The 56,627-nt window shown below is 69.8% G+C and carries 49 protein-coding genes and 1 pseudogene; 40 read left to right on the top strand and 10 right to left on the bottom strand.

The window, feature by feature from the left end; genetic code table 11:
• Positions 1–46: 46 nt before the first annotated feature.
• Positions 47–526: a cupin domain-containing protein gene (locus tag ACJ8AN_RS23985; protein WP_407757767.1), complete on the top strand. Its 480-nt coding sequence runs from the start codon at positions 47–49 to the stop codon at positions 524–526.
• 22 nt (positions 527–548) lie between these two features.
• Here the strand turns inward: ACJ8AN_RS23985 and ACJ8AN_RS23980 are convergent, their stop codons facing one another.
• Complete coding sequence (locus ACJ8AN_RS23980) at positions 549–1,427, bottom strand: Fpg/Nei family DNA glycosylase (RefSeq protein ID WP_407757766.1); 879 nt, start codon at positions 1,425–1,427, stop codon at positions 549–551.
• A 121-nt stretch (positions 1,428–1,548) separates the two neighbouring features.
• On the opposite strand from ACJ8AN_RS23980, the gene ACJ8AN_RS23975 reads away from it, so the two are divergent.
• The 6 genes from ACJ8AN_RS23975 (at position 1,549) to lptE (ending at position 6,493) form a co-directional block, all read left to right on the top strand.
• Complete coding sequence (locus ACJ8AN_RS23975; protein WP_407757765.1) at positions 1,549–1,923, top strand: hypothetical protein; 375 nt, start codon at positions 1,549–1,551, stop codon at positions 1,921–1,923.
• An 84-nt stretch (positions 1,924–2,007) separates the two neighbouring features.
• On the top strand, positions 2,008–2,199 hold the full coding sequence (locus ACJ8AN_RS23970; RefSeq protein ID WP_407757764.1) for a hypothetical protein: 192 nt from the start codon (positions 2,008–2,010) through the stop codon (positions 2,197–2,199).
• Positions 2,200–2,293: 94 nt separating this feature from the next.
• Complete coding sequence (locus tag ACJ8AN_RS23965; protein ID WP_407757763.1) at positions 2,294–2,677, top strand: response regulator; 384 nt, start codon at positions 2,294–2,296, stop codon at positions 2,675–2,677.
• 138 nt (positions 2,678–2,815) lie between these two features.
• The gene (gene leuS / locus ACJ8AN_RS23960; protein WP_407757777.1) at positions 2,816–5,317 is read left to right on the top strand and encodes a leucine--tRNA ligase; all 2,502 of its coding nucleotides are present in this window, start codon (positions 2,816–2,818) and stop codon (positions 5,315–5,317) included.
• Positions 5,318–5,329: 12 nt separating this feature from the next.
• Entirely contained in the window at positions 5,330–5,893 is a 564-nt protein-coding gene (locus ACJ8AN_RS23955) for a hypothetical protein (protein WP_407757762.1), read from the top strand.
• Between the two features lie 57 nt (positions 5,894–5,950).
• Entirely contained in the window at positions 5,951–6,493 is a 543-nt protein-coding gene (lptE, locus tag ACJ8AN_RS23950) for an LPS assembly lipoprotein LptE (RefSeq protein ID WP_407757761.1), read from the top strand.
• A gap of 13 nt (positions 6,494–6,506) precedes the next feature.
• On the opposite strand, the gene rpsT is transcribed toward lptE, so the two are convergent.
• Both rpsT and mazG read right to left on the bottom strand, forming a co-directional pair.
• Positions 6,507–6,782 (bottom strand): 30S ribosomal protein S20, encoded by a 276-nt coding sequence (rpsT, locus tag ACJ8AN_RS23945; RefSeq protein ID WP_407757760.1) that lies wholly within the window; start codon positions 6,780–6,782, stop codon positions 6,507–6,509.
• A gap of 113 nt (positions 6,783–6,895) precedes the next feature.
• Positions 6,896–8,068 carry a nucleoside triphosphate pyrophosphohydrolase gene (gene mazG, locus ACJ8AN_RS23940; protein WP_407757759.1) on the bottom strand — a complete coding sequence of 391 codons (1,173 nt, stop codon included), beginning with the start codon at positions 8,066–8,068 and terminating at the stop codon, positions 6,896–6,898.
• Positions 8,069–8,176: 108 nt separating this feature from the next.
• Between mazG and ACJ8AN_RS23935 the strand changes: the two genes are divergently transcribed.
• From ACJ8AN_RS23935 to ybeY, 5 genes are all read left to right on the top strand, one after another.
• Complete coding sequence (locus ACJ8AN_RS23935) at positions 8,177–10,420, top strand: tetratricopeptide repeat protein (protein ID WP_407757758.1); 2,244 nt, start codon at positions 8,177–8,179, stop codon at positions 10,418–10,420.
• A gap of 12 nt (positions 10,421–10,432) precedes the next feature.
• Complete coding sequence (locus ACJ8AN_RS23930; RefSeq protein ID WP_407757757.1) at positions 10,433–11,623, top strand: DUF4388 domain-containing protein; 1,191 nt, start codon at positions 10,433–10,435, stop codon at positions 11,621–11,623.
• A gap of 95 nt (positions 11,624–11,718) precedes the next feature.
• Entirely contained in the window at positions 11,719–12,813 is a 1,095-nt protein-coding gene (locus tag ACJ8AN_RS23925) for a PhoH family protein (RefSeq protein ID WP_407757756.1), read from the top strand.
• A 107-nt stretch (positions 12,814–12,920) separates the two neighbouring features.
• Complete coding sequence (locus ACJ8AN_RS23920; RefSeq protein ID WP_407757755.1) at positions 12,921–15,419, top strand: HD family phosphohydrolase; 2,499 nt, start codon at positions 12,921–12,923, stop codon at positions 15,417–15,419.
• A 28-nt stretch (positions 15,420–15,447) separates the two neighbouring features.
• Positions 15,448–16,293 carry an rRNA maturation RNase YbeY gene (ybeY, locus tag ACJ8AN_RS23915; RefSeq protein ID WP_407757754.1) on the top strand — a complete coding sequence of 282 codons (846 nt, stop codon included), beginning with the start codon at positions 15,448–15,450 and terminating at the stop codon, positions 16,291–16,293.
• A 12-nt stretch (positions 16,294–16,305) separates the two neighbouring features.
• Here the strand turns inward: ybeY and ACJ8AN_RS23910 are convergent, their stop codons facing one another.
• A complete protein-coding gene (locus tag ACJ8AN_RS23910; protein WP_407757753.1) occupies positions 16,306–16,761 on the bottom strand; it encodes a hypothetical protein in 456 nt (151 codons plus the stop codon).
• Between the two features lie 150 nt (positions 16,762–16,911).
• Here ACJ8AN_RS23910 and ACJ8AN_RS23905 point away from each other — a divergent pair, with 150 nt between their 5' ends.
• The 15 genes from ACJ8AN_RS23905 to ACJ8AN_RS23835 all read left to right on the top strand — a co-directional run bounded on the left by ACJ8AN_RS23905 (position 16,912) and on the right by ACJ8AN_RS23835 (position 33,328).
• Entirely contained in the window at positions 16,912–18,231 is a 1,320-nt protein-coding gene (locus ACJ8AN_RS23905; RefSeq protein ID WP_407757752.1) for a DUF4105 domain-containing protein, read from the top strand.
• A 51-nt stretch (positions 18,232–18,282) separates the two neighbouring features.
• Positions 18,283–19,402, top strand: a protein-coding gene (gene prfB / locus ACJ8AN_RS23900; RefSeq protein WP_407757751.1) for a peptide chain release factor 2 whose coding sequence is annotated in 2 segments (ribosomal slippage) — positions 18,283–18,351 and positions 18,353–19,402 — 1,119 coding nt in all. Because the reading frame shifts where the segments join, the coding sequence is not laid out codon by codon here.
• Between the two features lie 114 nt (positions 19,403–19,516).
• Positions 19,517–20,158 carry an RNA polymerase sigma factor gene (locus ACJ8AN_RS23895; RefSeq protein WP_407757750.1) on the top strand — a complete coding sequence of 214 codons (642 nt, stop codon included), beginning with the start codon at positions 19,517–19,519 and terminating at the stop codon, positions 20,156–20,158.
• A 26-nt stretch (positions 20,159–20,184) separates the two neighbouring features.
• A complete protein-coding gene (locus ACJ8AN_RS23890) occupies positions 20,185–20,538 on the top strand; it encodes an anti-sigma factor family protein (protein WP_407757749.1) in 354 nt (117 codons plus the stop codon).
• Positions 20,539–20,624: 86 nt separating this feature from the next.
• A complete protein-coding gene (gene lysS / locus ACJ8AN_RS23885; protein WP_407757748.1) occupies positions 20,625–22,169 on the top strand; it encodes a lysine--tRNA ligase in 1,545 nt (514 codons plus the stop codon).
• 12 nt (positions 22,170–22,181) lie between these two features.
• Positions 22,182–24,557, top strand: coding sequence for an FtsX-like permease family protein (locus ACJ8AN_RS23880; RefSeq protein ID WP_407757747.1), 2,376 nt, complete (start codon positions 22,182–22,184; stop codon positions 24,555–24,557).
• Complete coding sequence (locus ACJ8AN_RS23875) at positions 24,557–25,231, top strand: ABC transporter ATP-binding protein (RefSeq protein WP_407757746.1); 675 nt, start codon at positions 24,557–24,559, stop codon at positions 25,229–25,231. The genes ACJ8AN_RS23880 and ACJ8AN_RS23875 overlap by 1 nt, the downstream gene beginning before the upstream one ends.
• Positions 25,232–25,380: 149 nt before the next feature.
• Complete coding sequence (gene bamA / locus ACJ8AN_RS23870) at positions 25,381–27,771, top strand: outer membrane protein assembly factor BamA (protein WP_407757745.1); 2,391 nt, start codon at positions 25,381–25,383, stop codon at positions 27,769–27,771.
• 104 nt (positions 27,772–27,875) lie between these two features.
• Positions 27,876–28,445 (top strand): OmpH family outer membrane protein, encoded by a 570-nt coding sequence (locus tag ACJ8AN_RS23865; protein ID WP_407757744.1) that lies wholly within the window; start codon positions 27,876–27,878, stop codon positions 28,443–28,445.
• 11 nt (positions 28,446–28,456) lie between these two features.
• Positions 28,457–29,521, top strand: coding sequence for a UDP-3-O-(3-hydroxymyristoyl)glucosamine N-acyltransferase (gene lpxD / locus ACJ8AN_RS23860; RefSeq protein WP_407757743.1), 1,065 nt, complete (start codon positions 28,457–28,459; stop codon positions 29,519–29,521).
• Positions 29,518–29,988 carry a 3-hydroxyacyl-ACP dehydratase FabZ gene (fabZ, locus tag ACJ8AN_RS23855; RefSeq protein WP_407757742.1) on the top strand — a complete coding sequence of 157 codons (471 nt, stop codon included), beginning with the start codon at positions 29,518–29,520 and terminating at the stop codon, positions 29,986–29,988. Before lpxD ends, fabZ begins: the two co-directional genes overlap by 4 nt.
• 23 nt (positions 29,989–30,011) lie before the next feature.
• The gene (gene lpxA, locus ACJ8AN_RS23850) at positions 30,012–30,788 is read left to right on the top strand and encodes an acyl-ACP--UDP-N-acetylglucosamine O-acyltransferase (protein WP_407757741.1); all 777 of its coding nucleotides are present in this window, start codon (positions 30,012–30,014) and stop codon (positions 30,786–30,788) included.
• 6 nt (positions 30,789–30,794) lie between these two features.
• The gene (locus tag ACJ8AN_RS23845) at positions 30,795–31,598 is read left to right on the top strand and encodes an LpxI family protein (RefSeq protein ID WP_407757740.1); all 804 of its coding nucleotides are present in this window, start codon (positions 30,795–30,797) and stop codon (positions 31,596–31,598) included.
• Positions 31,599–31,811: 213 nt separating this feature from the next.
• The gene (locus ACJ8AN_RS23840) at positions 31,812–32,834 is read left to right on the top strand and encodes an OmpA family protein (protein ID WP_407757739.1); all 1,023 of its coding nucleotides are present in this window, start codon (positions 31,812–31,814) and stop codon (positions 32,832–32,834) included.
• A 44-nt stretch (positions 32,835–32,878) separates the two neighbouring features.
• Positions 32,879–33,328 carry a hypothetical protein gene (locus ACJ8AN_RS23835; protein WP_407757738.1) on the top strand — a complete coding sequence of 150 codons (450 nt, stop codon included), beginning with the start codon at positions 32,879–32,881 and terminating at the stop codon, positions 33,326–33,328.
• A 26-nt stretch (positions 33,329–33,354) separates the two neighbouring features.
• Here the strand turns inward: ACJ8AN_RS23835 and ACJ8AN_RS23830 are convergent.
• From ACJ8AN_RS23830 to ACJ8AN_RS23815, 4 genes and pseudogenes are all read right to left on the bottom strand, one after another.
• Positions 33,355–33,981: pseudogene (locus ACJ8AN_RS23830) on the bottom strand (MarC family protein); the annotation flags it as partial.
• Between the two features lie 8 nt (positions 33,982–33,989).
• Complete coding sequence (locus tag ACJ8AN_RS23825) at positions 33,990–34,694, bottom strand: polyprenol monophosphomannose synthase (RefSeq protein ID WP_407757737.1); 705 nt, start codon at positions 34,692–34,694, stop codon at positions 33,990–33,992.
• Positions 34,695–34,733: 39 nt separating this feature from the next.
• Complete coding sequence (gene lpxB / locus ACJ8AN_RS23820) at positions 34,734–35,888, bottom strand: lipid-A-disaccharide synthase (protein WP_407757736.1); 1,155 nt, start codon at positions 35,886–35,888, stop codon at positions 34,734–34,736.
• Positions 35,889–35,905: 17 nt separating this feature from the next.
• Positions 35,906–36,154 (bottom strand): addiction module protein, encoded by a 249-nt coding sequence (locus ACJ8AN_RS23815; protein WP_407757735.1) that lies wholly within the window; start codon positions 36,152–36,154, stop codon positions 35,906–35,908.
• Positions 36,155–36,888: 734 nt separating this feature from the next.
• On the opposite strand from ACJ8AN_RS23815, the gene ACJ8AN_RS23810 reads away from it, so the two are divergent.
• The 5 genes from ACJ8AN_RS23810 (at position 36,889) to ACJ8AN_RS23790 (ending at position 45,201) form a co-directional block, all read left to right on the top strand.
• Complete coding sequence (locus tag ACJ8AN_RS23810) at positions 36,889–39,219, top strand: SulP family inorganic anion transporter (protein WP_407757734.1); 2,331 nt, start codon at positions 36,889–36,891, stop codon at positions 39,217–39,219.
• Positions 39,220–39,473: 254 nt separating this feature from the next.
• Entirely contained in the window at positions 39,474–40,100 is a 627-nt protein-coding gene (locus ACJ8AN_RS23805; RefSeq protein ID WP_407757733.1) for a TIGR02265 family protein, read from the top strand.
• A gap of 273 nt (positions 40,101–40,373) precedes the next feature.
• Positions 40,374–42,257: a DUF4388 domain-containing protein gene (locus tag ACJ8AN_RS23800; RefSeq protein WP_407757732.1), complete on the top strand. Its 1,884-nt coding sequence runs from the start codon at positions 40,374–40,376 to the stop codon at positions 42,255–42,257.
• The gene (locus tag ACJ8AN_RS23795; RefSeq protein ID WP_407757731.1) at positions 42,257–44,038 is read left to right on the top strand and encodes an ABC transporter ATP-binding protein; all 1,782 of its coding nucleotides are present in this window, start codon (positions 42,257–42,259) and stop codon (positions 44,036–44,038) included. The genes ACJ8AN_RS23800 and ACJ8AN_RS23795 overlap by 1 nt, the downstream gene beginning before the upstream one ends.
• A complete protein-coding gene (locus tag ACJ8AN_RS23790) occupies positions 44,035–45,201 on the top strand; it encodes a PHP domain-containing protein (protein WP_407757730.1) in 1,167 nt (388 codons plus the stop codon). The genes ACJ8AN_RS23795 and ACJ8AN_RS23790 overlap by 4 nt, the downstream gene beginning before the upstream one ends.
• 59 nt (positions 45,202–45,260) lie before the next feature.
• Here the strand turns inward: ACJ8AN_RS23790 and ACJ8AN_RS23785 are convergent, their stop codons facing one another.
• Complete coding sequence (locus tag ACJ8AN_RS23785; protein WP_407757729.1) at positions 45,261–47,468, bottom strand: M4 family metallopeptidase; 2,208 nt, start codon at positions 47,466–47,468, stop codon at positions 45,261–45,263.
• 216 nt (positions 47,469–47,684) lie between these two features.
• Between ACJ8AN_RS23785 and ACJ8AN_RS23780 the strand changes: the two genes are divergently transcribed.
• From ACJ8AN_RS23780 to ACJ8AN_RS23755, 6 genes are all read left to right on the top strand, one after another.
• Positions 47,685–48,962, top strand: a complete 1,278-nt coding sequence (locus ACJ8AN_RS23780) for a 3-deoxy-D-manno-octulosonic acid transferase (protein ID WP_407757728.1) — start codon at positions 47,685–47,687, stop codon at positions 48,960–48,962.
• Positions 48,959–49,981, top strand: a complete 1,023-nt coding sequence (locus ACJ8AN_RS23775) for a glycosyltransferase (protein WP_407757727.1) — start codon at positions 48,959–48,961, stop codon at positions 49,979–49,981. Before ACJ8AN_RS23780 ends, ACJ8AN_RS23775 begins: the two co-directional genes overlap by 4 nt.
• Positions 49,978–51,048: a tetraacyldisaccharide 4'-kinase gene (lpxK, locus tag ACJ8AN_RS23770; RefSeq protein WP_407757726.1), complete on the top strand. Its 1,071-nt coding sequence runs from the start codon at positions 49,978–49,980 to the stop codon at positions 51,046–51,048. Before ACJ8AN_RS23775 ends, lpxK begins: the two co-directional genes overlap by 4 nt.
• Positions 51,049–51,124: 76 nt before the next feature.
• Complete coding sequence (locus tag ACJ8AN_RS23765) at positions 51,125–52,111, top strand: bifunctional heptose 7-phosphate kinase/heptose 1-phosphate adenyltransferase (protein WP_407757725.1); 987 nt, start codon at positions 51,125–51,127, stop codon at positions 52,109–52,111.
• Positions 52,108–52,599, top strand: a complete 492-nt coding sequence (locus ACJ8AN_RS23760; RefSeq protein WP_407757724.1) for an adenylyltransferase/cytidyltransferase family protein — start codon at positions 52,108–52,110, stop codon at positions 52,597–52,599. The genes ACJ8AN_RS23765 and ACJ8AN_RS23760 overlap by 4 nt, the downstream gene beginning before the upstream one ends.
• 6 nt (positions 52,600–52,605) lie before the next feature.
• On the top strand, positions 52,606–52,863 hold the full coding sequence (locus tag ACJ8AN_RS23755) for a Trm112 family protein (RefSeq protein WP_407757723.1): 258 nt from the start codon (positions 52,606–52,608) through the stop codon (positions 52,861–52,863).
• Here the strand turns inward: ACJ8AN_RS23755 and ACJ8AN_RS23750 are convergent.
• Positions 52,852–53,952, bottom strand: coding sequence for a glycosyltransferase family 9 protein (locus tag ACJ8AN_RS23750; RefSeq protein WP_407757776.1), 1,101 nt, complete (start codon positions 53,950–53,952; stop codon positions 52,852–52,854). The genes ACJ8AN_RS23755 and ACJ8AN_RS23750 overlap by 12 nt on opposite strands.
• 78 nt (positions 53,953–54,030) lie before the next feature.
• Between ACJ8AN_RS23750 and ACJ8AN_RS23745 the strand changes: the two genes are divergently transcribed.
• Both ACJ8AN_RS23745 and gmk read left to right on the top strand, forming a co-directional pair.
• Entirely contained in the window at positions 54,031–54,909 is an 879-nt protein-coding gene (locus ACJ8AN_RS23745; protein ID WP_407757722.1) for a YicC/YloC family endoribonuclease, read from the top strand.
• Positions 54,906–55,538 carry a guanylate kinase gene (gmk, locus tag ACJ8AN_RS23740; protein ID WP_407757721.1) on the top strand — a complete coding sequence of 211 codons (633 nt, stop codon included), beginning with the start codon at positions 54,906–54,908 and terminating at the stop codon, positions 55,536–55,538. Before ACJ8AN_RS23745 ends, gmk begins: the two co-directional genes overlap by 4 nt.
• Positions 55,539–56,627 lie beyond the last annotated feature (1,089 nt).

Raw genomic sequence — 56,627 nt, 5'->3', positions numbered from 1 at the left:
GAATTGATTGTGTTTTTCGAGCGAGCCCGCGCCCTACAGTGGCCGCATGGTCGACGAGCTGGTGAGGACATTGGGACTCGCGCCGCACCCCGAGGGTGGCTTCTACCGGGAGACGTGGCGCTCGGCGGTGCCGGTGGAGACGCCGCGAGGTGGGCGCTCGGTGGGCACGGCCATCTACTACCTGCTGCCGCGGGGCACGTTCGCGGCGTGGCACCGGGTGAGCTCGGACGAGCTGTGGCACTTCTACGACGGGCACGCGCTGACGATGTACCTGCTCGACGAGCGCGTGGGCCGGCTGGAGACGGTGACGTTGGGCCGGGACGTGGCGCGGGGCGAGCGGCCGCAGGTGTTGGTGCCGGCCGGGGTGCTGCAGGCGGCGCGGCCGCGAGGGGACTACACGCTGTGTGGCTGCACGGTGGCACCGGGCTTCGACTTCGCGGACTGGGAGATGCCCCGGGGCGAGGCGCTGGCGGCCCGCCATCCCGAGCACGCGGAGCTGTTCCGCCAACTCTCCCATCCGGGGTGAAGGCGAGTCTCTCTCCAGCCCCTCACGCGCGAGAGCGGGCGCGAGGTGCTCGGGTCCGCTCGACCGGGACCGCGCGTGGACGGCGGGCGGGTTTCCCAGCGGAGCCCGTGTCCTGGCAGCCCGGGCAGAAGAACAACCCGCGGCTGGCCAGCGTCAGGCGCGAGATGGGTGTGGCGCACCGGGGGCATGGTTGTCCCTCGCGGTCGTAGACGCAGAACCGGTCCTCGCGGCGCTTGCCGGGAGTCTCCCAGGGGGCCGGGGGCGCATGGGGCACGACGATGCGCCCATCGCGTGCCGCGTCCTCCATCAGCAGCCGGAGGGCCTCCCACAGGCGCTCGAAGTCCGCGAGGCGCAGCTCCGAGGCGGGGCGCAGGGGCGGCAGGCGCGCGAGGAACAGCGCCTCGGCGCGCAGGATGTTGCCCACGCCCGAGATGCGCTCCTGGTCCAGCAGAGCTGTCGCGAGGGGTGCACGGCCGCGGCGGAGGGCCTCGAATGCGCGGGCGGGCGATGCATCCGGCCGCAGCGGATCCTCCCCGAGCCGGGAGCGGAGGGTGGCCTCGGCCTCGGAGCTGAGGAGCTCGCAGGCCTGGGGCCCGGCGAGGTGGAACGCCGCATGGGGCGAGGCGAGCCGCAGTCGGCACGCGGGGGAGGGCGGAGGCGCGCCGGAGCGGAAATGCCGCATGTGGCCGAAGAGGCCGAGGTGGATGTGCAGCCGCACGCCGCCCTCGAAGAGGTAGAGGAGGTGCTTGCCGTGCGCGTCGACGCCCTCAAGCGTGCGTCCCGAGAGACGCCGGGCCTCGGTGGAGAAGCGCCCCTGGGGCGAGTCCGCGGTGAAGCGGCGCCCTACGAGCCAGCGGCGGTGGATGCGAGCGATGCGGTGGATGATATTCCCTTCGGGCATCCCCGAGAGGTAACGCCGGAGACATGACCTGTCTCGTAGGTAATGCCGCCGGGCTGCCCGGTCGATATGCTGTCGGCGCGGAGATCGTTCTCCTGTCAGTCCGCCCACGACGGAGGAGCACATGACGATTCGGAAGAAGTGGCTGCTCGCGTTCTCAATGGCCGCATCGACCCTGATGGCCTGTGCCCATGGACCCGAGGGGTACCGGCGGCCGGTGGCGAAGTCGGACCTGCTCGTGGTCCAGACGGACGAGGCCGAGAAGACCCGGCTACCGGAGTGGAGGCTCGAGATCCCGCTCGGCGAGAAGCAGGACGACTCGGTGCTGGAGTTCCTCGCCTGGGCCGAGCTCGTGGGGGCGAGGTACGTGAGCGACCTGGACGTCGTGTTCGCGGCCCGGCAGGGCACGCAGGTGCTGGAGTGCCGGAGCCACCTCCAGCCCGTCCTGGCGTACGAGCAGGGGGCGCGCCCGGAGATGTTGGTGGTGGCGGACCAGTAGACGCCGGCCTTTTCGGTCCAGGCGTGCCCGAAGGGCGTCTGCGATGAGCCCCTGGGCCCGCCGCCGTCGAGGGCGCTCCGTTACGTGCTCCGGCCCGCCACCGACGTGCCCTCGCGCTCCCTGGTGCGTCGATGGAAGCTCCAGAAGTCGGCCCCCCAGTGCACGCCGCTCGAGGGCGACATGGCGGCGCTCTCGGCGCACTACCTGCGCGTGGAGGGCCATGCCTGGGGATGCCGCGGCTCCACCGCCTTGGGTTGCGAGGATCTGGCCCTCTGACCGCACCGGCTCCCCGGGGGGCTCGGCAAGCCGTGGAGGAGGGGTCCGAACTCCCCTGGCCGCCGGGGCCCCGGGCGATGCTATCTTCCGCGCCATGACGCAGCAGATCCGGGCGCTGGTGGTGGATGACTCGCAGGCCATGCGGCGCAGTCTCATGTACGCGCTGCAGCGCATGGGCCCGTGGCTCCACACGGACGAGGCGCAGGACGGGGCCGAGGGCCTCAAGAAGCTCACCCTGGGCCGGTACGATCTCGTTCTCACCGACATCAACATGCCGTTGATGGATGGGCTCAAACTCATCCGCCACATCCGGCAGACGGACGCGTACCGCACGGTGCCCATCGTGGTCATCACCACCGAGTCGGCCGTCGAGGACCGTGAGCGCGCCATGGCGCTCGGGGCCAGCGCCTACCTGGTGAAGCCCGTGCAGTCCAAGGTGGTGCAGGACACGGTGAAGAGCCTGCTGCGGCTCGAGTAGGGGCCGCCGGGCGGACGGGCGCTTGTCCTCGAGCCGACCTCTGGCGAGCCCCCTCCTGGGCTCCAGGAGTCAGAGGGAGTCGGACGGGTGCGTCAGTTGTTGCTTGGAGACGTGCGCCCCACTAAGACGCACCCCGTCATGGCCATGAACGAGCGTTACGAGCCGCAGGCAATCGAGCAGAAGTGGCAGACCCGTTGGGAAGAGGCGGGAGTGTTCCGGGCGGGCAAGCGCCCCGGAGCCCCGAAGAAGTACATCCTCGAGATGCTGCCGTACCCCAGCGGGCAGATGCACATGGGGCACGTGCGCAACTACCTCATCGGTGACGTCTACGCGCGCTTCTTCCAGATGCGGGGCTACGACGTGCTGCACCCCATGGGGTGGGATGCCCTGGGCCTGCCGGCGGAGAACGCGGCCATCAAGGACGGCGTGCACCCGGCGGTGCGCACCCGCGAGAACATCGTCTCCTTCAAGAAGGAGATGGGCACGCTGGGCTACAGCTACGACTGGACGCGCGAGGTCAACACCAGCGATCCCGAGTACTACCGGTGGAACCAGTGGTTCTTCATCCAGATGTTGGAGCGGGGCCTGGTGTTCCGCCGCTTCAGCAAGGTGAACTGGTGCACGGGCTGCCACACCGTCATCGCCAATGAGCAGGTGAAGGACGGCACGTGCGAGCGCTGCGAGTCGCCGGTGCTGGACAAGGAACTGCCCGAGTGGGCCTTCCGGATCACGAAGTACTCGCAGGCGCTGCTGGACGGGCTGGACGAGCTGAAGGAGTGGCCCGAGCGCATCACCTCCATGCAGCGCAACTGGATCGGCCGCTCCGAGGGCGTGGAGGCGGACTTCAACGTTCAGGGCAGTGACGCGCGCATCCGCGTCTTCACCACGCGTGTCGACACCATCCACGGCTGCACCTATGTGGTGCTGGCGCCGGACCACAAGCTGGTGGAGCAGGTGACCACGCCCGCCCAGCGCGCCGAGGTGGCCGCCTTCGTGAAGAAGATGGCCGCCATCTCCAAGACGGACCGCACCGCCGAGGGCGCGACGAAGGAGGGCGTCTTCACCGGAGCGCACGCCATCAACCCCTTCACCGGCCAGCCGGTGCCCATCTGGATCGCCAACTTCGTGCTGTCCGACTACGGCACGGGCGCGGTGATGAGCGTGCCGGCGCACGACGAGCGCGACTTCGAGTTCGCGCGCAAGTACGCCCTGCCCATCAAGGTGGTGGTGCAGCCGGCCACGGGGGACAAGCTGCCCGCGGGCGAGGCGCTGGAGAAGGCGTCCACCGAGGAGGGCGTGCTGGTGGACTCGGGCGAGTACTCGGGCCTGCCGTCGGCCGAGGCGCGCAAGAAGATGGGCGAGAAGCTGCGGGCCGAGGGCCGCGGTGAGCCCAAGGTGACGTACCGCCAGAAGGACTGGGGTTTCAGCCGCCAGCGCTACTGGGGAACTCCCATCCCCATCGTCTACTGCGAGAAGTGCGATCCCGAGCGCAGGGGCCAGCCCGTGCCGCTGGACCAGTTGCCGGTGCGTCTGCCGGAGATCGACACCCAGACGGTGCTGACGGGCAAGGGCGAGCCGCCGCTGGCCAAGGTGCCCTCGTGGGTGAACACCACCTGCCCCAGGTGCAAGGGCCCCGCGCGGCGTGAGACGGAGACGATGGACACGTTCGTCGACTCCTGCTGGTACTTCGCGCGCTACCTGTCGCCGCACTACGACAAGGCGCCGTTCGATCCGGCGGAGGCCCAGCGCTGGCTGCCGGTGGACGTGTACGTGGGCGGCCCCGAGCACGCGGTGATGCACCTGCTGTACTTCCGGTTCTGGACGCGGGTGATGAAGCTGCTGGGGCTGAGCCCGGTGGACGAGCCCGTCAAGCGGCTCATCACCCAGGGCATCGTCAACGGCGCGGACGGCCGGAAGATGGGCAAGCGCTACGGCAACGGCGTGGCCCCGTCCTCCATCGTGGAGAAGTACGGCGCGGACACCGCGCGCGCCTACGTGCTGTTCGCTGGCCCGCCCGAGCGCGACTTCGACTGGTCCCACGAGCAGGTGGAGGGCGTCTTCCGCTTCCTCAAGCGCGTGTGGACGCTGGCGAGCACCCACCACGCCGCCACGGCGGGGGCCTCGCACGAGGGCTCCTTCGAGGGCAAGGCGCTGGAGATCCGGCGCGCGGCGCACAAGGCGCTCAAGCGGGTGGGGGAGGCCATCGAGCGTCTGTCCTTCAACACCGCCATCGCCGGCATCATGGAGTACGTGAACGCGCTGTACGCGCTGGGCACGCCGGAGACGCCCGCGGAGAAGGCGGCCATGGCCGAGGCCATGCGGATGCTGACGGTGGTGCTGACGCCGTTCGCCCCGCACCTGGCCGATGAGATCGCCGAGTCCTACGGCGCCAAGGAGTTCGTCGTCACCCAGGGCTGGCCGGAGTTCGACCCGGCGCTGGTGGTGGACGACGTGATTCCGTACGCGGTGCAGGTGAACGGCAAGCTGCGCGCGGAGATCCGCGTGGCGGTGGACGCGGCCGAGGCGGACGTGAGGGCGGTGGCCGAGGCGGACGAGCGGGTGCAGGCGGCCATGGCGGGCAAGACGCTGCGCAAGTTCGTCTTCGTGCCCAAGCGGCTGGTGAACTTCGTCGTCGGCTGAGACGGGGGCCCGGTGCCGACCGAGGTCCTCGTCATGTGCTCGCGGTGTGGCCGTCCCCAGAAGGCGGGGGCGGGCCGCTGTGTCGCGTGCGGGGCCGAGCTGCCCGAGGCGCCCCTTCCCGCGGGGAGGGGTGGCTCGGCGGCGGCCCCCTTCCTGTCGGCGGAGCTGGCGGGAGGCCGGGTCCTCGTGGGCGAGGGCAACCGGCTCTCCTACCGTCCGGGAGGGGCCGCCACGCCCTTCCTGCTCGAGCTGCCGGGGCTGCGCCGGGTGTCCCTGGTGCACCGGCCGCGCTACGAGGCCCTGGCGCTCACCGCCGTGGCGCTCGGGGGACTGCCCTGGGTGCCGGCGGGGGTGAAGGGGCTGCTCGTCCTGGTGGCCCTGGTGGGCGTGGGGCTCGCGTTCTCCGGCCGGCGCTACACGCTCGTGCTGGAGTCCTCGGGCGAGGGGGAGACGCGCTGGGACCTGGGCGCCGTGCAGCGGGGCTCGCCGATGGAGCAGCGCGTGCGGGCCGCGTGGAGCACGCTCTCGGACGTGGTGCGCGCGCGCGGCGTGCAGGTGAGCGGGCCTCCGGCCTGAGGGGACGAGGCTCCCCGGGCGCTTGACCGCGAGACTCGCGCCGCTAGTGTGGGCGCCATGTCGCGGATGCGCGTGGTGGGTTGGGTCCTCTTGGTATCGGCTCTCGGGTGTGGCTACCGCTTCACGCCCCGGGGCGCGGGGTTGCCCGAGGGCGTGCGCTCGGTGTGCGCGCCCGTCTTCCGCAACGACACGGCCGAGCCGGGCCTGGAGCTGCTCTTCACCCGGGACTTCCGTCAGGAGCTGCTACGGGCCGGAGTGCTGGGCGGCGCCGGGGCGTGCGAGGCCTCGGTGGAGGGCGTGGTGGTGGCGGTGGGCAGCGGGCCCACGAGCATCGCCGAGCCCAACTTCCAGGGCGGCACGCAGACGACGCCCCCGCAGCTGGCCAGCTACCACGCGACCGCGACGGTGCTGTTGCGGCTGATTCGGGAGGGACGGGTGGTGTCGGAGGCGACCGTTACCGGGAGCGAGGACTTCCTTCCCGGCACGGCGAACCTGTCCGGCGAGGTGCTGCAAGTCGAGGCCAACCGGCAGTCCGCGCTGCACCGTCTCTCGGAGACGTTGATGCGCGAGGGATACGACCGGTTGGCCAGCGGCTGGTGAAACGGTGCGACGACTACTTCGCGGCGGTCTTGGCGCGGTTGGCGGCCTTGGCCAGCCGGGAGATGCGGCGCGAGGCGGCGCGCTTGTGGATGACGCCCTTGGAAGCGGCCTTCGCGATGGTGCGGGTGGCGGCCTTGAGGGCGTCCCCGGTCTTCGCGGCATCCTTGGTGGTGAGGGTCTCGCGCAGGCCCTTCACGGCGTCCTTCACCGTGGTGCGGACGTTGACGTTGCGCGCGCGGCGCTTCTGGGTCTGACGGTTACGCTTCTCTGCGGACTTGGTGTTGGCCAAGGTGATCTCCAGCGTACTTCTGTGGAAAAGAGGGGCCGTACCTACTTCGGCCACCACCGAGCGTCAAGGCCTGCGTGATCCGTGCCACCTTCCGGACGCCCGAGTCCCTTCAATCAGCGGTCTCCGAAGGCATATTCCCAACGCAGGCCGGCGGCGTCCCGGAAGGTGATCCGCCCCGTGGCGCCCGAGCCCTCCAGGACGCTGCCGGGGGAGGAGCCCTCCAGGAGGGTGCGCAGCCGCTCCACCGCCTCGGCCGAGGCCGCACCGAAGGTGAAGGTGGCGGGGGAGGGGGCGCTGGGGCCCTGGGTGAAGACGAGCCGGTACATGCCGTCCGTGTAGCGGGCCTCGTCGGAGCCTCCCCGCTCGGTGCTCCAGCCCAGGAGCGGGGCGACCCTGTCCCAGAAGGCCCGCTGGGCGGCGAGGTCCGGCACGGGCAGGCGCAGGGCCACCAGGGGCGAGCGGGGGATTCGGGTCGGGGGCGGCAGGCCCTTCTCCACGGCCTTGGCGGCCAGCCAGTGCTTGTCCATGTGCTCGAGCGTGGCCTCGCCGAGGGGGACGCCCTCGGAGCGCAGGGCGGACTCGATGTGCTGGAAGCGCGTGGTGAAGCGGCGGCAGGCCATGCGCAGCGCGTCCTCGGCCGGCGTGTGGATGAAGCGCGCGAGGTTGGCCAGGGAGAAGAGCACGTCGCCCAGCTCGTGCTCCAGCGCGTCCCGGTTGCCCGAGACGATGGCCTCGTCCAGCTCACCCAGCTCCTCGTCCAGCTTGGCGCGCACCTCCTGGAGGGTGGGCCAGTCGAACCCGATGCGGCTCGCCTTCTCCGTGAGGCGCTCGGCGCGCAGCAGGCTGGGGGCGTGTGTGGGCACCCCGTCGAGCACCGAGCTCTCCCGGCCCGTCTTCTTCTTGCGCTCCTCGGCCTTCAGCTTCGCCCAGTTGGCCAGCGGCTGCGGGGTGCCGTCCGCCTGTTTCTCGCCGAACACATGCGGGTGGCGGTGGGTGAGCTTGTCGCTGATGGACCGGCCCACGTCCGCCATGGAGAACTCCCCCAGCTCCTCGGCGAGCCGGGCGTGGAAGACGATCTGGAAGAGCAGATCTCCGAGCTCCTCGCCCAGAGGGCGCCACGGGCCGCCCTCGGCCACCCGGTCCATCTCGTCGAGCACCTCGAAGGCCTCCTCGACGAGGTAGGGGCGGAGCGAGCGCAGATCCTGCTCCCTGTCCCACGGGCAGTCCGCTCGGAGACGGGCCATGATTTCCACCAGCCTGTCCAATTGCTCCCCTGCTGCACTCATATTTCCCATCCTCTCCGAGCAAGCGGGCTTGCTGTAACATGAGGGAACCGCGGGAGGGACGTGACAACTTCCGTGGGCGGAGCGGGTCGCCTATCATCGGGAGCCCGAATGCCGCGCCTTCCCCTGTTGCGCTTCCTGCCACTGCTGCTGTGCCTCGCATTGTGGATGCCCGCGCGGCAGGCGCATGCCCAGAAACCGCAGCGCCAGAGCTCCACGCAGAAGCCGGCCCGTCAGGCTCCCGCGGAGAAGCCCACGTACGATGATCCCTCGATGTTGGACCCGTCCGAGATGGCGGTCCCCGAGGAGCTGACGGACGAGTCCACCGACGAGGAGTCGGCGGACGAGGGCTCCACGCGGGCGGGCCACGGCAAGAACCGCAAGGGCCACAAGACGCAGGACGAGGCCCCCGAGGAAGAGGCCGCGAAGCACCCGGAGGCCGAGACGCCCGCGGTGCCCACCTCGGTGCCGGTGCGCCAGCAGCCCGCCGCGCCTCCGCCGGTGGTCCGGCCTCCGCCTCCGCCCATCCTCACCCCGCGCGTCACGGACGCGGACCTGCAGGCCGCCTGGGACAAGTGGCAGAAGGCGGTGGCCGCGCTGGACATGGAGGGGGCGCGCAAGGCGCAGCAGGAGCTGGTGTCGCTCAAGGACGACGTGGCGGCCCTGGACATGGAGTCGCTGAGCATCGGCTTCATCCGGGCGGCCGAGGGGCGGCGCAAGGCCAACGACTCGGCGGGCGCGCTGCAGCTGGTGGAGCACGCGGTGTCGCTCTCGCCCAACCTTCCCTATGCGCGGCTCGCGCTCGCCGAGGCGTATGCCCGCCGCTCTCCGGGCGACGTGGGCGCGTACTCCAAGCAGGTCAAGGCCGCCGTGTCGGTGCAGCTGAAGGATCCGCGCTACCGGCGCCCGGCGCTGGCGGACCTGGGCACGGTGCTGCTGGTGGCGCTGCTGGCCACGGCGGCGGTGGTGGTGGGCGTGCTCTTCCTGCGGCGCGCGCGCTTCTTCCTGCATGACTTCCACCACCTCTTGCCCCGGGCGGCGGCGCGCTGGCAGTCGGCGGCCCTGGCGGTGCTGCTGCTGATCGGCACGCCACTGGCGCTGCGGCTGGGCCTGGTGCCCGTGCTGCTCATCCTGCTGCTGTCGGTGGCGGTGTACCTCTCCACGGTGGAGCGGGTGGTGGCGGGGGTGCTGCTGGTGGTGGCGGCCTTCGTGCCGGTCGCCGCCGGGAAGATCGCCCATTCCTCCAACTTCGCCGGCACGGTGGCCGAGGACGTCTACGTGCTGGAGCGCGGCGGGCTCGCCGTGGAGCCGGTGGCCGAGCGGGTGCGCGCGCGCTACGAAAAGAAGGAGGCCAGCTTCGCGGAGCTCTTCGCGCTCGGGCGCTTCGAGGCCCGCCGCGGCCAGATGGAGAACGCCATCACCCACTACAGGGCGGCCATGGCGCTGCGGCCCGGCCATGCGGTGCTGATGACCAACCTGGCCAACGCCCTGTTCGCCACGGGCGATCAGGACGGCGCGTCGCGGATGTACGCCGAGGCCTCGGCGGCGGACCCCGGACTGGCCGCTCCCGCCTTCAACCTCGCCGAGGTGTACCGGCGCCGGGCCGCGGTGGCGCCCGACTCGGAGATCGGCTCGGAGAACCAGAAGGCGCGCGATGCGCTCAACGCCGCGCAGCGCCTGGATACGGCCCTGCTGATGTGGCAGCGCCCGCCGGAGGATCGCCTCCTGATGAACAAGCTGCTGATCGGCCCGCCGCTCCCCGACGAGGACCTGCCGCCCACCGAGGACCTGGTGGCGGGCGAGCGGGTGGAGGCGCAGCTGTCGCGCCGTCTGCTCGGCGGTGGCTCGGGGCTCACCGCCTGGGGCCTGCCGGTGCTGGGCGCGCTGGCGGCTTTCGGGCTCGGCTTCGCGGGCCGGTCGCTCAAGGCCTCGCACGAGTGCGAGAAGTGTGGCCGTCCGGTGTGCCGCCGGTGCGACAAGGAGCTGGGCGTGGCGAGCAAGATGTGCGCCCAGTGCGTCAACGTCTTCTCGCGCAAGGGCGCGGTGGAGGCGCGCGTCCGGGCTCGCAAGCAGATTGAAATCGAGCGCAACCGGCGCTGGGCGGACTACGTGTCGTACGCCTTCGGCGCGCTGGTGTCCGGCGGGGGCCACCTCTTCCACGGGCTGGCGGTGCGCGGTGCCGTCTACGCCTTCTTCTTCCTCTTCGCGGTGTCCGGCGTGCTGCTGCGCTCCGGGGTGCTGCGCTCGCCCTATGGCGAGGTGCCGCTGTACCTCAAGCTGGCGCCGCTGTTGCTGCTGCTCATCCCCCTCCACCTCCTGACGTTGGCCGGCCTGTACCGCCGCCAGAACGAGTAGCCCGGAACAACGATGGCCCTCACGGGAACGCTCAAGGACTTCGGTATCGCGGACATCCTGCAGCTGATCGGTCAGCAGCAGAAGACGGGAGTCCTCTACCTCAAGAGCAAGGACCAGGAGGTCCAGGTCTACTTCCGGGACGGCAACATCGTCCGCGCCGAGAGCGTCACGCGGAAGAAGAAGGACCTCATCGGCAACATGCTGGTGCGCTCGGAGATCATCACCGAGCAGCAGCTGGAGAGCGCGCTGGAGACGCAGAAGCGCACCCTCAAGCGGCTCGGGGACGTGCTCACCTCCAGTGGTGCCATCACCGCCCAGAAGCTCAAGCAGATGATGCAGCTGCAGGTGACGGAGACCCTCTACGGGCTCTTCTCCTGGAAGGCGGGCACCTACGAGTTCAAGCAGGAGGATGTGCAGGCGGACGGCGATTCCATCACGCCGCTGCGCGCCGAGAGCGTGCTGATGGAAGGCTTCCGGATGGTGGACGAGTGGCCCCACATCCGCAAGAAGCTCCCCCACGACGCGATGACCTTCGAGCGTCTCAAGGAGCTGCCCGCCCCCAACCCCAAGAACAAGAAGAAGGAAGAAGACGACTTCGACGCCGCCTTCGACGACGCCTTCTCCGAGGAGAAGAAGGACGAGAACAAGGGCGAGTTCAAGTCCATCGGCAGCTCCGAGCGCAAGGTCTACGAGTTCATCGCCCCCGGCCGCGACGTGCGCAAGCTGGTGGACTTGAGCGGCCTGGGCGAGTTCGAGACCTGCAAGGCGCTCGTCAACCTCCTCAACCTCGAGTACGTCCGCGCCCACCAGCTGTCGGGCCGCGCCGCCTCCGCGAGCGGGGTGAACCTGCTCGTCCGGGTGGGCGGCATGGTGGCGCGTGCCGTCGTCACCGTCATCGTCCTGGCCGCGCTGGGCTTCGTGGGCTCGCGCCTCCGGCCGGACACCTGGGACCTGGGCGACGAGTCGGCCTCTTCGTTCGCGGACCCGGCGGCCCAGCGTCTGCTGGCGCGGGCGCAGCAAGCCCGAATCGAAGCCGCCCTGGAGGTGTTTCGACTGGAGAAGGGGGCTCTCCCCGAGCGCCTGGACGCGCTGGTGGAGGGGGGCCTCCTACAGCGAGAAGACCTTCGTTACCCCTGGCGGGACGACTACTATTATCGCCGTACGTCAGAGCGTCAGTTCATCCTCCTGTCTCCCTTGCGCTAGGCAGGCCGCTTGCTTCGGCCTTTCGCTCGCGGCGGGAGGTCGTTAGCTTGAAGTGAAGTTGAATTCCGGTAACCCGCCCAAAGGGATTTGACGCATTGCGAAACCCCGCCACTGTAGAGGCCGAAGTAGCTAGCCCCACCTCCGCCAAGGTGGATGTCCGCGACAACGCGACGACCCTGGCGCTGTGTGGCAACCAGAACGAAAACCTCAAGCTCATGGAGCGCCGACTGGGCGTGCGCGTGGGGCAGCGGGGCACCGAGCTCCACCTGTCCGGTCCGGCCGATGCCGTGGCCTTCACGGTGCGCCTGGTGGAGAACCTCGAGGGCGTCATCCGCGCCGGCCGTCCCGTCTACCGCGAGGACGTCGAGCAGGCCATCAAGGTGCTCGGCCGCGGCGGCGCCGAATCGCTCCAGGACGTGATGCTCGGCTCCGTGCTCAAGAGCTCGAGCAACAAGCAGATCGCCCCCAAGAGCATCGCGCAGAAGCGCTACGTGGACGCCATCCGCGCCCATGACATCGTCTTCGGCATCGGTCCCGCCGGTACGGGCAAGACGTACCTGGCCATGGCCATGGCGGTGGCCTTCCTGCAGGAGCGCAAGGTCAAGCGCATCGTCCTCGCGCGTCCCGCGGTCGAGGCCGGTGAGAAGCTGGGCTTCCTCCCCGGAGACCTGGCCGAGAAGGTCAACCCCTACCTGCGCCCGCTCTATGACGCGCTGCATGACATGATGGCCGTCGAGCGCGCCACCCACCTCATCGAGCAGGGCGTGGTGGAAGTGGCCCCGCTGGCCTTCATGCGCGGCCGCACGCTCAACGACTCCTTCGTCATCCTCGACGAGGCGCAGAACACCACCGTCGAGCAGATGAAGATGTTCCTCACCCGCCTGGGCTACAACAGCAAGGCCGTCATCACCGGCGACGTGACGCAGGTGGACCTGCCCACGGGCAAGGCCAGCGGCCTGCACCACGCGCGCTCCATCCTCAAGAACGTGGAGGGCATCAACATCTCCGAGTTCACCGAGGTGGACGTGGTGCGTCACCCGCTGGTGCAGGAAGTCATCCGCGCCTACGACCGCTACGACGCGACCGTGGCGGCGGCCAAGGAAGCGGCCAGGGCCCCGAGGAAGGACGCCGAGGGAAGCGCGGCGGCGGGGCCGGCGGGTACGCCGGAATCCGACACGGCAACCCCTTGATTTTCCAGGCCCTCCAGACGGGCGAGCAGCCAGGGGCGGCGGAATCTCCTTCCGCCGCCCGCTTTGCTTGATGAACCCGTCACGCCTCCCATAGGTTGAGCAATCCCATGGCCGAACCGGAATCGTCGCCCCCCGGACCCAGTCCGCTGGACGCGCTAGCCCACCGCTTCCGGCTCGGCCCCCGTTGGGGCCGGCGCCTGGCAAGTCTCCTCCTGCTGCTGGCCGTCTCCGTGGCCTCCGGCTTCGTCATCTCCCCGGGGCTCTACAGCCAGCAGATCCCGTCCCTCACCGAGGACCACCTGGGCAAGCCCTTCCGGGCGAGCTCTCCGGCGGGGTTCAAGGCCGGGCGGGACTACGAAATCATCCACCAGGCGATGACCGAGCAGCGGCGCCTGGAGGCGCGCGGCGCGGTGCGGCCGGTGTACGACCTGAGCCCGGGCGTGGTGTCCGAGGTCCGCGCGGCGGTGAGCGGGGCCTTCGCGGAGATGCGCCAGCGGCTGGCCAGGGCGGCGCCCCTGGAGGGAGTGGCCGTCCCCGGAGCTCCGGAGGCGCTCAAGGGGCGCAAGCCGGCCGCGGCCCCCGAGGACCGTGAGCGCCAGCGCCGCGAGCTGGACGCGCTGCGCGAGGACTTCCAGGTGCTGCTGTTCGGGCGCCGGGACGCGGCGTTGGAGCCGGAGGACTTCCAGGCGCTGTACTCGGCGCGCTTCTCCGAGGCGGCCGAGGCGGCCACGCTGTCGCTGGTGGAGCGGGCGTACGGCTTCTCCGAGCCCGCCCCGGTGTACGTGGCGAGCTCGCGCGAGGAGCTGTCACGCGAGGGTCCGCAGGGGATTACGGTGCGCGACCTGCGCCACAACGGCGAGCAGACGCTGCCGGGCACTTCGCCCACGGTGGTGGATGTGCGCGAGGCCTACACGGAGCTGGACCGTTTCGCGTCCATTCCGGGCAACCTGCTGCCGGACTCGCCGGGTGTGCAGCGGCGCGCGGTGCTGCGGCTGGCCAAGCGGCTGGTGCGGCCCAACCTCACCATCAACCTGGCGGAGACGGACGCGCGGCGGCGCCAGGCGGCGGCGGCGGTGAAGGACGCCGTCATCTCCATCAAGAAGGGCCAGCGGGTCATCGGGGATGGCGAGCTCGTCAACGAGACGCACCTGGTGGCCATCCGGGGCATGCGCTCTCAGACGGACCGGCTGGACCTGGTGCAGCTGCAGGTGGGCGGCACGGGGCTGGTGGCGCTGCTGATCTCCGCCACGTACCTCTTCTGCCGGGCGGCCTTCCGTCGCTTCCGGCCCACGCGCAAGGACGCGCTGCTGCTGGGCCTGCTGCTGGTGACGATGCTGGGCCTCTTGCAGCTCTGGGTGTCCATCGCGGACGCGGTGCAGGACCGGTACACGGTGCTGCCGCTCGAGGCCTTCTATTACGCGTTTCCGGTGGCGGCCGGGGCCATGCTGGTGCGCTTCATCCTCTCCGAGGAGCTGGCGCTCTTCTTCGCGCTGGTGCTGGCGTGCCTGTGCGGGGTGATGCTGGGCAACTCGCTGTCCTTCGGCATCTACGCGCTGCTGGGCTCGCTGGTGGCGGCCGACCGCATCACCAAGGCGAAGGATCGCGTGGGCATCTTCAAGGCGGGCCTGTCCACCGGCGGCACGAACATGCTGGCGGTGCTCTGCCTCTTCCTGGCCGAGGGCAAGGGGCTCACCAGCGACACGCTCCTCACGGCGCTGTCCGCCTTCGCGGGCACCTCGCTGGCGGTGCCGGTGATGGTGATGGCGCTCACCCCGCTCATCGAGTCCGTGTTCGGCTACGCGTCGGACCTGAAGCTCCTGGAGCTGGCCAACCTCAACCACCCGGCCCTCAAGGAGCTCATCGTCCAGGCGCCGGGCACCTACCACCACTCCATCATCATCGGGACGCTGGTGGAGAACGCGGCCGAGACCATTGGCGCCAATCCGCTGCTGGCGCGCTCGTGCGCGTACTACCACGACATCGGCAAGGGCCGGAATCCGCTCTACTTCGGCGAGAACCAGAAGGGCGAGAACAAGCACGACAGCCTCGCCCCGGCGATGAGCGCCGTCATCATCAAGCGCCATGTCACCGAGGGGCTGGAGATGGCGCGCCAGTACCGGCTGCCCAAGCTGGTGGCGGACGCCATTCCGCAGCACCACGGGACGCGGCTGGTGGGCTACTTCTTCCACAAGGCCGTCAAGGAGCAGGAGGGCAAGGAAGGCGCTCCGCCCATCGACGAGAGCATCTACCGCTACCCGGGCCCCAAGCCGCAGTTCCGCGAGGCGGCCCTGGTGATGATCGCCGACGCGGTGGAGGCCTCGACGCGCTCGCTGCCCGAGCCCTCCACGCCCCGGCTGCACGCCCAGGTGCAGAAGATGATCAACCTCATCTTCTCCGAGGGCCAGCTGGACGAGTGCGATCTGACGCTGCGGGACTTGAACCTCATCGCGCAGTCCTTCCTGCACACGCTGGAGGGCATCTACCATGCGCGCCCCGAGTACCCGGCCGGAGCGCTGCAGACGGGCCCGAAGGGCGCGGCGCTGACGTCGGTGGCGACGGGGACCAAGCAGGACGGCAAGGCGCGCCCGACGGGCACGGGCTCCTGAGGCGCGCGGCCGGAGGAGGCCGAACGTGGTGAAGCTGCGCAAGGGGAAGATCATCCCCCGCGAGGATGGGAAGCGGATCGAGGAGTTCGTGGGCGCGGCGACGACGGGCACCGACTCCATGTCGGTGGCGCGGATGCTGGCGCCGCCGGGCTGGTCCGAGCCGGCGCAGACGCCCGAGTTCGACGAGGTGGTCATCGTCCTCAAGGGCGAGCTGACGCTGGTGGTGGATGGCCGGCGGCAGTTGATTGGCGAAGGGGAGATGGGGCTGGTGCCGCGGGACCACCGGGTGGTGTACCGCAACGATGGGCAGGGCGCGTGCGACTACTACTCGGTCTGCGCGCCGGCCTTCCGGGTGGAGCTGGCGAACATCGAGCAGGCGTCCGAGGAGCCCGAGGCCAACCGGGTGACGCTGCAGGTGGCGCATCCGCAGGGCAAGCGCTTCACCAAGCAGGTGACGGAGCTGGCGGAGACGTTCCTGCGCAAGCTGGAGCTCACCGGGTGCGAGCTGTCCATCTCACTGGTGGGCGACCACGCCATCCGCCGGCTCAACCGCACCTGGCGCAAGAAGGACAAGGCCACGGACGTGCTGAGCTTCCCGGCGGGGGACCTGCCCAAGGGGACGCCCGGGCCGAGGCAGCTCGGGGACGTGGTCATCTCGCTGGACACGGCGAAGCGCCAGGCGAAGGAGTACGAGCGCACGCTGGAGGCCGAGGTGGCGCGCTACCTGGCGCACGGGGTGTTGCACCTGCTGGGCTACGACCACGAGCGCCCCAAGGACGCGCAGAAGATGGCGCGCACCGAGGAGCGGCTGCTGGGCGAGAGCGGCATGGTGGGCGACGCCGTGGCCCCCCGGGCCCGCAAGCTGATGACCTGAGGGCTTGCCGCCTCACTCCATGGAGGTGAGTCGCACCGTGCAGCGCCCGCCCTGACAGACGGCGCTGGGGGCGCCCCGAGGGGCTCGGCACATGGGCTCCGGGCAGGAGGACTCCTGGAAGTTCGCGCAGGACCTCTGCCGGCGGGCGAGCGCGGTGGTGGAGATCGCTCTGGGCGTGCAGAGCGTGGGACAACAGCCCTCGTCGGAGAGAAGCGTCAGGGTGCAGTCCGCATCGCGCGTGCAGCGGGCCTCCGCCTCGGCGGGGTCCGCGGCCAGGGGCTCCATGCTGGCCGGAGGCGTCTGGGCTGGAGGCGTCCGGGCCGCCGCTCCCGCGTCCGTTCCAGGCGTGAGCGCGGCCTCCCCGGTACGAGCCGTTTCCGCTGTCGGCGCGGGAGCCTCGGTCGAGGGAGCCGCGGAGTGGTGGCACGCGGAGAGGCAGAGGGCGATGAGCAGGGTGGTACGCCACATGGGCGGACTCCTCGGGAGGCGGTGGGGGGCGCTGTTATCGCCGAGTCGCACCGTTTGGGGAACACGCCCGCTCACCGGCCGGGCACAGTCGGGGTTGAGTCGGGCGGCGCGCGTGATAGGTAGGTCCGCCCTCATTTGTTGGGACGGACAATGCCTCGCCTGACCCGATTTCTGACCTGCCTGCTCGGCCTGCTGCTGCTGGCCGCCACCCCGGCCTCTGCCCAGGACATGCCCCCTTGGGGGACGGGCGACAGCAAGGGCGAGGACCTGTCCATCTACCTGGTCACCTTCGGTCCGGGCGACGACGTGGCGTCCTGGTGGGGGCACGGCTCGCTCGTGGTGGAGGACCAGCGGCTGAAGCAGTCGCGCCTCTACAACTACGGCATGTTCTCCTTCGACGAGCGCATGCTGATGCGCTACGCGATGGGGCGGCTCGAGTTCTGGGTGGACGACGCGAGCCCCGCGGGGACGTTCCGCTTCTACCGCTCGCTCAACCGGGACGTGCGGCTGCAGGAACTCAACCTGTCCCCGGAGCAGAGGGTGGAGCTGGCGAAGGCGCTCGCGGTCAACGTGCTGCCGGAGAACCGCAACTACCTGTACCAGCACTACGCCGACAACTGCGTGACGCGGCTGCGCGACGGCATCGACAGGGTGCTGGGCGGCACCTTCCAGCAGGCGATGAGTGGCCCCGGGCGGATGACGCTGCGGGAGCACACGCGCCGCTACACGGCCGTGGGCCCGCCGATGAGCGTGCTGCTCGACTTCCTGATGAACGACGAGATCGACAAGCCCATCACCCGCTGGCAGGAGGCCTTCCTCCCCGACGAGCTGGAGCGGCAGGTGGCGGAGATGCAGGTGGTGGGGCCGGACGGGCAGAAGCACCCGCTGGTGGCCCGGGCCTTCAGCGTCTACACGGCGACGGGCCGTCCGGCGCTCCCCGAGCAGCCGCCGAAGTACGCGCCCGTGCTGCTGCTGATGGGCCTCGTCTTCGGAGGCGGCGCGGTGGGCCTCGCGCTGTGGGGCCGGCGGAGCGGAGGGCGTGCCCCTCGCGTGCTGCTCGGCTTGCAGAACCTGCTCGTCGGGCTGGTGTTCGGCATCCCCGGCTTCGCGCTGTTCATCATGTGGCTGTTCACCGACCACACGGTGACGTACCACAATGAGAACCTCTTCCAGGCCAACCCGCTCACCCTCCTGGCCATCCCCTTCGGCGTCCAGTTGATGCTCGGCTCGAAGAAGGCTCCCGGGCGGATGCGGCTCCTGTGGTGGGTGCTGGCGGGGGTGGGCGTGCTGGGGCTGGTGCTCAAGGTGCTGCCCCCGTTCGATCAGGACAACTGGCGCCTCATCGGGCTCATCCTGCCCATCTCGCTGGGCATGGCGGGCGCGTTCACGCGGGCCCGGGTCCAGGCCCCGGCGGAGGTCCGGCCCTCCTCGGAGCCCGTGGCTCCTTCCCTGAAGGCTTCTGGCAGCTGAAGATTTGGAACTCGCGCGCGGGCGGCGTTCGTGCGCACACTGAGGACACATATGGCGAACGACTCGATGGAGAAAATCGGCGGGCTTCGCGAGCGTCTGATGGCGCTCAGGGGGCATCTTTGACCTCGACCGCAAGCGGTCGCGCATCGCGCTGATCGAGCGCGAATCCACGCTCCCCACCTTCTGGGACGACAACACCAAGGCGCAGGCCATGCTCAAGGAGAAGTCCACGCTGGAGTCGAGCGTGAACACCTTCGAGAAGACGCTGCGTGGCCTGGACGACGCGCAGGTGCTCTTCGAGCTCGCCGCCGAGGCCAATGACGCGGACAGTGCCCGGGAGGCCGAGGAGTCGCTCACCACGCTCGAGGCCGAGGTCTCCAAGCTGGAGCTGGCGCGGATGCTCTCTGGCGAGCAGGACCGCTCCAACTGCTTCATGGACATCAACGCGGGCGCGGGCGGCACGGACTCCATGGACTGGGCCGCCATGCTCATGCGCATGTACACGCGCTACTGCGAGTCCAAGGGCTGGAAGGTCGAGCTCAACGACTCGGTGCCGGGCGAAGAGGCGGGCTTCAAGAACGTCTCGCTGCGCATCGAGGGCGAGTTCGCCTACGGCTACCTCAAGGCCGAGATGGGCGTGCACCGCCTGGTGCGCATCAGCCCCTTCGACGCCAACGCGCGCCGGCAGACGGCCTTCGCCTCGGTGGACGTCTATCCGGAGGTCGATGACACCATCCAGATCGACATCCCGGAGAAGGACTACGAGCTGAAGTTCATCCGCGGCAGTGGCGCGGGCGGTCAGAAGGTCAACAAGACCTCGTCCACGGCGCAGCTGCGCCACCTGCCCACGAACATCCTCATCACCTGCCAGACGGAGCGCTCGCAGTCGGCCAACAAGGACATGGCCTTCAAGATCCTCCGCGCGCGCCTCTACGAGATGGAGCTCAAGAAGCGCGAGGCCGAGCAGGCCGCCGCCGAGGCGCAGAAGAAGGACATCTCCTTCGGCTCTCAAATCCGCTCCTACGTGCTCGCGCCCTACCGCATGGTGAAGGACCTGCGCACCGGCGTGGAGACGGGCAACGTGGACGCGGTGCTGGACGGCAGCCTCGAGGACTTCGTCACCGCCCAGCTCATGGGTGTGAAGAACCCCAACCGCAACGTCCCCGAGTAGCCCGGAAAACAGCGGGAACCTTTCCGCGGCCTCGCTGTCCGAGGCCGTGGAACAGGGGAGCGCGGGGTGGGGTAGGATGGAATCGCGCGGTGTAGGCCGCGCGGGAGGCCACCGGTGCCAGCGAGCGGGGTGCTCGGGATGGAAGTCGAGAGGACGCCGACGCCGGTCACGGCCGAGTCCGATGCCGCCCTGCGTGAGGAGCGCCTGCTGCTCGCGCGGCTGCGGCGGGGCGAGCCGGAGGCCTTCGAGTCGCTGGTGCGCACGCACCAGGACCGGCTCTACGACTTCTGCGTGCGGATGCTGGGGGACCGGGAGGAAGCGAACGATCTGGTGCAGGACGTGTTCGTCAGCGCGCACCAGCACCTCGCGAAGTTCCGTGAGGACTCCAAGCTGTCCACGTGGTTGTTCCGCATCGGGAAGAACCACTGCATCAACCGGCTGAAGTACCTGAAGCGGCGGGGCAGGGGACGCTCGGAGGAGTACGGCGAGCAGAGCGAGGGCGCGCTGGCGGACCTGCTGGGCTCGCCCCCGGGGCCGGACGCGGCGCTGGAGTCGGCGCGCGAGCAGGCCCGGGTGCAGTGGGCCATCTCACAGTTGGACCCGGAGCCGCGCATGCTGGTGGCGCTGCGGGACATCGAGGGCTTGTCGTACGAGGAGATCGTCGACATCACCGAGCTCCCGTTGGGAACCGTGAAGAGCCGGCTCCACCGGGCGCGGGAGAAGCTGGCGGATCTCCTGGGGCGGCTTGAGGAATGAACGGCTTTCAGTGGAGACTCCGGGACATGTCAGCGCAGCTCAACCACCGCGAGACCAAGGCCCTCTTCGTCGCCCTCGCCGACGAGGAGCTCCCCGCCGAGAAGGCGCGGGAGGTCCGCTCGCACCTGGACGGGTGCGGCGAGTGTCAGCAGGGCTGGCAGCGCTACTCGAGCACCGTGCTGCGGCTGCGCCAGGTGGAGAAGCAGAAGGCTCCGCCCGCGCTGGCCTCCCTGGTGATGACGCGGGTGAAGCGCCAGCGCCGTTTCGGCCTCAAGCGTCTGCACCTGGCGCACGCGCACTACCGTCTCCCGGTGGAGATCCTCATCCCGCTGCTCATCGCGGCGGCGGTGGGGGCCTATCTGCTGATGGCCGCGCCCTGATGGGAACATAGGGAACATAAGTCTCGTCCATTCGTTGCGTCCCGGAGTGGGCTTGGCTACGGTGCCGCGCCCTTACGGGATGCCCCATGGCTGACACTCCAGAGAACAAGAACGCGGAAGCGGACCTCGGGTCCAAGGAGCAGGAGATCTACGACCAGCGCCTCGAGAAGGGGCGCAAATGGCGCGACTCCGGCTTCAACCCGTACGGCAACGGCTACCGCCCCCAGCACCAGGCCGCGGAGATCCTCGCCCGCCACGGTGCCCAGTCCATGGAGGAGCTCGAGAAGGCCGAGCCCACCGCCTATGACGTCGCGGGCCGCATCGTGGCCGTGCGCAGCTTCGGCAAGGCCGCCTTCGTCAAGCTGCGCGACCGCTCGGGCGAAATCCAGGCCCACCTGAAGAAGGACGCGCTCGGCGACGCCTACGAGCTCTTCAAGCTCACCGACCTGGGCGACTTCGTCGCGGTGCAGGGCACGGTGTTCCGCTCGAAGACGGGCGAGCTGACGCTGTCGGCCACGAAGTTCGTGCCGCTCACCAAGTCCCTGCGGCCCCTGCCCGAGAAGTGGCATGGCCTCACGGACGTCGAGGTCCGCTACCGCCAGCGCTACCTCGACATGGTGTCCAACCCCGAGGTGAAGCAGACCTTCCTCAAGCGCAACAAGCTGGTGCGCTACATCCGGGACTTCCTCGACACGCGCGACTTCATCGAGGTGGAGACCCCGATGATGCACCCGCTCGTCTCCGGCGCGGCGGCCCGCCCCTTCCGCACCCACCACAACGCCCTGGACATCGATCTCTTCATGCGGATCGCCCCGGAGCTCTACCTCAAGCGTCTGGTGGTGGGCGGCATCGAGCGCGTCTACGAGATCAACCGCAACTTCCGCAACGAGGGCATCAGCACCCGGCACAACCCCGAGTTCACGATGCTCGAGTTCTACCAGGCCTACGCCACGTTCGAGGACCTGATGGACCTCACCGAGGAGATGCTCTCGGGGGCGGCGAAGGCGGTGACGGGCGACTCGAAGGTCACCTACCAGGGGCACGTGCTGGACTTCGGCAAGGGCTGGCGGCGCATCCCCATGACCGAGGCCATCCGCGAGGTGGTTCCTGGTTTGAGCGACAAGGACATGGCGGACGCGGAGCGGCTGCGCCACGAGCTGCTCAAGACGTCGCACGGGGAGGCCGAGCGCCGCGCCGTGGAGACCATGCACCACGGGGAGCTGGTGGGCGCGCTCTTCGAGCACCACGTGGAGCAGAAGCTGGTGCACCCCACCTTCATCACCCACTACCCCACGGCCGTGAGCCCGCTGGCGCGCCGCAACGACCAGAACCCGGACATCACCGACCGCTTCGAGCTCTTCATCGCCGGCCGGGAAATCGGCAACGCCTTCTCCGAGCTGAATGATCCGCTCGACCAGAAGGAGCGCTTCCTCTCCCAGCTGGAGGCCAAGCAGCGCGGCCAGCAGGAGACGATGGACTACGACGAGGACTACATCCGCGCCCTCGAGCACGGCATGCCGCCCACGGCCGGTGAGGGCATCGGGATTGATCGGCTCGCGATGCTGTTCACGGATTCCCCGTCCATTCGCGACGTCATTTTGTTCCCCCTCCTCAAGCCGCTTGCGAAGTAGGCAGGAAACCGCGTGAACGCCGAACGGCAGACCGTCTACCGCTGGAGCTTCATCTGGAGCGGCGCCCTGGTGGCGCTCGTTGGCGCCATCCTGCTCGGCGTGGCCGTCACCCGCTCGGATGCCTGGGAGCGGTTGGCCGGGGTGCTCGGCCTGTCCGCGCTCGGTTGGGGCGGGCTGGTGCAGACGCTCAACGCGCTGGCGCTGATGCCCATGCAGTCCGCCGTCCGCTCCTCGGCGGGCGTGCAGGGCACCCAGTACCTCTACGCGGGCACGGCCGTCTGGCTGGCGGGTTGGGGGCTCATCGCCACCGGCATCCGGCGGGCCCCGGCCCCCACCGAGGGTCCGAGCCCGGCGGCCGGGGCGGCGCTGTACCCGCGGCTGGCGCAGTACCGCGACTTCTACTGGAGCACCCTGGGGGCCTACGGCGGCGGCATCCTGCTGTCCGAGCTGGTCCTCATCCTCCTGCAGACGTTCCTGTCCAGTGGCGGGGGCTCGTCGAGCGGGGAGGGCGGGCTCGCGCCGACGGTCGCCTTCGCCATCTCGTTGATCCTCGCGTCCCTGGTGGCCTTCGCGTGTGGCTTCGTCGGGGCCGCACGCGCCCGGCGGGTGGCCATGCCCGAGGCCACCATTGGCGTCATCTACCTGGGCCTGCCCGTGCCCATCATGCTGACGCTGATGGAGGCGATTCCGGACCTCCAGCTGTCGCTGGGCTACCGGCTGCGCGAGGTGACGTACGTGGCGGACATGCTGGGCCGCCCGGTGGTGGGCTACTGGCTCGTCTTCTCACTGCTGGTGCTCATGCTGGTCATCGGCATCAACACCGGCTTCATCGCCGCGGGCAGCGGACGGCTGGACCTGAAGCTCGGCTTCGAGCTCTTCGTGGCCCGGCGCCACGTGGGCGTTTTCCGCCCCTCGCTGCTGCTGGGCACGTTTGCGGTGCTGATGTTCGGCATCATCCCGCCGCTCATCGTCTACGGCATCATCCGCGCGGTGGAGGCGGCCGTGGAGCGCTCCCGCATCCGCGCGCTGGGCATGCAGGATCCGCTCGCCGCCGCCTCGGCGCTCAACCGCCTCAAGCTGCGCGAGCAGTCGCCCACCATGATGATGACGGCGCTCTCCGTGGGCGGCGTGGGCGTGGGGGTGATGGCGCTCATCATCGTGCTGTCGGTGATGAGCGGCTTCGAGGAGGACCTGCAGAAGAAGATCCTCGGAGCGCACTCGCACGTGGTGGTGTCGAAGTACGCGGGCCACCTGCCCGAGTACAAGCGGCTGATGGAGCAGATCGCCAAGGTGAACGGCGTGGTGGGCCAGACGCCCTCCATCGACAACCCGGTGATGGTGCTCGCCGAGGACGAGGTGCAGGGTATCGTCCTCAAGGGCATCGACCCGGACACCGTGGGCTCGGTGTTGGATCTGCGCCAGAACATGCTGCCCGGCGGCAACCTCGACAACCTCGAGACGCCCGAGAAGATCGCTCCCCGGCGCGCGTTCGGCGGCTTCGGCAAGCAGCCCTCGAACGACGACAAGGACGACGACACGGAAGAGGCCGAGGATCCCATCATCGGCAAGTCCACCAAGAGCGGCGAGGAGAAGGTGCTGCCCGGCATCGTGCTCGGCCGCGAGCTGGCCACCATCCTGCGCGTGGTGGTGGGCGACCGGGTGAACGTCATCTCCCCGCAGGGCGCCGAGCTGGGCCCCGCCGGCCTCATCCCCAAGAGCCGCGCCTATCGCGTGGCGGGCATCTTCTACTCGGGCATGTACGAGTACGACGCCAAGTTCGCCTACATCCTCCTGTCCGAGGCGGAGAAGCTCTTCGGCGCGGATGGCCCCAGCGGCATCGAGCTGAAGGTGGCGGACGTGGATGACGCGCGGCGCATCGGCCAGGCGGTGGGGCGCGAGCTGGGCGGCTACCCCTACCGCGCCCGCGACTGGGGTGAAATCCACCGCAACATCTTCTCCGCCCTGCGGCTGGAGAAGCTGGTGATGGGCATCATCCTGTCCATCATCATCATCGTGGCGGCGGGCCTCATCGTGGCCACGGTCATCATGCTGGTGCTGGAGAAGCGCAAGGAGATCGCCGTGCTCAAGGCGCTGGGCGTCTCCGACGGTGGCATCGTGAAGATCTTCCTCGCCGAGGGCCTGCAGATTGGCGTGGCGGGCGGCCTGCTGGGGCTCCTGTCCGGCCTGGGCTGGTGCTACTTCATCCTGCGGGTGGGCATCAAACTGGACCCGTCCGTCTATTACATCCCCAACCTGCCGGTGAAGATCGAGCCGGTGCAGACCGCGCTCTCGGTGGTCATCGCGGTCCTCGTCACGTACCTGGCGTCCATCTATCCCGCGCTCAAGGCGAGCAGCGTGGAGCCGGTGGAAGGCCTCAAGGCGGAGTGATGTCGCTGCTCTCCATCCGCAACGTCTTCAAGAGCTACTTCCTGCACGGCAAGCGCATCGACGTGCTGCGCGGCGTGTCCCTGGACATCGAGAAGGGCGAGATGGTGAGCCTCATCGGGGCGTCCGGGGCGGGCAAGAGCACCTTCCTGCACGTGCTCGGCACCCTGGACATGCCTGCCGCCGGCGAGCTGCTCTTCGAAGGCCGCAGTGTCTTCGCGATGAACGACGCGGAGATCGCCGATTTCCGCAACCGCACCATCGGCTTCGTCTTCCAGAGCCACTACCTGCTGCCCGAGTTCACCGCGCTGGAGAACGTGGCCATGCCGGCGCTCATCCAGCGGAGGGATCGGACGCAGACCTACACCGACGCCCGCGAGCTGCTGGAGCGGGTGGGGCTGGGCAGCCGGGTGGAGCACCGTCCCGGGGAGCTGTCCGGGGGCGAGGCCCAGCGCGTGGCCCTGGCCCGGGCCCTGGTGCTCAAGCCGGCGGTGCTGCTGGCCGACGAGCCCACCGGCAACCTGGACCCGGCCACCGGCGAGGGCATCCACCAGCTCCTGCGCGAGGTGAACCGGGACCTGGGCATCACCGCCGTGGTGGTCACCCACAACGAAACCCTGGCCCGCTCCATGCCCCGGCGGCTGAGGTTGGTGGCCGGCCAGGTGACCGAGGCTTGACGCTCCCTCCCCCCCTCCCGCGCTTTCTCATTGAGACCCGCCGAAGTCCTCCCGTAGATTGCCCCGCCCTTTACCGGCCGACTGCCTTGAGGCTCCCCGTTCTCCCGCTCAGGTTCCTTCTCCCGCTCCTCGCCGCCCTCTCGACGGTGATGCCCGGTCGCGTGCTCGCGCAGACGGACGGGAGCACTCCGCCGGCCTCCGTACCCCCCGCGGCGCTTCCCCCGGCTCCCGCCACCCCCGGTGCCGCTGCCCCGGCCAACCCCAACCGGGAGGTCCGTGAGGGCGAGGTCGTCGAAATCCGCATCGAGGGCAACCGCCGCGTCGAGGCCGAGGCCGTGCGCCGCGCCCTCCGCACCCAGGTGGGTCAGATTTTCGACGAGTCGAAGACCGCCGAGGATCTCCGCGCCGTCTGGGCGCTCGGCTACTTCGCCGACGTGCAGTTGCTGGTGCAGCGCCTGCCCACCGGCGGCGTCGTCTACGTGGTGCGCGTGCAGGAGCGCCCCTCCATCCGCGCCGTGAAGCTCGCCGGCAACGAGGAGCTCAGCCAGGACGACCTCAAGGAGTCCATCGAGGTCAAGGCCCTCACCATCCTGGACATGGACGCGGTGCGCCGCACCCAGAAGAAGATCCAGGAGAAGTACGTCGACAAGGGCTACTTCCTCGCCGAGGTGAACAACAAGATCGTCCCCGTGGAGGGCGGTCAGGTCGACGTGGTCTTCAACATCGCCGAGAACGCCAAGGTGATGGTGAAGGACATCGTCTTCCTGGGCGCGGAGAAGGTCCCCGTCTCCAGGCTCAAGGAAGTGATGCTCACCAAGGAGGGGGGCTACCTCTCCTTCATCACCAGCGAGGGCACCTACCGCGAGGAGGTCTTCCAGCGCGACCTGGCCGTCATCCAGGCCACCTATTACGACGAGGGCTTCATCAACGTCCGCGTGGACAAGCCCACCGTCTCGCTCTCCGCCGACAAGCGCGACATCTACATCACCCTCCGCATCACGGAAGGTGAGCGCTACGACATCGGCAAGGTCGACTTCTCCGGAGATCTGCTCATCCCCAAGGCGGAGCTGAGCCGGTTGATGAAGTCCGGGTCGGGTACGCACTTCAGCCGCACGCTGCTCGGCCAGGACATCCAGGCCGTCACGGACGTCTACTACGACCGCGGCTACGCCTACGCCAACATCAACCCCATCACCAACATCAATGCCGACTCCAAGACGGTGGACCTGACCTTCGACGTGCAGAAGGGTCCCCAGGTCGCCATCGAGCGCATCGACATCATTGGCAACACCAAGACGCGCGACAAGGTCATCCGCCGCGAGCTGCGCGTCTACGAGGGTGAGCTCTACAGCGGCACGGGCGTGCGCCGCAGCAAGGATCGCGTCACCGCGCTCGGCTTCTTCGAGACGGTGGAGGTCACCCAGAAGCCCGGCAGCCGCGATGACACCATCGTCGTGCAGGTGGAGGTGAAGGAGAAGGCCACCGGTACCTTCCAGGTGGGCCTCGGCTTCTCCAACGTGGAGAACTTCATCTTCACGGCCCAGGTGTCGCAGAACAACTTCCTGGGGTGGGGCCAGAGCGTGTCGGCCTCGGCGCAGATCTCCAGCCTGCGTTCGCTCGTCCAGCTGTCGTTCTTCGACCCGTACTTCCTGGACACCAACTTCCTGCTGTCCGCGGACTTCTTCCGCGTGGAAGCGGACTACGTCGACTTCACCCGCCGGTCCACGGGCGGCAACCTGTCGCTGGGCTACCAGGTGCTCGAGGACGTGCTCGTCAACGTGGGCTACTCGCAGGAGCACGTGGACGTCACGGCCGCGCAGAACTTCGGCGGCGTGCTGCTGGCCAACCGCTTCCTCAGCGGCGTGACGAGCTCCGTGCGCCTGTCCGTCACCTACGACAAGCGCAACAACCGCCTCTTCCCCTCCAAGGGCTTCATCCACTACGGCTCGGTGGAGTACGCGCCGCCCTTCCTGGCCCTTGGCAGCTCGCCCTTCCTCTTCACCCGCTACACGGCCTACTCGCGGCTCTACTTCCCGCTGCCCCTGGGCGCCGTCTTCAAGACGAACGCCACCATCGGCTACATCCAGCAGTTGGATCCCAACCGCCCGCTGCCCATCTCCGAGCTCTACTACCTGGGTGGTATCAACTCGGTGCGCGGCTACCTGCTGCGCAGCATCAGCCCGTCCATCCTGGCCCCGCGCTCGGGCTCGCCGGACGCGCCCATCGAGCGGCTCAACGTGGGTGGCAACAAGCAGCTCATCCTCAACTTCGAGCTGGAGTTCCCCATCCTGGAGAAGGCCGGCATCCGCGGCGTCGTCTTCTATGACGCCGGCAACGCCTTCGCGGCCAATCAGCGGTTCTTCGAGAACGAGCCGGGCCTGCAGAAGCAGCGCTTCCTGGGCCTCTACCACTCGGTGGGCTTCGGCTTCCGGTGGTTCTCGCCGGTTGGCCCCTTGCGCTTCGAGTGGGGCATCCCGCTCAACAAGCGCGCGGAAGACGAGCCCATCCTCTTCGAGTTTACGATCGGCAATTTCTTCTGATACGTCGTCCGCCCGCTCCCCGAGCGGCCATTCTCTCGGCCGTTGAACAGGGGAGCGGGGCGGGACGTCGAAGTTTCAAACCTTCCCCCGAGGAGCTGTCGCACATGTCGCTTCGAAGCAAACTGTCGGTTCTGGCCCTTGCCCTGTCGCTCGCCGTGCCGACCCTCGCCGCCGCCGCCGAGGTGAAGCTCGGCTACGTCGACTACCAGCGCGTCATGCTCGAGGTGGATGACGGCAAGGCCGCCAAGGTCCGCCTCCAGAAGTGGCTGGAGAGCAGGCAGAAGGAAATCGACTCCGAGCAGGAGGCCCTCCGCAAGGAGAAGGAGACGCTGGACAAGCAGGCCAGCGCCATGAGCGAGGAGACCCGCGTGCAGAAGGCCACGGACCTGCAGAAGAAGGTCTATGACCTGGCCCAGAAGTGGGAGAAGAGCCGCGGTGAGGCCGCCGAGCGCGAGCGCAAGGAGATGGAGCCCATCATTGGGAAGATCGACGGTGTCATCCACGACATCGCCGAGCGCGAGGGCCTGGGCATGGTCTTCGAGAAGCGGGACTCCGGTCTGGTGTACGCGCTCAACCAGTATGACCTGACCAACGAGGTCATCCGCACCTACAACAGCTCGGCGAAGGGCAAGGCGAAGGACGCCCCCGTCGCCAAGGACGCCCCCAAGAAGTAAGGCCTTCCTCCGTGCACGCACCCACCCCGCGCCGGCTCGGGGAGCTCGCCACCCACGTGGGTGGTGAGCTCGCCGGTGACGCCGGCCTCCTGATTTCGGGGCTCAACGGGCTCGCCGAGGCGGCCCCGGGAGAGCTCTCCTTCTACGGCAATCCGCGCTACCGCCGGCAGTACGAGGCCACCCAGGCCTCGGCCGTGCTGGTGGGGCCGGACGCCGAGCCCCGCGAGGGCGTGTCGCTGGTGCGTGTGGCCAATCCGCACCTGGCCTTCGCCAGGCTTTCGAGCCTCTTCCACCCGCGGCCCTCGTATACGGCGGGCGTGCGGCCCGGCGCGCACGTGCACGCCGAGGCGCGCGTGCACCCGGAGGCCACGGTGATGGCGGGCGCCACGGTGGAGAAGAACGCCACCGTGGGGGCTCGCGCGGTGCTCTACCCCGGCGCCTACGTGGGCGAGGGGGCGGGCATTGGCGAGGACAGCCTGCTCTACCCCAACGTCACCGTGCGCGAGCACTGCCAGGTGGGCGCGCGCGTCATCCTCCATGCCTCGTGCGTGGTGGGGGCGGACGGCTTCGGCTTCGCCTTCAACCCCGAGGGTGAGAGCGGGCCGGAGCACTACAAGGTGCCCCAGGCCGGCATCGTCCGCATCGAGGACGACGTGGAGGTGGGGGCCTGCACCACCATCGATCGGGCGACGATTGGCGAAACCGTCATCGGCCGCGGCTCGAAGATCGACAATCTGGTGCAGATCGCCCACAACGTGAAGGTGGGCCCGCTCTCGCTCATCTGCGCGCAGGCGGGCGTGTCGGGCTCTGCCGAGCTGGGCATGGGCGTGGTATTGGCGGGGCAGGTGGGCGTGGTGGGCCACATCCGCGTGGGCGACATGGCCAAGGTCGGCGCCCAGTCCGGTGTGGCGCACGACGTGGAAGACGGGCAGGTGGTGAGCGGCAGCCCGGCCGTGCCGCATCGCGAGTGGCTGCGCAGCTCGGCGGCGCTCGGGCAGCTCGGCGACCTGCTCAAGGAAGTGCGTACCCTGCGGCGCAGGGTGGAGTTGCTCGAGAAGAAGGAGAAGGGCGGATGATGGACATCCAGGAGATCCAGCAGTTGCTGCCGCACCGCTATCCGTTCCTCCTGGTGGACCGGGTGGTGGAGATCATCCCGGGCCAGAAGCTGGTGGCCTACAAGAACGTCACCATCAACGAGCCCTTCTTCAACGGCCACTTCCCGGGGCACCCGGTGATGCCGGGAGTGCTCATCCTGGAGGCGCTGGCGCAGGCCACGGCCATCCTCGCCTACAAGACGGAGAACATGGACCCCACGCGCAAGGTGACCTACCTGATGGGCGTGGACGGGGCGCGCTTCCGCAAGCCGGTGGTTCCCGGCGACCGGCTGCAGCTCAACGTCGAGGTCATCCGCCACAAGGGCGCCATCTGGAAGACGAAGGGCACGGCGACGGTGGACGGAGTGAAGGTGTCCGAGGGCGAGTTCCTCGCCACGGTGGTGGACAAGGACAAGGACGCGAGCGGCTCCACGGCCGACGCTTCCTGAGAAGGCACGAGGTAGACAACACCATGGCGCAGGTTCACCCCACTGCGGTGGTCCACCCCGGGGCCCGGCTCCACGAGACGGTGGAGGTCGGTCCCTACTCCATCATCGGCGAGCGGGTGACGATCGGCGAGGGCTCTCGCATCGGCCCCCACGTCGTCATCGACGGGCGGACGACGATTGGCGCGCGCAACCGCATCTTCCCGTTCGCCTCGGTGGGCGGGGCCCCGCAGGACCTGAAGTACGCGGGCGAGGACACCCAGCTCATCATCGGCGACGGCAACACCATCCGTGAGTCCGCCACGCTCAACATCGGCACGGCCGGTGGTGGCGGGGTGACGCGGGTGGGCAACAACAACCTCTTCATGGCCTACAGCCACGTGGCCCACGACTGCGTGGTGGGCAATGGCTGCATCATCGCCAACAGCGTGGCGCTGGCCGGGCATGTGACGCTCGAGGACTTCGTCATCCTCGGTGGGCTGGCGGCGGTGCACCAGTTCACCCGGCTGGGCAAGCACGCGTTCATCGCGGGCGGCTCCATGGTGACGATGGACGTAGCCCCGTACTGCACGGCGCAGGGAGACCGGGCGGAGCTGGCCGGCCTCAACGTGGTGGGCCTGCAGCGGCACGGCTTCTCCGAGGAGCAGATCGGCCGCATCAAGGAGGCCTACAAGGTCCTCTTCCGCGCGAAGCTGCAGCTCTCGGAGGCGGTGGCCCAGCTGCAGACGGAGATGGGCGGGCACTCGGAGATCGAGTACCTGTTGAACTTCGTCAACCAGAGCAAGCGCGGCCTGACGCGCTGAGTGACCTTGGAGCGCATCGGCCTCATCGCGGGCAATGGACGGTTGCCCTTCCTGTTCGCGGACGCGGCCCGGGAGCAGGGGCTGCAGGTGGTGGCGGTGGCCCACCGCGGTGAGGCGGATCCGGCGTTGGAGTCGGAGGTCGCCGAGCTGACGTGGGTCCGGCTGGGGCAGGTGGACCGCATCGTCCGGGCCTTCAGCAAGGCGGGCGTGAAGCGTGCGGCGATGGCCGGGGGAATCGGCCGGGTGCGCGCGCTGTCGGACGCGAGGCCGGACCTGGGCGCGGTGCGCATCATCTCGCGCCTGCGCAGCTTCCGGGATGACGCCCTGCTGCGCGCGGTGGCGGACTACTTCGAGTCGCACGGCATCACCATCGTCGCGCCCACGGACTGGCTGGCGCAGGCCCTGTGCCCCGAGGGACACCTGGCGGGGCCTCGGCTGCACGCGGCACAGGAGAAGGACGTGGCGCTGGGGCGCGAGGTGGCCACGCTGCTGGGGCAGGCGGACGTGGGCCAGACGGTGGTGGTGCACAACGGCCACGTGCTGGCGCTCGAGGCGGTGGAGGGCACGGACGAGGCCATCCGCCGGGGCGGCAAGTACGCGGGCGCGGGCGCGGTGGTGGTGAAGCGCTGCAAGCCGGGGCAGGACCTGCGCTTCGATCTGCCGGCGGTGGGGCCGCGGACGCTCGAGGTCATGCAGGAAGTCGGGGCGAAGGTGCTGGCGCTGGAAGCGGGGAAGACGGTGCTGCTGGATGCTCCGGAGCTGTTCCGAGGGGCGCAGAAGGCGGGCATCACCCTCGTCGGCGTGCCCTGAGTGGCGCACCCTCCCTCGCCTCCCAGGTTGCTCCCCGTGCGTCCTTCTGGGCCAGGGTGAGGGCCAGGTCGTCACAAACCGAGGCTGTGTGGAATGCTCGCCGCCCAAGGGCCTGTTCCGGACACTACTCCGGGACCCGACCCGGGTTCGCGTTGCACGAGCCTCGCGCCCCGGCCAGGGTGGGTGGCTCGACCCCGGAGGAAACCACCCCGCATGAACGCTCGCCGCCTGCTCCTGCTGTGCCTCACCCTCTCGCCTCTCTGCGCGCTCGCGGACGCGGTGCGCGTGTCGCTCCAGCCCCGGGCCGCGGTGGGCAAGGGGTTGCCGGCCCTGCGGGTGCACATCGAGGAGCCCATCGCTGGCTTCGAGGTGGTGCTCGAGCGGGGAGACGGCCACAAGGTACAGGTGAAGGGCGGCGGGCAGCCGGGCGTGACGCGCACCCTGCCACTGGAGCAGCCCGAGGGCCGCTTCCACTACGAGGGCGAGCTGGTGGTGCGCTTCGCGGACGCGGAGGAGGCGCGCATGCCGCTGTCCTTCGACGCGGAGCTGCTCGGGCCGCTGAGGCTGACGGTGGTGCCCGAGGACGTGGACGTGGCGGGGCGCACGCTGCGCTTCTCCCTGTCCCGGCCCGCCGCGCGCGCCGAGGTGACGGTGCTCATGGACACCGGCAAGAAGGCCTTCGAGGGCGAGGTGCCCTTCGACGGCGCGCCCGCGGGCCGGCCGCTCGAGGTGACGTGGCCGGCGGCGGAGGGCAAGGTGCTGCGCATCTCGCTCAAGGCCTTCGACACCTCGGACTTCTACACGGGCGTGGACCTCTTCCCGTGGCGGGTGGACATCCCGCATGAGGAGGTCAACTTCGCCTCGGGCCGCGCGGAGGTGCCGGCGGCCGAGCGGCGCAAGCTGGACGCCAGCCACGCGCTCATCTCCGACGCGGTGAAGCGCTACGGCCGCTTCGCCCAGCTGCGCCTCTACATCCTCGGGCACACCGACACGGTGGGGGACACGGCCTCCAACCGCGCGCTGTCGCTCGAGCGCGCCCGCGGCATCGCCGCCTACCTGCGCAAGAAGGGCCTCGAGCTGCCCATCTTCTACGAGGGCTTCGGCGAGCAGTCCCCGGCCGTGCCCACTCCCGACGAGACGGACGAGGCCTCCAACCGGCGCGCCGAGTACATCCTCGCCGTGGAGCCGCCCGCCCTGTCCTCCACCCCCTTTCCGCCGCGGTGGCGGAAGCTGTGAAGCACCCCCTCCCCGTAATGCACCCCCTCAAGGAGAACCGACGGATGAAGCGACTCGTGCTGCCCGCCCTGCTCGCCCTCGCCGCCACCGGCTGCATGCGCTCGCGCGCCTCCCTCATCAAGCCCGAGGAAGAGACCAGCAAGTGCGAGCTGGTCCAGGCGCTCATGCGCGAGCAGGTGCCCCAGCAGCTCCTGGCCGGCCTGGCCGCGGGCGGGCATGACGAGCCCTCGCAGGTGCTCGTCTTCGTGCGCCGGCCCGAGCAGGCCATGCTCGAGCGCCTCTTCGCCGCCGACGAGCCCCGGTGCGTCGGCACAAACTACAAGGTGGTGCAGGCCATCACCACCGACGCCGTGGTGCTCTACCTCCAGCCTCGGGGCACCGGCTACATCTACGACGCGCAGCGCGCGGCCCCGGACGAGCTGTCGCTGGGCGGCGAGGCCAAGGGCGCCCTGACGAAGGACGACGGCGGCGCCTGGGTCTCCTCCAGCATCTGAGACACCGGCGCGGGCTCTCCCTTCTCGCGCAGCAGATCCTTGCCCCCGTCGGCGATGAACTGCACCGCGATGGCCGCGAGGATGAGCCCCATCACGCGCTCGAGGATGGCCACACCCGACTGCTTGAGCACGCGCTGCACGAAGCCCGCGGCGCGTAGCACGAAGTAGCTCGTCAGGAAGGTGAGGATGATGGCCACCAGCACGGGCACGGCCGACAGCAGGCTGTCGCCGCCCCGCGCCATCAGCACCATGGCGGTGGCGATGGCCCCGGGGCCCGCCAGCAGCGGCATCGCCAGCGGCACCAGCGCCACGTCCTCCTTCTTCTCGCCTTCCTGCTGCTCGGACGGCGTGGTGCGCGTCTCCGAGGCCCTCGCGCGCAGCATGTCCAGCGCGGTGATGAGCAGCAGGATGCCGCCGGCCACCCGGAAGGCGCCCAGCGAGATGCCGAATACCTTGAAGATGACGCCGCCGAAGACGGCGAAGAAGAGCAGCAGCGAGCACGCCACCATGCACGCGCGCCTCGCCGTGTTGCGGATCTTCTCCTCCGAGTCCCCCGCCGTCATCGCCAGGAAGATGGGCACCACGCCCACCGGATCCACCACGAAGAGGACCGCCGGGAGCGAGACGAGGAACAGGGACAGCTGCTCGGACATAGGCCCCTCTACACCGAGAGGCGCAGCTTCCACACCATCGTCAGGGCCTCGACGAAGATCTTCCGGCTCATCTTCGACTGCCCCACGCGGCGGTCCTCGAAGACGATGGGGATTTCCTTCACCGTGAAGCCCTTCTTGAGGGAGCGGTAGGTGAGCTCGATCTGGAAGGCGTAGCCGGTGCTCTTCACGGCCTCCAGGTCGATCGTCTCCAGCACGCGGCGGTTGAAGCACTTGAAGCCGCCGGTGAGGTCGCGCACGCCCACGCCCAGGATGCTGCGCGCGTAGAGCGAGCCGCCCCGGCTGATGACTTTGCGGCCCACGCCCCAGTTCACCGTGCCGCCACCGCTCACGTAGCGCGAGCCGAGCACCAGGTCCGCCCCGCCCATGGCCGTGTCCAGCAGCGTGGGCAGGTAGCGCGGGTCATGGCTGAAGTCCGCGTCCATCTCGATGATGTATTGGTAGCCCGCCTCCAGCGCGACGCGGAAGGCATGCAGGTAGGCACGCCCCAGGCCCTGCTTCTTCTCGCGGTGCAGGACGCGGATGCGCGGCTCCTTCGCCGCCAGCTCGTCCGCGAGCTTCCCCGTTCCATCCGGAGAGTTGTCGTCGACGACGAGGATGTCCACGCGGGGATCGGCCGCGAGCACCGCCTGGGTGATGGGCTCGAGGTTGTCCCGCTCGTTGTAGGTGGGGATGCACACCAGCGCTGGGTTCATTGCGCGGCGGGACATAGCAGAGCGGCGGGAGGTCCGCTCCTAGACTTTCGCGGGGGCGGGGAGCAGCTCCAGCACCGACTCGGCCGCCCGGGCCGCGGCGCCGGCCTCCCCGAGCCGGGTGCGCACCTCCTCCAGTCCCTGGAGCATCTCCTCGCGAGGTGTGCCCGGCACCCACAGACGGCGGATTTCCCCGGCGATGCGCTCGGGGGTCATGTCGCCCTGGAGCAGCTCGGGCACCACGCGGCGGCCGGCGAGCAGGTTGACGAGCGCCACGTGCGCCACCTTCAGCATCATCCGGCCCACGAGGTAGGTGACGAGCGAGACGCGGTACACCACCACGAAGGGGCGCTGCATCAGCCCCGCCTCCAGGGCCGCCGTCCCCGAGGCCACGATGGCCGCGTCGCTGGCGCCCACCACCTCGGGGGCCCGGCCGTCCACGAGCACTGGCTGCACGCCGCTGCCCTCGAAGCGCGAGATGATCTCCTCGCGAGGAATCGTGGGAGCCACCGGCACCACCACCTGGAGCCCGGGGCGCTCGGCCACGAGCTGCTTCGCCGCGCCCACCATGGCCGGGAGGATGCGGCGGATTTCGCTCATGCGGCTGCCCGGCAGCAGTGCGAGCGTGGGCGTCTCCACGGGCAGGCCGAGCTTCTGGCGGAAGGTGGCGGCGCTGGCGGGGGAGGGCATCTGCTCGACGACGGGGCTGCCCACGTAGCGGGCGGCGACCCCGGCCTCGCGGTAGAAGTCCTCCTCGAAGGGGAGGATGCAGAGCATCCGGTCCACGAGCTTCGCGATCGTCTTCACGCGGCCGCGGCGCCAGGCCCAGATCATCGGCGAGACGTAATAGGCCACGGGGATGCCGAGCTTCTTGAGGCGGGCGGCGAGCCGGAGGTTGAAGTCGGGGATGTCCACGAGGATGGCGCAGGCGGGGCGGCGCTCGGCGGCGGCGCGGGCCAGGCCTCCCATCACCTGGAGGATGCGGGGAATCTTGGGCAGCACCTCGGTGATGCCCATGACGTTGACCTCGTGGGCGCCGTAGAGCAGCTCCACGCCCTGGGCGGCGAGGCGCGAGCCTCCCATTCCGAAGAAGGTGAGGTCCGGACGGCGGGCCTTGAGGGCGGCGACGAGCTCGGCGGCGTGGGCGTCACCGGACGCCTCGCCAGCCACGACGAGAATCTGGGGGGCAGGGGACATGAGAGGCGGCGCGCATCCTAGCCGAAGCGCCCCTCATCGCCATGCCGTGTGGCCATTCGCGCTTCGACTTCCTCCCACGGAACCGTCTTCACGGTGCCGTCGAGAACTTCGCGGGCTCGGCGCTCCAACTCCTCATCCCAGGCAGCCTCGGCGTCCTGGGCCTCCGGCCCGTCCTCGAGGCTCAGGATGAGCTTGTGGGCGACCTCGGCGCGCTCCTTGGGCGGGAGCCGCAGCACGTCGGAGAGGAGTTCGTCCTTGGTGGCCATCTTGGACAGAGTCTAATCCCGTGACGGGCTCATGGGCAGCGGGGATGCGGATGGCTGCTGGTCCGCTCCCCAGGCCCACTCCATCCGGAGGACAGATGCGTCTCTCCTGCCGGACAGTCCGGCCCTTCGTGTCGGGAAGGCGAACGCGCCCGGGCCGTCCGCACTGGCTGCCCCGGCGCACAGGTCTTATCCAGGCTACGCGTCTGGGGGTGTCGCGGCCGATGAGGTGGTCTTTCCTTCTCAGTCTGGGCTTGCTCTTCGTGCTGTCGGCACAGCAGCCCGTGGCTCGAGGCATGGGAAGCCGGCTGAGCCTGCCCTGCGGCCCGTCCTCGCCGAGCGGTACGCAGTCCGAGGAAGAGGCCGGGCCGGAGGTGGAGCTGCTCTCCCAGGTCGCCGGCATGGGCGAGCGCTGGCGCCTCCAGCCCAGCTCCGGAGACACCTCCCGCCCGTCCGTCCGGAGCCCGCGTCCGTCGCTCCGGATGCGATGCCCCGCGGTGGCTCCCCGGGAGGCCGGTGCCCGCTGGCGCGTGGCGTTGCTCCCTCGAAGGCAGCCTCCCGAAGACGAGCCCTCCAGGGCTTGAAGCCCTCGCTCCACCCGGCGTCGCGGGGGAGTGAGTGTCCTGACGGAAGCGCTCGCTCGTGGTCTCGACCGCGCGGGTCACCCGTGTGCCTCCGGCCGTATGCGCTGGAGGCGCCAGGGCCGCGCCTTGCCTTCGTTCCAGAGGTCTCTCCTCATGAATTCGTCGTCCGTCTCGCGGTCCCAGCCGCGCTCGTCCCCGCTGCGTCTCGATCTCGGCCTGCGCCGTCTCCTCCCCGAGTGGAAGGCCCTGCTGTCCCCCCGCCACCTCGAGGAAGACGTGCTGGCGGGCCTCACCGTGGCGTGCATCGCCATCCCACTCTCGCTGGCCATCGCCCTGGCCTCCGGTGTCGCTCCCGAGGTGGGCCTGGTGACGGCCATCATCGCGGGCATCGTCTGCGCCCTCTTCGGCGGCACGCCCCTCGCGGTGAGCGGACCGGCCGCCGCCATGGCGGTGCTCATCGCCTCGGCCGTGCAGCAACACGGGGTGGGGGGCCTGCTCGTCATCGGCCTGGCGGTGGGCCTGCTGCAGGTGCTCACCGGCGTGCTCGGGCTGGGCCGGCTCATCCGCTTCGTCCCCGTGCCCGTGGTGGCCGGCTTCACCGCGGGCATCGGCGCCATCATCCTCATCGGCCAGTTGCCGCGCGCCCTCGGCCTGCCTCCTCCCGCGCAGAGCCACGTGCTCGACGTCCTCACGCACGTGGGAGGATTGTTGCACCAGGCCCGGCCCGCCTCGCTCGCCCTCGCCGTGTTGACGCTGGCCATCGTGCTGGGCCTGCCCAAGGTGCTGCCGCGCCTGCCCGCTCCGCTCATCGCCGTCATCGTCCCCACGGTGCTCTGCGTGGCGCTGGGGCTGGACGTGCAGACCCTCGGCGCGCTGCCTCGCTCGCTGCCCGCGCCCCGGTGGCCCGCGCTGCCGGCGTCCGGCTGGGGCCCCCTGCTGAGCACCGCGCTCGTCGTCTTCGCCCTGGCCTCGCTGGAGACGCTGCTGTCCAGCGGCGCCGTGGACAAGCTCTCCCGGGGGGCTCGCCATGACCCGGACCAGGAGCTGGTGGGCCAGGGCCTGGGCAATCTGGCCGTGTCCCTCTTCGGCGGCATCCCGGTGACGGGCGTCATCGCCCGCTCGGCGCTCAACGTGCAGGCCGGGGCGCGCACCCGCCGCTCGGCCATCGTCCACTCGCTGGCGCTGCTGGCCGCGGTGTTCCTCCTCGCCCCCCTCATGGGCCGCATCCCCATCGCCGCGCTGGCCGGAGTGCTGCTCGCCGTGGCGCTGCGCATGCTGCACCCGCGCGAGCTGAGGGCCCTCTGGAAGATCTCCCGCTCCGAGGCGGGCGTGTACCTCGTCACCTTCGTGGCCATCGTCCTGGTGGACCTCATCGTCGGGGTGCAGGCGGGGCTCGTGGCGGCGCTGGCCATCGCGGCGGTGCGCCTGGGCGGCCTGCGCGCGAGCGTCCTGCGCGTGGAGTCCCAGGGGCCCCATCGCTTCCTGCTCTCGGGGCCCATCTCCTTCCTGTCCACCGCGAAGCTGGAGCGGCTGGGCTCCGAGGCCGGTGAGCTGGAGGCCTCGCGCGGCGTGGTCATCGACCTGTCGGGCGTGACGGCGGTGGATGCCTCGGGCTCGGAGCTGTTCCTCGGGCTGGTGCGGGGCCTGCGGGCGCGGGGGACGCGGGTGGCCCTGCTGGGCTCGCGGCCGGAGGTCCAGCAGGTGCTGCTTCGCCAGCACGGTGGCCCCGAGTTGCTGCCCCTGCTGGCCCCCACCGAGGCGGACGCGGCGCTGCTGCTCGAGGAGCCCGCGCCCACGTCCTCCCGCGAGCGGCTGGTGCGGGGCGTGGAGCGCTTCCGTCAGGAGCAGTGGGAGCGCTACGCGCCGCTGTTCCGCCGGCTCGCCGATGGGCAGAAGCCCCACACCCTGTTCATCACCTGCGCGGACAGCCGCATCAGCCCCAACCTCATCACCACCACCGAGCCCGGCGAGCTCTTCGTCGTGCGCAACATCGGCAACCTCATTCCGCGTGCGGGCTCGCCCATGGAGGCCTCGGTGAGCAGTGCCCTCGAGTACGCGGTGGGTGTGCTGAGCGTGACGGATGTCGTCGTGTGCGGCCACTCGGGCTGCGGCGCCATGCGGGCCCTGCTCGGCGACGTGCCCAACGAGCTGCTCGGGGTGCGGCGCTGGCTGGAGGAGGCCCGGGTGCTACTCGGGACGTTGCCCGTGGACTGCACTCCCGAGGAGGCGGCCCGGCGCAACGCGCTGCTGCAGGTGGACAACGCGCTCTCCCATCCGCTGCTGCGCCAGAAGGTCGAGGCGGGTGAGGTCCGGCTGCACGCCTGGTTCTACGACGTGGGCCGCGCCGAGCTGTTCGAGTGGGACGCGAGGTCGGGGGCGTACTGCCCGCTCGGAAGGGGGCCTGGGGCCGAGCCGCACGCGCCTCGCGACGAGGTGACCGCTCCCGTCACCCCCTTGCCTCCGGACGAGCACGTTCCCCACTGAGCCGGAGCCGTGGGCGGAGGGGCTCGCCGCTCACGGCCACCACTGTTGGAGTACCACGCGAATTGTCCCGTCCATGTCACCCCGAGTACCTGTCGTGGCATTGAAGATTTCCTTATGAAGAGAAGGCGTGCGTTTGGGCTCCGAATCTTCAGGGTTCATTCGTACGCATGTCGACTTCGCGAGTAGGACGTGGAAACTTGGGTACGGTCGATTCGATAACCTCGTCAGGGGTCGGTACTCAGGGGGGATGACGCATGCGCCAGGACATCCGGCAAGCCGCGCCGCCACGGGTCGCGGAACTCTGGGAGCGCGACTTCGCGCAGCGGATCTCCCTGGCCTATCCCGGTGACACCGCGCGCGGCGTGTTCTGCCTCAGCCTGTTGGACACGGTGGGCGAGCTCGGCGACGGCGTGATGATGAGGCGTTGCCTCGCGGTGAGTGGCGAGCGGGGGTTCGTGGCGTTCTTCAACTATCCCATCGCGACCTATCTGCGGATGGTCGCCACGGCGCTGCCGCTGCTGGCGGTGGAGCATGGGAGCACCGAGGAGGCCCTGCGGCAGCTCGGCAGGCGCGCGGCGGCGGACTTCCGCAAGTCCACGGCCGGCAAGGCCATGGGCGTGATGCAGGCGGGGGGAGACCCGCGGCGCCTGCTGGACAGCCTGCCGGTGGTGTACCGGGTCGCGCTGAACTTCGGCGAGTTCGAGCTGACGTGGGTGGCGCCGGCGCATGCGCGCTTCACGATGAGGAACACCTTCATGCCCGTGCCGTTCCACGAGGGCGTGCTGCTGGAGCTGGTCCGCAAGATGAACGTCCAGCGCTCATGGGTGCTCGGCTGCCAGACGGAGCCGCTCGACAGCGAGTACGAGATCTTCTGGGAGTAGCCCGTGCCGTAATCGGCCGGTTCCTTGCCCTCGTACTCGGGAGCGGTGCGCTCGGTGGGGGGGGTCGGCTGCTTGCTCTCCCTGGGGACGGGGCGGCGCGGCTTTCAAGCAGGCCGTACTCCCGCATGCCTGAACTCTTTCACTCAGGGCACGTCCGCTCTTTTCCTGAGCTACCGGGTAGGCGTTTTCCCTGAGGGCGAGGGGCTCGCCGCGAGCGGAGGGAGGCGGATACCCACTGAAGCGAGCGGGCTGAATGTGTACACTCGCCCGCCCTTGAAGACGCTTCTTCTGGCCGAGAGCCATCCACCGACTCTGGAGCACCTCACCGGGTTGTTGTCTCAAGCCGGATTCACCGTGCGCGCGGTGAAGGATCCGGCTTCGGCGATGGAGCACTTCGTCGCCGACAACCCCGACATGGTGGTGGTGTCCGTGGACCTGCCGCGCCTGGACGGGGCGCACGTGGGGCACCTCATCCGCAACCACAGCATGGGGGCGCGCGTGCCCATCGTGGCCATCGACAAGGGCCACCTGGGCCGGGCGCGCGGCGTGGCGTCGGTGTTGGATCTCAAGGTGAACGCCTACGTGGCGGACCCGCTCAAGCCGGGCGAGCTGGTGGGCAAGCTCCAGTCGCTGGTGGCCGGCGCCGCGCAGAACGAGGCCCCGCTCAAGGGCGTGCGGGCGATGCTGGCGCGCTCGGCGGTGGTCAGCGGCGATCTCAAGGGCTTCCCGCTGCCGGGGCTGCTGGTGTCGCTCTACCGGCTGCACCGCGATGGCGTGCTGGTGGTGGCGTACCGGGATTTGACGCGGCGGGTGTTCTTCGCTCGTGGCGGCGCGGTGAACTACGACTCGAGCGCGCGGCAGGACGCGCTCCCCAGCTACCTCCTGCAGCGCCAGGTGGTGACGGAGGCGCAGGCGGAGCGGGTGGTGCAGGCGCTGGCCTCGGGGATGCGCATCGGCTCGGCGCTGGCGGAGGCCGGGGTGGAGGCGGCGGGCGAGGAGCTGCTGCAACTGCTGCGCGACTACACGACGGACCGGCTGGCGCAGGTCATCGGCATGCGCGAGGGCCGTTACGCCTTCTACCCGGGCGAGGAGTTCCAGGCCGAGGTGGCCACGGTGGAGACGCCGTCACTGGCGCCCATCCTGGACGGGGCGAGGCGGGCCATTCCGCTCAAGGTGATGGCCGCGCCGCTGCGCGCGCACCAGGCGGAGTACCCGGTGCGCACGCCCGAGTTCGGCAAGGACCTGGCGGCGCTGGGGCTGAACACGGACGACCTGAAGATCGTCATGCAGGTGAACGGGCGCATCCCGCTCCGGGACTTGCTGGCGCACGGGCGGGGAGACCTGCGCAGAGGGTACTCGCTGCTGTGGTTCCTCAAGGTGGTCGGCTGCGTGAGCTTCTCGCCGGCGCCGGCGGTGAGCGGTCCGGGCGAGGTGGTGGCGGTGCCGGAGTCCATCGCCCCGCGCAAGCGCAAGCCGCTGGACGCGGAGACGGCGGCGAGCCTGCGGGACGGAGCGGTGAAGATCATCACCGGCAGCTACTTCCGCTGCCTGGGGCTGGACATCGCCGCGGACACCGAGGCCGTCGAGCGCGCCTACCACGAGCTCGCCACGCGCTTCCATCCGGACAGCTACGCCGAGTTCGACACCTCGGAGATCAAGGACCTGCTGGACTCGGTGCAGGACAAGCTGTCGGCGGCGTACCGGGTGCTGTCGGTGGAGGAGAAGCGCAAGGCGTACCTGCAGTACCTCATGTCGCGCATGGACGTGGGGCGAGCCACCACGGTGAACGTGGACGCGGAGATCATCCTGCGGCGTGGAGAGGCGGCGCTGAAGCGCAAGCAGTACCGCTCGGCGCTCATCCACTTCGAGGAGGTGGTGACGCTCAACCCGCAGGAGCCCGAGTACTACTCGTACCTGGCCTGGGCCACGTTCCTGGCCGGCACGGGGCCGAAGGAGGACCGGGCGAAGGCGGCGCAGAAGGTGTTGCGCAAGGCGCTCTCGCTCAACCCGTACCTGGAGCGGGCGCTCATCATCTCGGCCATCATCGACAGTGAGATGGACGACGCGTCCGGGGCGCGCAAGAAGCTGCTCAAGGTGCTCGAGCTCAATCCCAATGCCCAGCTCGCCAAGGCCGCGCTGCGCAAAGTAGGCCGGTGATGCACAAGTCGTTGTGGAGGTTACTGGGTTACGCCCGGCCGCACGTGGGCATCCTGGCGATGGCCTTCGCGTGCATGACGGTGCTGGGGCTGGCCACGGGGGCGTACGCGTACCTGCTGGGCCCGGCGCTGCGCTTCCTGCTGTCGGGGGGCTCGGAGGGCTTCGGCGGCGCGCAACCGGTGCCGTGGCTGTCGCGGCTGCCTCGCGAGGCCGCGCTCTGGGGCTTCCCCGTGGTGGTGCTGAGCGTGGGCGTGGTGAAGGGCGTGGGGTACCTCGGCCAGTTCTACTTCATGGGCTTCTTCGCCCAGAAGGTGGTGGCGGACCTGCGGCGCGAGCTCTTCCTGCGCCTGTCCTCGCTCTCTCCCGCGCAGATGGCGCGCGAGCGGGTGGGAGATCTGCTCAGCCGCTTCTCCGCGGACGTGCAGGCGGTGGAGATGGCGGCCATGTACACCGTGGGCTCGTACCTGCGGGACTCGCTGCAGGTGCTGGTGCTGGCGGGCATGGCCCTGTCCATCAGTCCGCTGATGGGCGGGTTGATGCTGGCCGTGCTGCCGCTGGCGGCGCTGCCGGCCTCGAGGCTCACGCGCAAGGCGCTGCGGGGCACGCGCGAGGGCCAGGTGCAGCTCGGCCACCTCGCGGGGCAGCTCCAGGAGGGCCTGGGCGGCATGCGCACCATCCAGGCCTTCAACGGACAGGCGGCGGAGCTGGCGCGCTTCTCGGCGCATGCGAAGGCCCACGAGGAGGCGCTGGTGCGCGCGGCGTGGGCTCGAGGCGGAGTGCCGGGGTTGATGGAGGTGCTGGCGGCGGCGGCGCTCGCGGGATCGCTGGGGTACGCGGCGGCCACGCACGCGATGGAGCCCGAGTCCCTGCTGTCCTTCCTCACCGCGTTGATTCTCGTGTACCAGCCCATCAAGGACCTGGGGCGGGTGACGCAGTTCGCGATGCAGGCGGGGGCGGCGGGCGAGCGGCTCTTCGCGTTGTTGGACCTGCGCCACCCGGTGGAGGACGCGCCGGGGGCCACCGAGGCACCGGCGCTGGAGCGGGGCATCCAGGTGGAGGACGTGCGCTTCGCGTACGGGGAGCGGCGGGCGCTGGACGGGCTGACGCTGGAGCTGCCGGTGGGCAAGGTGGTGGCGCTGGTGGGGCCGAGCGGTGGAGGCAAGAGCACGCTCACGAGCCTGCTGCTGCGCTTCGAGCGTCCGCAGGCGGGCCACCTGCGCTTCGACGGGGTGGACGTGGACCGGTACACGGCGGCGAGCGTGCGGGCGAAGTTCGCGCTGGTGACGCAGGAGCCATTGCTCTTCTCGGGGAGCGTGCTGGACAACCTGCGCTATGGGCGGCCGGACGCGACACGCGAGGAGGTGGAGGCGGCGGCGCGGGTGGCGAACGCGGACGGTTTCATCCGGGCGCTGCCCGAGGGCTATGACACGCGGGTGGGCGAGCGCGGGGTGAAGCTGAGCGGAGGCCAGCGGCAGCGGCTGTGCATCGCGCGGGCGGTGCTGTCGCGGGCGCCGGTGCTGGTGCTGGACGAGGCGACGAGCAGTCTGGATCCCGAGAGCGAGCGCGAGGTGCAGGGGGCGCTGGCGGCGGTGCTGCCGGGGCGGACGGCGCTCGTCATCGCCCACCGGTTGTCGACGGTGGTGGACGCGGATGTCATCTGCGTGGTGGAGGCGGGGCGGGTGGTGGAGCGGGGGAGCCACGCGGAGCTGCTGAAGGCGGGAGGCCGTTACGCGGCGCTGTGGTCGCTGCAGACGGCGGGCCCGGAGCGGGGCGCGGCGTGAAGCCGGCGGTGCTTGCGGGCAAGTTGCTCCGGGCGCTGCTGGGGTTGGTGCTGGGGGTGCTGGGGGTGGCGGGCTTCTTCACGCTCGCGGCCTCGTACGCCGAGTACCCGGTGGTGCCCCCGGCGCCGGACGCGCCCCAGTGGCCGCGAGGCGCCTTCCATGTGCACACGACGCGCTCGGATGGGCGGGGCACGGTGGAGGAGGTGGCCGCGGCGGCGAAGGCCGCGGGCCTGCGCTTCGTGGTGCTCACGGACCACAACGATTTCGTGCCGCGCGAGCCCGCCTATGTGGACGGGGTGCTGATGGTGCCGGGCGTGGAGCTCTCGACGGCGCACGGGCACCTGGTGGCGTTTGGCCTGAGGCGGCCGTTGGAGGGCGTGCGGCCGTACATGGACGGAGGGGAGGCCGAGGCGGCGGTGGAGAAGGCGGGAGGGGTGAGCGTGCTCGCGCACCCGGTGCAGCAGCGCAACCCCTGGCGTCACGAGGAGGCCGCGCGGAGGGCCGAGGGCTACGAGCTCTACTCCGCGGACACGTTCTTCCGGGACGCGCTGCGCCACCCCATCAGCCGGCTGTTGCCCGCGGTGGGGGCGACGCTCGGCAATCCGGTGCACGGGGTGATGCTGCTCGTCGAGCCGGGACCCGAGTCCCTGGCGCGGCTGCTGGAGCTCGAGCGGGAGAAGCCGCGAATCGCCCTGTGCTCGCACGACGCGCACGGGCTGCCGCGCTACGAGGACGTCTTCAAGTCGATGGCGATGTACCTGCCGCCCGCGGAAGGCACGCCGGTGGAGCTGTCGAAGGATGCGCGGGAGGCGGCGGAGCAGGTGGTGAAGGGGCTCGCGAGTGGCCGGGCCGTCTGCGCCTTCCGGGCACTGGGCGAGCCCGAGGGCTTCGCACTGGAGGGCCTGGACGCGGAGCGCCGTGAGGCCCACGTGGGAGACGTGCTGACGGTGCGCCTGCCGCCGGGAGCGGGAGAGCAGGTGCGCATCGAGGTACGAGGCGTGGGGCAGCTGGGCGAGGACGGCAGGTCGGTGAAGTTGGTGGAAGAGGGAGCGGTGCAGATAGAGGCGTGGGCGAGAGGGCCGGGGAGCTTCTTCGGAACGCAGTGGCGCCCGTGGATTGCCCCGAGCCCGATTCGCGTCCTGCCCAGGCGCGCGGGGCCCTGAACGAGAACGGCCGCCCCCGCGAGAGCGAGAGCGGCCGTTGAATCTCGGGAGTCAGCGGCTCAGTCGTAGGTGGCGGCCAGGGACAGGTTCTGGTACCCGCCCTTCGAGCCGAAGACCTGGATGTAGTAGTTGCCGGGGGCCACGTTGTTGAGGTTGCAGACCTCGGTGTTGCCCTCCTTGACGCTGCGGCACTCGTAGTCGAAGGACTTCGGGGCGGAGCCCGGCTTCACGTAGAGGTCGGCGTTGCCCGTGCCGTTGAAGAGGCGCACGTGGACGTTGTTGTCGATGCCACCGGCGCGAGCGGGGACGGTGAGCTTGTACACCTGATCCGAGCCGGCGATGCCGGACAGGCCGTCGAGCTGCACGCCGCCCTCGATGGGGATGTAGCCGCCCTTCCAGGTGACGGAGAGCGAGACGCCGGAGTAGGCGCTGAAGGCGTTGAGCATCACGTACCAGGTGCCCTGGGCGGGAGCGGCGAAGACGCACGACTCGGCGTTGCCGGACTTGTAGGGGCGGCAGTCGTAGAGGCTGGTGGTGGGGGCGTTGTTGAAGCGCACGTAGAGGTCCGCGTCACCGGTGCCGCCGCTGATGCTGACGTTGAGGTCCGTGGCGCCCTCGGGGACCTTGAAGCTGAAGTACGCCTTGGAGCCCTTGGCGCCGGAGATGTTGCTCACCGGGACGTTCTTCTCGATGGGGGTGTTGACGGGGGGCGGGACGGGCACGCCCACGCCCACGGCCTTCCAGGCGTTGGTGACGGCCGTGACGGTGGCCGCGTCGAAGCCCAGCTGCTGAGCGGCCTGCTCGGTGGCGATCTTCGCCTGCTCGAACGTGGTGCTCGGCGTCATGAGGTCGACGTTGGCCTTGTAGAAGATGCGCGCGGCCTTCTCGATGCCGATGCCCGTGACGACCGTGGCCGTCTTGGCGCGCGGGTGGGTGCCGCCCTGGCTCAGCAGGTAGAAGGCCAGGTTGGAGATGCCCGAGCTGTAGTGCACGTCGATGCCGGAGGAGTAGTCCGGGTAGTAGTCGAGCGACGTGCCGTCCTGGGTGGGGCTGGCCATGTAGCGCAGCGCATCGCCCGCGGTGGCCGGCGTCCAGACGTCGTCACCCACCAGCCAGGTGCGCGCGCTGACGACCTTGCCGTCGCCGTACCACTCGCACACCGCGCCGAAGATGTCGGACATGGACTCGTTGAGGCCGCCGGACTCACCCGAGTAGATGAGGTCCGACTCGTTGTCCGTCACGGCGTGGGTCAGCTCGTGCGCCGTCACGTCGAGCGACTTGGCCAGGTTGATGGCGGTGACGTTGTCGCCGTCGCCGTACACCATCTGGGTGCCGTCCCAGAAGGCGTTCACGTACTTCACGCGGTGGTGCACGGTGCTGATGAGCGTGGCGCCCGCGTTGTTGATGGAGTCGCGGCCGAACAGGGTGCTGTAGCAGTTGTAGACGGTGCCGAGGTGGCCGTAGTTCTCGTTGACGATGGGGTCGGCGACGGGGTCCTGGCCCTCGATGCGCGTCAGCGTGCCGGGCAGGGTGGACAGCGTCTTGCCGTCGTACATCTTCCGGCCCAGGGCGGTGTGCACGTGGGGGATGCGCGCCACGACCGAGCCGTCCGCGGAGTCCACCAGCACCGAGTCGTCCACCGGGGTGCCGTCGGTCTGCTCGCCGGTCTGACGCAGCTCGTAGACGAGCAGCAGCTTGTCGCCGGCGCGGTAGTAGAAGAGCTCGGGCTCACCCGCGATGCGGGCATCCTGGGGCGCCTCGCGATCCTGCGCGGCGGCGGAGATGGCGGCCTCGGGGGCCACGGTGGCCTTGTCCGGGCCCGTCAGGTCGCCGCGCACGTTGGTGTTGGCCGCGAAGATCTTCCCGTCGCGCGCGTGCAGGCGCAGCTCGGCGCCGTAGATGGCGCGGCCGTTGTGCAGCACGCCGTAGCGGTAGTGGATGTCGCCCTGCGCGTCGGTGTAGGCGCGCTTGAGGACGAGGTTGGCCGCGTCCAGCTTGAACTGGGGGGCGATGCTCGCCAGGGCGGGGCTCAGGTCGGCGGTGAGCGCATCCTGGGGGGCGGCGAGCGCGGGCAGGCTGCCCAGCTCACCGGTGATGAAGCGGGCGGTGCCCGACTCGTCGGCGTCCACCACGTTGTTGCCGAGGGCGGACGCGAGCGTCCGGGTCGCCATGGGCTTGTTGCCCTCGGGCGCGTTGCCCTCGGTGCACGCACCCATCATGAACGACAGCGCCGCCACTCCAATGACTCCGCGGAAACGATTCTCCACTGGCTGCCTCCTGTTCCCCGTGCCTCGGGGACGATGCTCAAGGTACCAAAGAAGTCCGACATTTCCAATGAATACAGAATAAACACGTTGTTTCTGTTTTCCTAGAAGGTGAGAGGGAAGGGCGGGAGGAGCGTGCCCGGGGCGAGGGAGCTGGAGTGGGGGACGCGTGCTGCCGGGAGGGGCGGCATCTGGTAGAGGGACGCGGCCCCGGCTGCCATGCGCCTTCTCTACGTCCTCGCCAGCTACCTGCTCTTCGCCGTGCTCTTCCCGGTGTTGTCGTTGCATCGCAAGACGCGGCACGGGCTGCGGCAGCGGCTCGGCTTCTACGCGCCAGGGGAGCTGCCGCCGCGAGGGCCCGGCCCGACGTTCTGGATGCACGGGGCGAGCGCGGGAGACCTGTTGGCGCTCTCGCCGATGTTCGGCCCGTTGCGCGCGCGCTTTCCGGGGTGCCGCATCGTGCTCTCCACGATGACGAACTCGGGCTACATGATGGGGAAGGGCCGGCTGGCGAAGCAGGTGGACGGGGTGGTGTACGCGCCCTACGACCTGTGGGGCGCCACGAGGCGGGCGGTGCGCGCCATCCAGCCGGAGCTGCTGGTGCTCGAGTACACGGAGATCTGGCCCAACCTCATCCGGGCGGCCAGGCGCGCGGGGGGGCGCGTGGCGCTGACGAACGGGCGCTTCTCTCCGGCGCACCAGGGGAAGTACCGGCTGTTGTTCTCGCTCATCGGCAATCCGCTGCGGGACATGGACTTGTTCCTGATGCGGGGCGAGGACGAGGCGGAGCGGGTGTTGGGGCTGGGGGCGCCGGGCGAGCGGGTGTTCGTGACGGGGAACACGAAGTTCGACGCGCTGGCGTCGGCGGACCCGGTGCAGGAGAGCCAGGAGGACGAGGCGCTGCGGGGAGCGCTGGGGCTGAAGGAAGGGGAGCGGGTGTGGATCGCCGGCAGCACGCACGAGGGCGAGGAGGAGCACCTGCTGGAGGTGTACCGGCGGTTGCTGGAGGCGCACCCGGACCTGCGGCTGGTGATCGCACCGAGGTACATCGAGAGGGCGGGGCGGGTGGTGGCGTTGGCGAGGGAGGCGGAGCTGAGCGTGGGGTTGCGCTCGAAGGGGAACGAGGAGGGAGGGCGGGTGGTGGTGCTGGACACGATCGGCGAGCTGTCGAGGGCGTACCGGCTGGCGACGTTGGTGTTCGTGGGCGGGTCGTTCACGAAGAGGGGAGGGCAGAACATCCTGGAGCCAGCGGGGCAGGGCAAGCCGGTGCTGTTCGGGCCGCACATGGAGAACTTCCGGGACAGCGTGCAGGTGCTGGTGGGGAGGGGCGGGTTGCAGGTGAAGGACGCGGAGCAGCTGTACCGGGTGATGTCGGAGCTGTTGGCGAAGCCGGAGACGGTGACGTCATTGGGGGAGCTGGCGAGGGGGACGGTGCGGCAGATTTCAGGAGCGAGCCAGCGCAACGTGGAGCACATGGCGAGAGCGCTCACCCCATGAAGATCCTGCACCTGCTGGCGAGCCCGTTCTGGAGTGGCCCGGCGGAGAACGTGGCGTTGCTGGCTCGGGCGCAGCGCGAGGCGGGGCACGAGGTGACGGTGGCGGTGGATCGCCGGAGGAAGGAGATTCCGGCGGAGGAGCCCTCGGTGCCGCGGCTGAAGGAGCTGGGGCTGCTGGACGAGGGCGGGCTCGAGCTGTCGGTGAAATCGCCGCCGTGGACGGTGTGGAGTGACACGCGGAAGTTGAAGGCGCGGAGCGTGGACGTGGTGCACGCGCACTTCACGCACGATCACCTGGTGGCGAGGTGGGGGAGGCCGAGGGGCGCGGTCGTCATCCGCTCGGTGCATGCGCCGAGGTCCCTGAGGTTCTCGCTGCCGGAAGCGGACGCCTACACGGTGCCCTCGTCCTCGGTGATCACGAAGCTGGTGGGGAGACGGGTGCGCGTCCTGCCGCCGCTGGTGGACGCGATGTTCCGGCCCGCGGAGGACCGCGAGGCGCTGAGGCGGGAGTTGGGGCTGACGGGGGCGCCGCTGGTGGGGATGGTGTCGACGTTCCAGCCCTCGAGGAGGCACGGGCTCGGGGTGGAGGCCTTCGCGCAACTGCGGCGGGGGCACGCGGGAGCGAGGCTGGTGCTGGTGGGGGACGGCGAACAGGTGGAGCCGGTGCGGCAGCAGGTGCGGGCGTTGGGATTGGAGGAGGCGGTGACGTTCGCGGGGTACCAGCGGGGAGAGACCTTCGCGCGCTGGCTGCGAGCGCTGGACGAGGTGTGGGTGCTGGGGCTCGGCAACGACTGGAGCGCGAGGGCGGCGGCGCAGGCGAGGGCGAGTGGAGTGCGAGTGGTGGCGGTGGAGGAGGGCAACCTGCCGGCGTTGGCGGACGTGCTGGTGGAGGGGCTGACGGCGGAGGCGGTGGTGGAGGCGTCGGAGTCAGGCACGAGGTCCCCGGTGGCGCACCCGAGCAACGAGCGGATCGCCGCGGAGGTGCTGGCGCTGTACGAGCAGGCGAGGGCGGAGCGGTGAGCGGCGAGGCCCCGAGGCAGGAAGCGCCGACGGCGATTGAGCGGGTCTTCTACCCGGGCGAGCCAGAGGGGTGGAGCCGGAGGGCGATGCTGGCGCCGCTGGAGGTGCTGGCGTGGGGCTACGGGGCGGGAGTGCGGCTGCGAGGAGCGCTCTACGACGCGGGCCTGCTGGAGGGCGAGCGGGTGGAGGGGCTGCGGGTGGTGTCGGTGGGGAACCTGAACGTGGGAGGGACGGGGAAGACGCCGGCGGTGCTGTACCTGGCGGAGCTGCTGGTGCGGGAGGGGAAGCGGGTGGGCATCCTGACGCGGGGGTATGGGCGGGGCTCGAAGGAGCCGGTGACCTTCACGGGAGCGGGGCCGTTGCCGTCGGTGGAGGAGGCGGGGGACGAGCCGTTGCTGCTCGCGCGCCGCTGCCCCGAGGCGAGGCTGCTGGTGGGAGCGGATCGCCGGAAGCTGGCGCGCCGGGCGAGGGACGAGTTCGGGCTGGAGGTGGTGCTGCTCGACGACGGCTTCCAACACCGGAAGCTGGCGAGGGACGAGGACGTGGTGGTGGTGGACGAGGCGGTGGGCTTCGGCAATGGGCGGATGTTGCCGCGAGGCCCGTTGCGCGAGCCGCTCTTGGGGCTGAGCCGGGCGACGCTCTTCTGGGTGCGAGCCGCATCGACGCCCGGGCCGGCGCTGCCGCCGCTGCCAGCGCCCCGGGTGCGGACGCGGTATCGGCCCACGGCCTGGGTGGACCCATCGGGAGGGCTCCATCCCGCCGAGGCATTGAAGGGACAGCCGGTGCTGGCATTGGCGGGGCTTGCTCGGCCGGGGGGCTTCCTGCGGACGCTGGGCGAGCTGGGGACGGAGGTCCGGGGCACGGCCTTCTATCCGGACCACCATCGCTTCAGTGCGCGGGAGCTCCACGAGGTGGGCGCGCGAGCGGCGAGCCTGGGCGCGAGGGTGGTGACGACGGAGAAGGACCTCGTACGGCTGCCGAGCGGCTTCGAGGCGTGGACGGTGCGGTTGGGGGTGGAGGTGCTCGAGGGGGAGTCGCACCTTCGCCGGGCGCTCGGGCTGGGGTAGGAAAAGGTCGGCTTGTCGAAGGGGAGGGGCTGTGGGACAACGCGCCGCCATGGCTGCTGTGGTGCCCGCCCGAGTGATGCCTTCCCTGGCCCAGATTCCGTTGGCCTTCGCGCGCCGGAGGGTGCTGCTGGTAGGGGACCTGGTTGCCGACCATTACATCTACGGCCAGACGGACCGGGTGAGCCGCGAGGCGCCGGTGCTGATCGTGCGTCACGAGTCCTCGGAGGTGAAGCTGGGGGGCGGGGCGAACGTGGCGGCGAACGTGCGAGCACTGTCGGGGCAGGTGACGGCGGTGGGCGTGCTGGGGGTGGACGAGATGGGGAGGGCGCTGCGCAAGCTGTTCGACGAAGCAGGAGTCGAGCTGCGGGCGGTGAGTGCGAAGGGCGTGGAGACGGAGACGAAGACGCGGATTCTGGCGGGAGGGGTGAACACGACGCGGCAGCAGATGTTGAGGCTGGACCGTGGGCAGCGGGGCGCGTTGCCGCCGAGGCTTCGCCGGGCATTGGTGAAGAAGGTGGAGGAGGCGGCGAAGGACGCGGACGCGGTGGTGGTGTCGGACTACGGGGCGGGGGTGGTGGGGGAGGAGATGCGCGAGGCGCTGCGGAGACTGGCGGCGGACGGGCTGCCGGTGTGCGTGGACAGCCGTTACAGCCTGGCGGCGTTCACCGGGGTGACGGTGTGCAAGCCGAACGAGCCGGAGCTGCAGTCGCTGGTGGGCCGGCCGCTGAACACGCAGGAGGAGTTGCTGGAGGCGGGGCACGAGGTGGTGCGGCGGATGAAGTGCCAGGCGTTGCTGGTGACGAGGGGCCGGCACGGGATGGCGCTCTTCGACGCGAAGGGGGGAGTGGATCTGATCCCGGTGCATGGGGCGAAGGATGCGGTGGACGTGACGGGGGCGGGGGACACGGTGATCGCGGCGTTTTCGCTGGGGCTGGCGGCGGGAGGGAGCTTCGGGGAGGCGGCGAGGCTGGCGAACGTGGCGGGAGCGTTGGCGGTGCAGAAGCTGGGGACGGCGACGGTGGCGAGGGACGAGCTGTTGGGCGAGCTGAGGAGCGCGCGGTGAGCACGTTGGCCAAGGTGATGCGGCTGCCGGAGGTGGTGGCGCAGCGCGAGCGGTGGAGGGCGGAGGGGAAGACGGTGGCGTTGGCGAACGGGGTGTTCGATCTGCTGCACGTGGGGCACGTGCGCTACCTGGAGGGGGCGAAGGAGCTGGCGGACTACCTGGTGGTGGCGGTGAACTCGGACGCGTCGACGAGGGCGTACAAGGGGCCGGGGAGGCCGCACATTCCGGAGGGGGAGAGGGCGGAGCTGGTGGCGGCGCTGGCGTGTACGGACGGGGTGCTGATTTTCGATGAGCCGGACGTGCGCCACATCATCCGGGCGTTGAAGCCGGACGTGCACGTGAAGGGGACGGACTACACGCCGGACACGATTCCCGAGGCGGACGAGGTACGGGCCTACGGAGGGAGGGTGGCGGTGTCGGGAGACCCGAAGAATCACAGCACGACGGAGCTCGCGAGGAAGCTGCAGGCGGAGCGGCAGTCGAAGTAGCGAACCATGAGCATCCCCGACTGGCTGCGAGCGACGTTGGCCTGCCCGATCTGCAAGGGCCCTCTGTCAGACCCACCCCACCCAGAGCAACTCCTCCCTCCGGGAGAGGGTCGGGGTGAGGGTAGGCGGGCCCCGGGTTCCCCCCTCGAGAGCCCCCCTCTGCCCCACCTGCACTGTGCGAGCTGCGGCCTCGCGTACCCCATCAGGGACGGAGTGCCCGTGCTGCTCCGAGACGAAGCTCGCGCCCTACCCTCAGGAAGCTGAAGCCCGCTCCGGGAGTCCCGCGGCGAAGTCCCGCACCTCCTCGAAGATCCGGGCCTCGAGATTCGCACCCGAGTCGACGACGGGGGTGAGGTCGACCATGCGATGGGGCGGATGGGGGTGACCCCAGCGAGCCATGTCCATGCGGAGGAAGAGTCCGAGGGTGGGGGCGCCGACGGCGACGGACAGGTGCATGGGGCCGGTGTTGTTGCAGACGGTGAGGCCGGCGGAGCGCATGAGGGCGGCGAGCTCGTCGATGCTGGTGGGGGGAGCGAGCTGAGCGCCGGGGGCGAGGGCCACGACGGTGCGAGCGAGTTCCTCCTCACCGGGGCCCCAGGTGACGATGGGATTCCTTCCGGAGGCGATCAACGCGCGAGCGGCGGAGGCGAAGGCCTCGGGAGGGATGCGGCGCCAGCCGAGCCGCCCGCCGGGGTTGACGACCGCGCGAGGCGAACCCGAGCCAGCCTCGAGCCAGGCCCGGAACTGCTCGCTCACCTTGGGCGCGCGAAAGGACATCAGCTCACGGGGAGGGTCCTGCACGAGGGGCGAGAGCAGGTGCACGCGCTGGAGCACCTCGCGGGTGGTATCGGTCCGAGCGGGGACGGAGAGCGAGTGGAGGTACTGAATGGGCCACTGCTGGGGGCCGATGACGAGGGCGTGGGGGCCGGCGAGGCGGGAGATGAGGGCGGAGGTGACGGAGGGGGTGGACCAGTTGGCGCAGTCGACGACGACGTCATAGCGCTCGCGGCGCAGGGCGCGGATGCCGGGGGCGAGGGCGCCGAGCCAGAGGAGGCGGCGGTCGAAGGGGATGATGCGATCGGCCTCGGGGTGGCCGGCGATGACGCGGGCGACCTTGGAGTGGACGAGGACGTGGATCTCCGGGGGGTGGGGGGAGGCCTTGAGGGTGGAGAGGAGGGGGGTGGTGAGGAGGGCCTCGCCGACGCGGTTGTCGATCCGGACGAGGAGGACGCGCCGGGGGGAGGGGAGGGGATGACCCACCGTCCGCCGGCGGCCGGGGCGCCAGAGGAGGGCGGAAGCCACGAGGGCGAGAGCCAGCTTCGCCCACGATTCGAGCCGCTTGTGCCAGACCATCGGGGGGCGGACCATAGCAGAGAGGATCCCCGCGCAGGTGGCTTGACCTGTTGGCCGGAAGGGCCTAGCAAGCCGCGAATGCTGAAGAGCATGACGGGTTTCGGAGCGGGACGCGCGCAGGTGGGGGACGAGGAGTTCTCCGTGGAGTTGCGCTCCCTGAACCACAAGTTCTGCGAGGTGAAGGCGCGGCTGCCGAGGGAGCTGGCGGCGCTGGAGTCCGCGGTGGTGAAGCAGGTGAAGGACCGGCTCGCGCGCGGCGCGGTGGAGGTCTTCATCAAGAGGCAGACGGCGACGGCGGCCGGGACGGTGCCGGTGGTGGATGTGGGGCTGGCGCGGGAGTACGCGCGGGCCTTCCGCCAGGTGGCCGAGTCGCTCGGGATGATGGCCGAGATTTCCTGGACGCACGTGGCCAACCAGCCGGGGGTGGTGCGGCTGGAGGAGCGGGGGATGGACGTGGAGGCGGCCACGAAGGCGGTGCAGGCGGCGCTGGAGCAGGCGCTCGGCGCGCTGGAGCAGATGCGGCAGGTGGAGGGGGAGGCGATACGCGTGGACCTGGAGGCCCGGCTGGGGCTCATCGAGCGCTGGAGCCGGGAGGTGGCGGAGCTGGCGCCGCGTTCGGTGGACGAGTACCGCCAGCGGCTGGCCGAGCGCGTGGCGGAGCTGGCGCGAGGCATCTCCGTGGACGAGCAGCGGCTTGCCCAGGAGGTGGCCGTGTTCGCCGAGCGGACGGACATCGCCGAGGAGATGACGCGGTTGGCGAGTCACCTCGAGCAATTCCGCCAGATGATGGCGGGGAGCGAGCCGTCGGGCCGCCGCATGGACTTCCTCGTGCAGGAGATGCACCGCGAGGTGAACACCACGGGCTCGAAGAGCCAGCACGCGGAGATTTCATCGCGTGTGGTGTCGATGAAGGCAGAAGTCGAGCGCATCCGCGAACAGGTCCAGAACGTCGAATGAACGAGTCCACTCCACTGCAGCCCGGCATCCTGCTCGTCCTCTCCGCGCCGTCGGGGACGGGAAAGACCACCCTGGCGCGCCGTCTGCTCGGCGAGCTACCGGATTCCCTCTTCTCCATCAGTGTGACCACCCGGAAGCCCCGAGGACGGGAGCAGGACGGGGTGGACTACCACTTCGTGGACGTCACCGCCTTCCAGGAGCGGATCGAGCGGGGCGAGTTCGTCGAGTGGGCCGAGGTCTACGGTCACTTCTACGGCAGCTCCCAGGCGGTGGTGGACGAGGCCCGGGAGCGGCGGGGCGTGGCCATCTTCGACATCGACGTGCAGGGCGGACTGGCGATCAAGCGCAAGAACCCCGACACGGTGCTCGTCTTCGTTGTGCCTCCCTCGATGGAGGAGCTCGAACGGCGCCTGCGCGATCGTGGGACGGACGCGGAGGACACGATTCGTCGCCGGATGCTGGCCGCCCGCTCGGAGATCGAGCGAGGGGTTGCGTCGTACGACTACATCGTCGTGAACGACGACTTCGAGCGGGCCTATCGGGATCTGCACTCGGTGGTGGTCGCCGAGCGCAGCCGTCGGGGGCGAGCGGATCTCTCGAGACTCCGGTTGGAGAAGTCCGGGACGTAGGAGCCGGGAACCGGACCCGCGGGAATGATTCGGGCTCCGAGGAGGGTTTCCCCTACACCTCCAACGAGCTGGAGCTGGGCCGGGAGCAGCTCCCACCGGGACGGCAAGTCCGGGTAGGGCGCACGGGTGGGCGCAGGTGAAATTGCTTGCGTGGCCCGATCGGTTGGTGGATAAGCCGCCTCACCTCACGGCGCGGTGTCGCGCAGGCGACACTTCAGCGAAGTGAGGCTTGTTCTTTTGAGCATCAATAGGGACCGGAAGGCCTGGGAGCTTCGCACCTGAGAAGGATGCGACGGCTGATCAGGGCCGGACGGGACGAGTCGACGAAGTTGACAAGTCCTGAAGGCGGTCCTAGATACTGGATGCCTCGCCAGTGCGGCTGGAAAAAGCTGACGGCGGGCGGAATCGGCCAGGCAGAACGAGCGGTTGATTCCCTGGGGGCGAAGCGATAGAAGCCGCGCCCCTTCGGACGGAAAGGCGAAGTCGCACTGGCGACGAAGTCCCCCGGACGAAAGAAGTGAAAGACGAAATACGAAGTCGACGAAGCGGGTTGACTCCCAACGCGGTGGTGGTAGAAGCCGCTCCCCCACGAAACGGCGGAAGTCGCGCAAGCGACAGAGCCGGGACGGGGCGGAAAAAAGAGTCGACGAAGCAAGTTGACACGGAGCACGGAAGCGAAGTAGGTTCCGCGCCCCTCCCGAAAGGAAGAAACAAAGCGCGAAGGCGCGGTGTTGAATCCAAACCGGGGCGAAGCGGTGAAACGGAGCGGCAACGGCCGCTTGACAGAAAAGCCGCTTCGAAATAGAAGACGCAGCCCCGGAGTTGAACAGGGTGCTGCCGAGCAGTGAGAAGACGGTAGCATGAAGCCGCGACAGCAACAAGCGGCTCGGTCTTTGAAAACCAAATAGCAAGCCCAAGAAGTACACGATTGCGGAAACCGCAGTCAATTCTAAACGGCACCTCAAGAGAGTCGGCGTGAGTCGATTCCGAGGTGCCCTGAACAGCGAAGTCGGGAGTTCCTTAGCCGGACCCCGGCCAAGCCGGTTCAAAACCTTCAAATTTCAATTGGAGAGTTTGATCCTGGCTCAG

Source organism: Archangium sp. (assembly GCF_045802675.1).
Lineage (GTDB): Bacteria > Myxococcota > Myxococcia > Myxococcales > Myxococcaceae > Archangium.
The sequence above is the reverse complement of the archived record's forward strand: the minus strand, read 5'-3'. Positions and strand labels throughout refer to the sequence as shown.

Bases quoted from the DNA above. Each gene is read 5' to 3' on its own strand.
- gmk (WP_407757721.1), top strand. From the start codon at position 54,906: ATGAACGAGTCCACTCCACTGCAGCCCGGCATCCTGCTCGTCCTCTCC.
- ACJ8AN_RS23965 (WP_407757763.1), top strand. From the start codon at position 2,294: ATGACGCAGCAGATCCGGGCGCTGGTGGTGGATGACTCGCAGGCCATG.
- ACJ8AN_RS23745 (WP_407757722.1), top strand. From the start codon at position 54,031: ATGCTGAAGAGCATGACGGGTTTCGGAGCGGGACGCGCGCAGGTGGGG.
- ACJ8AN_RS23815 (WP_407757735.1), bottom strand. From the start codon at position 36,154: ATGGCCACCAAGGACGAACTCCTCTCCGACGTGCTGCGGCTCCCGCCC.
- lpxB (WP_407757736.1), bottom strand. From the start codon at position 35,888: ATGTCCCCTGCCCCCCAGATTCTCGTCGTGGCTGGCGAGGCGTCCGGT.
- bamA (WP_407757745.1), top strand. From the start codon at position 25,381: ATGCCCGGTCGCGTGCTCGCGCAGACGGACGGGAGCACTCCGCCGGCC.
- ACJ8AN_RS23765 (WP_407757725.1), top strand. From the start codon at position 51,125: ATGCCTTCCCTGGCCCAGATTCCGTTGGCCTTCGCGCGCCGGAGGGTG.
- ACJ8AN_RS23780 (WP_407757728.1), top strand. From the start codon at position 47,685: ATGCGCCTTCTCTACGTCCTCGCCAGCTACCTGCTCTTCGCCGTGCTC.
- ACJ8AN_RS23890 (WP_407757749.1), top strand. From the start codon at position 20,185: ATGTCAGCGCAGCTCAACCACCGCGAGACCAAGGCCCTCTTCGTCGCC.
- ACJ8AN_RS23750 (WP_407757776.1), bottom strand. From the start codon at position 53,952: ATGGTCTGGCACAAGCGGCTCGAATCGTGGGCGAAGCTGGCTCTCGCC.
- ACJ8AN_RS23835 (WP_407757738.1), top strand. From the start codon at position 32,879: ATGAAGCGACTCGTGCTGCCCGCCCTGCTCGCCCTCGCCGCCACCGGC.
- ACJ8AN_RS23825 (WP_407757737.1), bottom strand. From the start codon at position 34,694: ATGAACCCAGCGCTGGTGTGCATCCCCACCTACAACGAGCGGGACAAC.
- ACJ8AN_RS23755 (WP_407757723.1), top strand. From the start codon at position 52,606: ATGAGCATCCCCGACTGGCTGCGAGCGACGTTGGCCTGCCCGATCTGC.
- lysS (WP_407757748.1), top strand. From the start codon at position 20,625: ATGGCTGACACTCCAGAGAACAAGAACGCGGAAGCGGACCTCGGGTCC.
- ACJ8AN_RS23805 (WP_407757733.1), top strand. From the start codon at position 39,474: ATGCGCCAGGACATCCGGCAAGCCGCGCCGCCACGGGTCGCGGAACTC.
- lpxA (WP_407757741.1), top strand. From the start codon at position 30,012: ATGGCGCAGGTTCACCCCACTGCGGTGGTCCACCCCGGGGCCCGGCTC.
- ACJ8AN_RS23775 (WP_407757727.1), top strand. From the start codon at position 48,959: ATGAAGATCCTGCACCTGCTGGCGAGCCCGTTCTGGAGTGGCCCGGCG.
- fabZ (WP_407757742.1), top strand. From the start codon at position 29,518: ATGATGGACATCCAGGAGATCCAGCAGTTGCTGCCGCACCGCTATCCG.
- ACJ8AN_RS23795 (WP_407757731.1), top strand. From the start codon at position 42,257: ATGCACAAGTCGTTGTGGAGGTTACTGGGTTACGCCCGGCCGCACGTG.
- ACJ8AN_RS23920 (WP_407757755.1), top strand. From the start codon at position 12,921: ATGGCCGAACCGGAATCGTCGCCCCCCGGACCCAGTCCGCTGGACGCG.
- leuS (WP_407757777.1), top strand. From the start codon at position 2,816: ATGGCCATGAACGAGCGTTACGAGCCGCAGGCAATCGAGCAGAAGTGG.
- ACJ8AN_RS23910 (WP_407757753.1), bottom strand. From the start codon at position 16,761: ATGTGGCGTACCACCCTGCTCATCGCCCTCTGCCTCTCCGCGTGCCAC.
- ACJ8AN_RS23975 (WP_407757765.1), top strand. From the start codon at position 1,549: ATGACGATTCGGAAGAAGTGGCTGCTCGCGTTCTCAATGGCCGCATCG.
- lptE (WP_407757761.1), top strand. From the start codon at position 5,951: ATGTCGCGGATGCGCGTGGTGGGTTGGGTCCTCTTGGTATCGGCTCTC.
- ACJ8AN_RS23930 (WP_407757757.1), top strand. From the start codon at position 10,433: ATGGCCCTCACGGGAACGCTCAAGGACTTCGGTATCGCGGACATCCTG.
- ACJ8AN_RS23905 (WP_407757752.1), top strand. From the start codon at position 16,912: ATGCCTCGCCTGACCCGATTTCTGACCTGCCTGCTCGGCCTGCTGCTG.
- mazG (WP_407757759.1), bottom strand. From the start codon at position 8,068: ATGAGTGCAGCAGGGGAGCAATTGGACAGGCTGGTGGAAATCATGGCC.
- ACJ8AN_RS23840 (WP_407757739.1), top strand. From the start codon at position 31,812: ATGAACGCTCGCCGCCTGCTCCTGCTGTGCCTCACCCTCTCGCCTCTC.
- ACJ8AN_RS23875 (WP_407757746.1), top strand. From the start codon at position 24,557: ATGTCGCTGCTCTCCATCCGCAACGTCTTCAAGAGCTACTTCCTGCAC.
- ACJ8AN_RS23985 (WP_407757767.1), top strand. From the start codon at position 47: ATGGTCGACGAGCTGGTGAGGACATTGGGACTCGCGCCGCACCCCGAG.
- ACJ8AN_RS23980 (WP_407757766.1), bottom strand. From the start codon at position 1,427: ATGCCCGAAGGGAATATCATCCACCGCATCGCTCGCATCCACCGCCGC.
- ACJ8AN_RS23935 (WP_407757758.1), top strand. From the start codon at position 8,177: ATGCCGCGCCTTCCCCTGTTGCGCTTCCTGCCACTGCTGCTGTGCCTC.
- ACJ8AN_RS23810 (WP_407757734.1), top strand. From the start codon at position 36,889: ATGAATTCGTCGTCCGTCTCGCGGTCCCAGCCGCGCTCGTCCCCGCTG.
- ACJ8AN_RS23865 (WP_407757744.1), top strand. From the start codon at position 27,876: ATGTCGCTTCGAAGCAAACTGTCGGTTCTGGCCCTTGCCCTGTCGCTC.